This window comes from Enterococcus sp. 12F9_DIV0723, assembly GCF_002174375.1.
GTDB classification, from domain to species: Bacteria; Bacillota; Bacilli; order Lactobacillales; family Enterococcaceae; genus Enterococcus_A; species Enterococcus_A gilvus.
Genome location: NZ_NIBK01000001.1, coordinates 1,680,011 through 1,731,078, shown reverse-complemented (window position 1 = coordinate 1,731,078; position 51,068 = coordinate 1,680,011). Strand labels below are relative to the sequence as shown.

At 39.7% G+C, this 51,068-nt stretch carries 49 protein-coding genes and 1 other RNA gene; 8 read left to right on the top strand and 42 right to left on the bottom strand.

Annotated features, from left to right (window positions below; translation table 11 throughout):
* Positions 1-255: 255 nt before the first annotated feature.
* The 18 genes from pyrE to A5868_RS08155 all read right to left on the bottom strand — a co-directional run bounded on the left by pyrE (position 256) and on the right by A5868_RS08155 (position 20,301).
* Positions 256-885 carry an orotate phosphoribosyltransferase gene (pyrE, locus tag A5868_RS08240; protein ID WP_087654146.1) on the bottom strand — a complete coding sequence of 210 codons (630 nt, stop codon included), beginning with the start codon at positions 883-885 and terminating at the stop codon, positions 256-258.
* On the bottom strand, positions 886-1,602 hold the full coding sequence (gene pyrF / locus A5868_RS08235; RefSeq protein ID WP_087654145.1) for an orotidine-5'-phosphate decarboxylase: 717 nt from the start codon (positions 1,600-1,602) through the stop codon (positions 886-888).
* Positions 1,602-2,519 (bottom strand): dihydroorotate dehydrogenase, encoded by a 918-nt coding sequence (locus A5868_RS08230; protein ID WP_010780773.1) that lies wholly within the window; start codon positions 2,517-2,519, stop codon positions 1,602-1,604. Before A5868_RS08230 ends, pyrF begins: the two co-directional genes overlap by 1 nt.
* On the bottom strand, positions 2,519-3,289 hold the full coding sequence (locus A5868_RS08225; protein ID WP_086303805.1) for a dihydroorotate dehydrogenase electron transfer subunit: 771 nt from the start codon (positions 3,287-3,289) through the stop codon (positions 2,519-2,521). The genes A5868_RS08230 and A5868_RS08225 overlap by 1 nt, the downstream gene beginning before the upstream one ends.
* Positions 3,290-3,341: 52 nt before the next feature.
* Positions 3,342-6,524 (bottom strand): carbamoyl-phosphate synthase large subunit, encoded by a 3,183-nt coding sequence (carB, locus tag A5868_RS08220; RefSeq protein WP_086303806.1) that lies wholly within the window; start codon positions 6,522-6,524, stop codon positions 3,342-3,344.
* A complete protein-coding gene (locus tag A5868_RS08215) occupies positions 6,525-7,604 on the bottom strand; it encodes a carbamoyl phosphate synthase small subunit (protein ID WP_010780776.1) in 1,080 nt (359 codons plus the stop codon).
* Between the two features lie 4 nt (positions 7,605-7,608).
* Complete coding sequence (locus A5868_RS08210; protein WP_086303807.1) at positions 7,609-8,889, bottom strand: dihydroorotase; 1,281 nt, start codon at positions 8,887-8,889, stop codon at positions 7,609-7,611.
* 13 nt (positions 8,890-8,902) lie between these two features.
* A complete protein-coding gene (locus A5868_RS08205; protein WP_010780778.1) occupies positions 8,903-9,829 on the bottom strand; it encodes an aspartate carbamoyltransferase catalytic subunit in 927 nt (308 codons plus the stop codon).
* Between the two features lie 42 nt (positions 9,830-9,871).
* Positions 9,872-11,143: a solute carrier family 23 protein gene (locus A5868_RS08200; protein ID WP_086303808.1), complete on the bottom strand. Its 1,272-nt coding sequence runs from the start codon at positions 11,141-11,143 to the stop codon at positions 9,872-9,874.
* 35 nt (positions 11,144-11,178) lie between these two features.
* The gene (pyrR, locus tag A5868_RS08195) at positions 11,179-11,718 is read right to left on the bottom strand and encodes a bifunctional pyr operon transcriptional regulator/uracil phosphoribosyltransferase PyrR (RefSeq protein ID WP_086303809.1); all 540 of its coding nucleotides are present in this window, start codon (positions 11,716-11,718) and stop codon (positions 11,179-11,181) included.
* 215 nt (positions 11,719-11,933) lie between these two features.
* Entirely contained in the window at positions 11,934-12,842 is a 909-nt protein-coding gene (locus A5868_RS08190; protein WP_010780781.1) for an RluA family pseudouridine synthase, read from the bottom strand.
* Positions 12,835-13,296: a signal peptidase II gene (lspA, locus tag A5868_RS08185; RefSeq protein ID WP_010780782.1), complete on the bottom strand. Its 462-nt coding sequence runs from the start codon at positions 13,294-13,296 to the stop codon at positions 12,835-12,837. Before lspA ends, A5868_RS08190 begins: the two co-directional genes overlap by 8 nt.
* A 2-nt stretch (positions 13,297-13,298) precedes the next feature.
* Positions 13,299-14,000 carry a CBS domain-containing protein gene (locus tag A5868_RS08180; protein WP_086303810.1) on the bottom strand — a complete coding sequence of 234 codons (702 nt, stop codon included), beginning with the start codon at positions 13,998-14,000 and terminating at the stop codon, positions 13,299-13,301.
* Positions 14,001-14,269: 269 nt separating this feature from the next.
* Positions 14,270-15,415, bottom strand: a complete 1,146-nt coding sequence (locus tag A5868_RS08175; protein ID WP_086303811.1) for an acetylornithine transaminase — start codon at positions 15,413-15,415, stop codon at positions 14,270-14,272.
* Positions 15,412-16,161, bottom strand: a complete 750-nt coding sequence (gene argB, locus A5868_RS08170; RefSeq protein ID WP_086303812.1) for an acetylglutamate kinase — start codon at positions 16,159-16,161, stop codon at positions 15,412-15,414. Before argB ends, A5868_RS08175 begins: the two co-directional genes overlap by 4 nt.
* A 38-nt stretch (positions 16,162-16,199) precedes the next feature.
* Positions 16,200-17,393, bottom strand: coding sequence for a bifunctional glutamate N-acetyltransferase/amino-acid acetyltransferase ArgJ (argJ, locus tag A5868_RS08165; protein WP_086303813.1), 1,194 nt, complete (start codon positions 17,391-17,393; stop codon positions 16,200-16,202).
* Between the two features lie 20 nt (positions 17,394-17,413).
* Positions 17,414-18,445, bottom strand: a complete 1,032-nt coding sequence (gene argC, locus A5868_RS08160) for an N-acetyl-gamma-glutamyl-phosphate reductase (RefSeq protein ID WP_086303814.1) — start codon at positions 18,443-18,445, stop codon at positions 17,414-17,416.
* A 182-nt stretch (positions 18,446-18,627) separates the two neighbouring features.
* Positions 18,628-20,301 carry a formate--tetrahydrofolate ligase gene (locus tag A5868_RS08155; RefSeq protein WP_010780788.1) on the bottom strand — a complete coding sequence of 558 codons (1,674 nt, stop codon included), beginning with the start codon at positions 20,299-20,301 and terminating at the stop codon, positions 18,628-18,630.
* Positions 20,302-20,475: 174 nt separating this feature from the next.
* On the opposite strand from A5868_RS08155, the gene A5868_RS08150 reads away from it, so the two are divergent.
* The gene (locus A5868_RS08150; protein WP_086303815.1) at positions 20,476-20,676 is read left to right on the top strand and encodes a cold-shock protein; all 201 of its coding nucleotides are present in this window, start codon (positions 20,476-20,478) and stop codon (positions 20,674-20,676) included.
* An 81-nt stretch (positions 20,677-20,757) separates the two neighbouring features.
* On the opposite strand, the gene A5868_RS08145 is transcribed toward A5868_RS08150, so the two are convergent.
* Entirely contained in the window at positions 20,758-21,180 is a 423-nt protein-coding gene (locus tag A5868_RS08145) for an EbsA family protein (protein WP_086303816.1), read from the bottom strand.
* Between the two features lie 35 nt (positions 21,181-21,215).
* Here A5868_RS08145 and A5868_RS08140 point away from each other — a divergent pair, with 35 nt between their 5' ends.
* Positions 21,216-21,602, top strand: coding sequence for a ribonuclease HI family protein (locus A5868_RS08140; RefSeq protein WP_010780791.1), 387 nt, complete (start codon positions 21,216-21,218; stop codon positions 21,600-21,602).
* Here the strand turns inward: A5868_RS08140 and cls are convergent.
* The 3 genes from cls to A5868_RS08125 form a co-directional block, all read right to left on the bottom strand.
* Positions 21,597-23,057, bottom strand: a complete 1,461-nt coding sequence (cls, locus tag A5868_RS08135; RefSeq protein ID WP_086303817.1) for a cardiolipin synthase — start codon at positions 23,055-23,057, stop codon at positions 21,597-21,599. The genes A5868_RS08140 and cls overlap by 6 nt on opposite strands.
* Before the next feature lie 312 nt (positions 23,058-23,369).
* The gene (gene alaS, locus A5868_RS08130) at positions 23,370-26,003 is read right to left on the bottom strand and encodes an alanine--tRNA ligase (RefSeq protein ID WP_086303818.1); all 2,634 of its coding nucleotides are present in this window, start codon (positions 26,001-26,003) and stop codon (positions 23,370-23,372) included.
* A gap of 266 nt (positions 26,004-26,269) precedes the next feature.
* On the bottom strand, positions 26,270-27,322 hold the full coding sequence (locus A5868_RS08125) for a DUF7278 family profilin-like fold-containing protein (protein WP_086303819.1): 1,053 nt from the start codon (positions 27,320-27,322) through the stop codon (positions 26,270-26,272).
* Between the two features lie 70 nt (positions 27,323-27,392).
* On the opposite strand from A5868_RS08125, the gene A5868_RS08120 reads away from it, so the two are divergent.
* Complete coding sequence (locus tag A5868_RS08120) at positions 27,393-27,833, top strand: GNAT family N-acetyltransferase (protein WP_086303820.1); 441 nt, start codon at positions 27,393-27,395, stop codon at positions 27,831-27,833.
* Positions 27,834-27,851: 18 nt separating this feature from the next.
* Here A5868_RS08120 and A5868_RS08115 read toward each other — a convergent pair whose 3' ends face one another.
* Together A5868_RS08115 and A5868_RS08110 are read right to left on the bottom strand one after the other, a co-directional pair.
* Entirely contained in the window at positions 27,852-29,201 is a 1,350-nt protein-coding gene (locus A5868_RS08115) for a DEAD/DEAH box helicase (RefSeq protein WP_086303822.1), read from the bottom strand.
* A gap of 1 nt (position 29,202) precedes the next feature.
* Positions 29,203-30,351, bottom strand: coding sequence for a VanZ family protein (locus A5868_RS08110; RefSeq protein ID WP_010780797.1), 1,149 nt, complete (start codon positions 30,349-30,351; stop codon positions 29,203-29,205).
* Between the two features lie 126 nt (positions 30,352-30,477).
* Here A5868_RS08110 and A5868_RS08105 point away from each other — a divergent pair, with 126 nt between their 5' ends.
* Positions 30,478-30,792 (top strand): hypothetical protein, encoded by a 315-nt coding sequence (locus tag A5868_RS08105; protein WP_010780798.1) that lies wholly within the window; start codon positions 30,478-30,480, stop codon positions 30,790-30,792.
* Positions 30,793-30,805: 13 nt separating this feature from the next.
* Here A5868_RS08105 and A5868_RS08100 read toward each other — a convergent pair whose 3' ends face one another.
* The 6 genes from A5868_RS08100 to A5868_RS08075 all read right to left on the bottom strand — a co-directional run bounded on the left by A5868_RS08100 (position 30,806) and on the right by A5868_RS08075 (position 34,666).
* Positions 30,806-31,153, bottom strand: coding sequence for a hypothetical protein (locus tag A5868_RS08100; protein WP_010780799.1), 348 nt, complete (start codon positions 31,151-31,153; stop codon positions 30,806-30,808).
* Positions 31,154-31,264: 111 nt separating this feature from the next.
* The gene (locus tag A5868_RS08095) at positions 31,265-31,909 is read right to left on the bottom strand and encodes an HD domain-containing protein (protein WP_086303824.1); all 645 of its coding nucleotides are present in this window, start codon (positions 31,907-31,909) and stop codon (positions 31,265-31,267) included.
* The gene (locus tag A5868_RS08090; RefSeq protein WP_176281296.1) at positions 31,899-33,062 is read right to left on the bottom strand and encodes a THUMP domain-containing class I SAM-dependent RNA methyltransferase; all 1,164 of its coding nucleotides are present in this window, start codon (positions 33,060-33,062) and stop codon (positions 31,899-31,901) included. Before A5868_RS08090 ends, A5868_RS08095 begins: the two co-directional genes overlap by 11 nt.
* 186 nt (positions 33,063-33,248) lie before the next feature.
* Positions 33,249-33,621, bottom strand: an RNA gene (rnpB, locus tag A5868_RS08085) — RNase P RNA component class B.
* Between the two features lie 14 nt (positions 33,622-33,635).
* Complete coding sequence (gpsB, locus tag A5868_RS08080; protein WP_086303828.1) at positions 33,636-34,040, bottom strand: cell division regulator GpsB; 405 nt, start codon at positions 34,038-34,040, stop codon at positions 33,636-33,638.
* A 68-nt stretch (positions 34,041-34,108) separates the two neighbouring features.
* On the bottom strand, positions 34,109-34,666 hold the full coding sequence (locus A5868_RS08075) for a DUF1273 domain-containing protein (protein ID WP_086303830.1): 558 nt from the start codon (positions 34,664-34,666) through the stop codon (positions 34,109-34,111).
* Between the two features lie 81 nt (positions 34,667-34,747).
* Here A5868_RS08075 and recU point away from each other — a divergent pair, with 81 nt between their 5' ends.
* Positions 34,748-35,365 (top strand): Holliday junction resolvase RecU, encoded by a 618-nt coding sequence (gene recU / locus A5868_RS08070; protein WP_086303833.1) that lies wholly within the window; start codon positions 34,748-34,750, stop codon positions 35,363-35,365.
* Complete coding sequence (locus tag A5868_RS08065; protein ID WP_086303835.1) at positions 35,358-37,685, top strand: PBP1A family penicillin-binding protein; 2,328 nt, start codon at positions 35,358-35,360, stop codon at positions 37,683-37,685. The genes recU and A5868_RS08065 overlap by 8 nt, the downstream gene beginning before the upstream one ends.
* Before the next feature lie 15 nt (positions 37,686-37,700).
* Here A5868_RS08065 and nth read toward each other — a convergent pair whose 3' ends face one another.
* The 5 genes from nth to A5868_RS08040 form a co-directional block, all read right to left on the bottom strand.
* Complete coding sequence (gene nth, locus A5868_RS08060; protein ID WP_086303837.1) at positions 37,701-38,354, bottom strand: endonuclease III; 654 nt, start codon at positions 38,352-38,354, stop codon at positions 37,701-37,703.
* On the bottom strand, positions 38,347-39,057 hold the full coding sequence (locus A5868_RS08055) for a DnaD domain protein (RefSeq protein WP_086303838.1): 711 nt from the start codon (positions 39,055-39,057) through the stop codon (positions 38,347-38,349). The genes nth and A5868_RS08055 overlap by 8 nt, the downstream gene beginning before the upstream one ends.
* 106 nt (positions 39,058-39,163) lie before the next feature.
* Positions 39,164-40,507 carry an FAD-dependent oxidoreductase gene (locus tag A5868_RS08050; RefSeq protein WP_010780808.1) on the bottom strand — a complete coding sequence of 448 codons (1,344 nt, stop codon included), beginning with the start codon at positions 40,505-40,507 and terminating at the stop codon, positions 39,164-39,166.
* A gap of 315 nt (positions 40,508-40,822) precedes the next feature.
* Positions 40,823-42,817, bottom strand: a complete 1,995-nt coding sequence (gene tkt, locus A5868_RS08045) for a transketolase (protein WP_010780809.1) — start codon at positions 42,815-42,817, stop codon at positions 40,823-40,825.
* Between the two features lie 92 nt (positions 42,818-42,909).
* On the bottom strand, positions 42,910-43,152 hold the full coding sequence (locus A5868_RS08040) for a DUF896 family protein (protein WP_010780810.1): 243 nt from the start codon (positions 43,150-43,152) through the stop codon (positions 42,910-42,912).
* A 132-nt stretch (positions 43,153-43,284) separates the two neighbouring features.
* Here A5868_RS08040 and lexA point away from each other — a divergent pair, with 132 nt between their 5' ends.
* Both lexA and A5868_RS08030 read left to right on the top strand, forming a co-directional pair.
* The gene (gene lexA / locus A5868_RS08035; RefSeq protein WP_176281297.1) at positions 43,285-43,908 is read left to right on the top strand and encodes a transcriptional repressor LexA; all 624 of its coding nucleotides are present in this window, start codon (positions 43,285-43,287) and stop codon (positions 43,906-43,908) included.
* Positions 43,909-44,012: 104 nt separating this feature from the next.
* Positions 44,013-44,282, top strand: coding sequence for a hypothetical protein (locus A5868_RS08030; RefSeq protein ID WP_010780812.1), 270 nt, complete (start codon positions 44,013-44,015; stop codon positions 44,280-44,282).
* 121 nt (positions 44,283-44,403) lie between these two features.
* Here A5868_RS08030 and A5868_RS08025 read toward each other — a convergent pair whose 3' ends face one another.
* The 7 genes from A5868_RS08025 to A5868_RS07995 form a co-directional block, all read right to left on the bottom strand.
* Positions 44,404-44,916 (bottom strand): adenine phosphoribosyltransferase, encoded by a 513-nt coding sequence (locus tag A5868_RS08025; RefSeq protein WP_010780813.1) that lies wholly within the window; start codon positions 44,914-44,916, stop codon positions 44,404-44,406.
* Positions 44,917-44,930: 14 nt separating this feature from the next.
* Positions 44,931-47,210, bottom strand: a complete 2,280-nt coding sequence (recJ, locus tag A5868_RS08020) for a single-stranded-DNA-specific exonuclease RecJ (RefSeq protein ID WP_086303842.1) — start codon at positions 47,208-47,210, stop codon at positions 44,931-44,933.
* Positions 47,211-47,303: 93 nt separating this feature from the next.
* Positions 47,304-47,732 (bottom strand): LapA family protein, encoded by a 429-nt coding sequence (locus tag A5868_RS08015; RefSeq protein ID WP_010780815.1) that lies wholly within the window; start codon positions 47,730-47,732, stop codon positions 47,304-47,306.
* An 8-nt stretch (positions 47,733-47,740) separates the two neighbouring features.
* Complete coding sequence (locus A5868_RS08010; RefSeq protein WP_086303844.1) at positions 47,741-48,529, bottom strand: SDR family NAD(P)-dependent oxidoreductase; 789 nt, start codon at positions 48,527-48,529, stop codon at positions 47,741-47,743.
* Between the two features lie 42 nt (positions 48,530-48,571).
* Positions 48,572-49,495, bottom strand: coding sequence for a ribonuclease Z (gene rnz, locus A5868_RS08005; protein ID WP_086303846.1), 924 nt, complete (start codon positions 49,493-49,495; stop codon positions 48,572-48,574).
* Between the two features lie 77 nt (positions 49,496-49,572).
* The gene (locus A5868_RS08000) at positions 49,573-50,133 is read right to left on the bottom strand and encodes a DUF456 domain-containing protein (RefSeq protein WP_086303848.1); all 561 of its coding nucleotides are present in this window, start codon (positions 50,131-50,133) and stop codon (positions 49,573-49,575) included.
* Positions 50,134-50,231: 98 nt separating this feature from the next.
* Positions 50,232-50,966: a winged helix-turn-helix domain-containing protein gene (locus A5868_RS07995; protein ID WP_010780819.1), complete on the bottom strand. Its 735-nt coding sequence runs from the start codon at positions 50,964-50,966 to the stop codon at positions 50,232-50,234.
* Between the last annotated feature and the right edge of the window lie 102 nt (positions 50,967-51,068).

The window sequence follows — 51,068 nt, the reverse complement described above, 5'->3', positions numbered from 1 at the left end:
ATAAAATCTTTAATTAAAAATAAAACAAAGATAACTAATGCTAAAACTGTGAATCTTCTCAAACGGGTATTACTTAAAAAATTCTCATACATTTTATAGCCTCTTTTCAAAAAAACTTCTGAAAATAATATACCATTAAAAATCCTTTTCGGCTTCTAATATACTTCTTTAAAGACAAATTTTTTTCACTAAAAAATAAACCCTTGACTATTAGAATATTTCTAACAAACAAGGGTTTATTTATTCGAATGATTTTTAATTATTCAGCCAGTTTTCAGGCTCTTTGCGCCATTTTTTTAATAATTCAAGTTGCTCATGATTGATATAGTCTTCTTTCAACGCAGCTTCAATCAAGGTAGAATAATTTGTTAAAGTTATTAATGGCATCGCTGCTGCCTCAAAATTATTTTTTCCTTTAGCCAACTCGTAAGTAAAGATTGCTGCGACGCCTAAAACGTCTGCTCCTTCACGCGTTGCCGCTTCGGCTGCTTCCAATACGCTTCCGCCAGTTGAAATTAAATCCTCGATCACAACCATTTTCTGCCCTTCTGTAATCCGACCTTCAATTTGATTGCCGCGGCCGTGATCTTTGGCTTTGCTGCGGATGTAAACCATTGGCAGATCAAGAATTTCTGCAACCCAAGCTGCATGGGGAATTCCTGCTGTTGCTGTTCCAGCAATAACCTGTATATTTGGGAATTCTTCTTTAATTTTCGCAGCTAGCCCTTGTGCAATTGCGCGACGAACTTCTGGATAGCTCATGGTTACTCGATTGTCACAGTAAATCGGTGACTTCAAGCCGCTAGCCCACGTAAATGGTTCATCAGGACTCAAGGAAACTGCTTCAATTGATAATAAATCTTTAGCGATTTGTTCTGCGATCATTTATGCTTCACCGTTCCATTCTTGTTTGATTTGTAAATAGCTCTGGTAAGGGTCCTCTGCTTGAGTGATAGGTCTTCCAACTACGATATAATTTGAACCAATTTCACGCGCTTTTGCAGGAGTCATTACGCGCTTTTGGTCCCCTACGCTAGTGCCCTGTGGCCGAATTCCTGGTGTTAGGCAGATAAACTGTTGATTGGTTTTCCCATGGATTTTTTTCACTTCATGCGCTGAGCACACGACCCCATCCAATCCTGCTTTTTCTGCACATTCCGCGTAATGAAGAACGCTCTCTTGCAGACTAACGCTGATCAATTGATCTTCATGCATTTGTTCTTCACTAGTAGAGGTTAACTGCGTCACCGCAATCAGCTCAGGTACTGCTTGATTTTCTTTTGTTCCCTCTGACAACCCTTGTTTCGCCGCGCGCATCATTTCTACGCCTCCAGCTGCATGAACATTTGTAATTTTGACCCCCATTTTAGCAATACCACGCATCGCTTTTTGGACCGTATTTGGAATGTCATGCAATTTTAGATCAAGAAATATATCATGCCCTTGTGAACGTAATTCGTGAACGATCGTTGGCCCTTCTTGATAAAAAAGTTCCATACCGATCTTTGCAAATAGTTTTTCATCCTTTGGAAAATGCGTTAAAAAAGCATCAATTTCGTGTTTTGAAGCAAAATCAAAAGCGATAATTGGTCTTTTCTCCATTAGAAACCTCCTCGAACTTCTTGCCGTAACTGTTCCAATGAGTCGATGCCTAGCTCTGCCATCCGAATTGGCAGCTCTTTAATCAATTTTGGGCAAATATAGGGATCGGTGAAGTTCGCTGTTCCAACTGCAACAGCACTAGCTCCAGCCATATACATTTCCAGCACATCGTCTACGGTTTGAACCCCGCCCATTCCGATGATCGGCAGTTCACTGATTGCAGCTACCTGATTGATTAATCGAATCGCAACTGGTTTGATTGCTGGACCAGATAGTCCGCCAGTACGATTTGCTAAGATAGGTTGACGCGTCTTCAAGTCAATCCGCATACCTAATAAGGTGTTGATCATGGTAAAGCCATCTGCTCCACCCTTTTCGATTGCCTTGGCAATTGGCACGATATCCGTAACGTTTGGACTTAATTTGACGTAAATAGGCACACTAGCGACTTCTTTGACTGCCTTCGTCAAACGATAGGCGACTTCTGGATCAGTTCCAAAAGCGATCCCGCCGTGTTTAACGTTTGGACAAGAAATATTCAATTCGATTGCTTTAACATTCGGCGCATCGCCTATTTTAGCGCATACTTCCACATAGTCTTCCTCGCAAGCCCCGGCTACATTTGCAATGATAGGAAGTTCTGCATATTTTTCTAAATCGGGTAAAATATCTTTCAACACGACTTCCATACCCGGATTTTGTAATCCAATCGCATTCAACATCCCGCTGGTTGTTTCAGCCACACGAGGCGTTGCATTTCCAAAGCGTTGTTTAGGTGTGGTCGCTTTAATCATGATGGCTCCTAGCTGGTTCAAGTCATAGTAGTCCGCGTACTCTTTGCCGAAGCCGAAACAGCCACTTGCTGGCATAATAGGATTTTTCAAGTCTAATCCAGGTAATTTTACTGCAATACTCATTAAAAAATGACCTCCCCTGCTTTGAAAACGGGCCCGTCTTCACATACTTTAACACTTTTATTTTCATCCTCAGGAACATGACAGACACAGGCGTAACAGGCTCCCATTCCGCATGCCATCCGAGATTCTAATGAAAGCTGAACATTCTCCACTTCGGAGTAAAGTTGTTCGACTGTTTTCAATAAGCCGTTATTTCCACAAGCAAAGACCGCATCTGGCTGCTCTTTTTCTGACAACAGTAGATTTCCTACATTCCCCTGAATACCAAATGTGCCATCGTCCGTAGAAAAATGTGTTTCCCCTAATTCTTGGAACTCTTCAGCAAAATAAACCACTTCTTGTGTTCCGAAACCGAGAAAATGAATGACTCGAACCCCTTTTGCCGTCAACTCTTTCGAGAGCTGGTACAACGGCGGAACGCCGATTCCTCCTCCGACAACAAACGCGGTATCTCCAGCATTTAGATCATTGATTTCAAAGCCATGCCCAAGCGGACCCATAACATCTAGCTTCATGCCAACAGCCATTTCAGAAAAATATTTTGTACCGTCACCTTCAACACGATAAATGATTGTGCATGTTCCTTTTTCTGAATCATACTGATTGATACTAATAGGTCGACGCAATAGTAAATCACTTCTCGGCACACGAATATGCAAGAACTGACCAGGCATCGCCATCTCTTTGACTAATTCTCCTGCTAAAACCAGCTCATAGATTCTCGGTGCTAATTCTTGTTGACGAACGATCGTCATCATTTCCTGCTTCATAATGGCCTCCCTATAAATCGGCAGAGTGAAGCCATGCCCCACTCTGCAAGAATTAAATTTCTTGGATTGAAAATGCGCGTGATTCCATCACTCGTAAAATAGCATCTGCTGTATCTAGGGAGGTGAACAATGGAACTCCGTGCTCCACAGCCTCCCGACGAATGATGAAGCCGTCCTCTGATGCATTTTGTCGATTCTTGTCCATCGTATTGATGACTACCTGTGCTTCCCCGGTGCGAATTAAATCAATCACATTGTGTTCGTCTGATTCTGATATTTTAGCGATCGTCTTAGCGTTCAGCCCATTCTCAGCTAGGAATTTTGCTGTTCCGGCTGTTGCAATCAAGCTATAACCAACATCCTTGAACCGTTTTGCTAATTCTAAGGCTTCAACTTTGTTCTCGTCTGCGACAGTGAACAGGACAGCCCCAAAATCTGGCAAGTGCAGACCAGATGCTGCGAAAGCTTTGTAGAGTGCTTTGGCTAGACTGCGATCAGACCCCATCACTTCTCCTGTTGACTTCATTTCAGGGCCTAAGTAAGTATCAACCTTTTGCAACTTCGTGAAGCTGAAAACGGGTGCTTTCACATGGACCATGCTGCTTTCAGGATACAGTCCATCTTCGTATCCTAATTCCTTCAAACTCTGTCCTAAAATAGCTTTTGTTGCAATTTGAGCCATTGGGATATTCGTGATTTTGCTCAAGAACGGCACCGTACGGCTAGCCCGAGGGTTTACTTCGATGACGAAGACCTCATCGTTGTGAATAACGAATTGAATATTCATCATTCCAATACAGTTCATACCTAATGCCAAGCGTCGTGTATATTCCTCGATTGTCGCTTTTAGCTCTTTAGAGAAGGTTTGTGGCGGATAAACAGCCATCGAATCTCCCGAATGGACTCCAGCTCGTTCGATGTGTTCCATAATTCCTGGGATCAAAACCGTTTCACCGTCACAGATCGCATCAACTTCGCACTCTTTACCAATCAAATAACGATCGACTAAAACCGGATGTTCAGGAGAAGCCTTTACTGCATGCGCCATGTAATCTTCCAAATCCGATTGATTTTCAACGATCTCCATCGCCCGACCGCCTAGGACATAACTTGGACGGACCAATACCGGATAACCAATTTTTTCAGCAATTATCACCGCTTCTTCAGCACTTGTCGCTGTATCCCCTGGTGGTTGTGGGATCGATAAACTTTGTAAGACTTGTTCAAATTGATCACGATCTTCCGCTCGGTCTAGATCCTCGATCGTTGTTCCTAGAATTTTCACACCATTTTTAACTAAAGGCTCTGCTAAGTTGATTGCAGTTTGTCCGCCAAATTGTACGATAACACCGATCGGCTGCTCTAACTCCACTACGTTCATCACATCTTCCAGAGTCAATGGCTCAAAGTAGAGCTTATCTGAAACAGAGAAATCTGTGGATACTGTTTCTGGGTTACTATTCATGATGATTGCTTCGTAGCCCGCCGCTTGGATTGCTTTTACCGAGTGAACCGTTGCATAGTCAAATTCTACTCCCTGTCCGATACGGATGGGCCCCGAACCAAGAACTAAAACAGATTCCTTTTCTGAGCGGACACTTTCATTTTCAAACTCATATGTGCTGTAGAAATAAGGAGTCTGAGATTCAAACTCCGCTGCGCAGGTATCAACCATTTTATATACAGGAAGGATTTTTTCTGCAGTTCGAAATTTCCGAACGTCACTTGCGGTCATATCCCAAAGTTGGGCGATCTTTATATCCGCAAAGCCATTTTGTTTGGCTTTTTTTAGTAGGTCGACATCTTTTTTATTCTGTGAGAGGGCGTTTTCTAATTCCACCACATGAAGTAATTTATCTAAGAAAAACAAGTCTACTTTTGTCAGCTCATTGATTTCTTCGATTGAGTAGCCACGTCGAATTGCTTCTGTTAGATAAAACAGACGATCATCCTGAGCTTTGACCATTTTTTCTGTCAGCTCATCATCTGTCACTTCACTTAACTCAGGTAATTCTGCATGGTATGTTCCAATTTCAAGCGAACGGACAGCTTTCAGTAGAGATTCTTCGATGTTACGACCGATCGCCATCACTTCGCCGGTTGCTTTCATCTGTGTGCCAAGCACTCGTTCGCCGCTTTCAAATTTGTCGAAAGGCCAGCGGGGGATTTTGGCTACCACATAGTCTAAGGCAGGTTCAAATTCCGCGTATGTCGTTTCGGTAACTGGATTTTTCATTTCATCCAGTGTTAATCCTACTGCGATTTTTGCAGCGAGCTTCGCGATTGGATAACCTGTAGCTTTACTTGCTAAGGCTGATGATCGAGACACGCGGGGATTCACTTCGATTACATAATAATTAAAACTGTGAGGATCGAGTGCTAGTTGAACGTTGCATCCGCCTTCGATTTTTAAAGCTCGGATAATTGATAATGATGCGTCTCGCAACATCTGATATTCATAGTCAGACAACGTTTGACTGGGGGCAAATACGATGGAATCACCTGTATGAATACCAACCGGGTCGAAATTCTCCATGTTACATACTACGATTGCGTTATCAGACGAATCTCTCATTACTTCGTATTCGATTTCCTTAAAGCCGGCAATCGATTTTTCTATTAAACATTGAGTTGCTGGAGAAAGCTTAAGGCCATTTTCTGCAACTGTCCGAAGCTCATCCTCATTGTCACACATGCCGCCGCCAGTTCCGCCCAATGTAAAGGCTGGACGGACGATGATAGGATAACCAATCGTGTTGGCAAAAACGACCGCCTCTTCGACAGTGTTGACAATCTCTGATTCAGGGATTGGCTGGTTCAGCTCTTCCATTAATTGCTTAAATAAGTCACGGTCTTCAGCTTGGTCGATTGCTGACAATTTTGTTCCTAGCAGTTCAATCTTCAACTCATCTAAGATGCCTGAGTCGGCGAGCTCCATTGCCATATTTAAGCCTGTTTGTCCGCCAAGTGTTGGCAGAATCGCATCAGGCAGTTCTTTACGTAAAATGCGGGAGACAAATTCTAAAGTAATTGGTTCAATATAAACGCTATCCGCGATTTCTTTATCCGTCATGATCGTTGCTGGATTCGAGTTGACCAAGACAACTTCGTACCCTTCTTCTTTTAGTGCCAAGCAAGCTTGTGTGCCGGCGTAATCAAATTCCGCGGCTTGTCCGATCACGATTGGTCCAGAACCAATCACCATGATCTTATTAATATCTGTTCGTTTTGGCATTTATGCTTGCTCCTTCCATGCATCCATCATTTCCATAAATTCATCAAATAAATGTACACCGTCGTGTGGACCGGGCGCAGCGTCTGGATGGTATTGAACGCTAAAAGCTGGATAGTTGCGGTGACGAACACCCTCGATCGTCCCATCATTGACTTCCACATGGGTAACCATTAATTTTTCAGGGTCGATCGTTTTTTCATCTACTGCAAATCCGTGATTTTGAGAAGTGAAGTCGATTCGTCCAGTCGCGATTTCTCTTACAGGATGATTTAATCCGCGATGACCGAACTTCATCTTATACGTATCCGCACCGTTTGCTAATGAGAATAGCTGATGTCCGAGGCAAATTCCGAAAATAGGCACTTTTCCTTGAATTTGTTTGATCATCTCTATTGCCTCAGGGACGTCTTTAGGGTCTCCTGGTCCGTTCGTCAGCATGACACCGTCTGGGCAAAGATCCAAGATCGTCTGTGCATCCGTGTTATAGGGCATTACTGTTAAATTGCATTCTCGGCGTGACAATTCTCTCAAGATACTATGCTTCAATCCAAAATCAATGACCACAACGTTGCGGCCGACACCAGGACTTGGATAAGGTGTGACTGTTGAAACCTGTGCAACTTGATTCGTTGGTAAGACTGTTGCTTTTAGTTGATCAAAGGAGTGTTCCAATTGATCGGCTGGGTCAACGATACTGCCTTTCATTGTTCCAACATTGCGCAATTTCTTTGTTAACGCTCGTGTATCGATACCTGCAATGCCAGGAATTCCTTTACGTTTCAAAAATTCGTCTAGCGTCATTTGTTTCCGCCAATTACTGGCTAATCGCGCATGTTCCTTTACAATCACGCCTTTGCAGGTTGGTGCGATTGATTCATAATCATCACGGTTTACACCATAATTTCCTACCATAGGATAGGTAAACGTAATGATTTGTCCGTTGAAACTTTGATCGGTGATTGTTTCCTGATACCCTGTCATACTAGTGGTGAAGACGACTTCGCCTACGACATTGGCTTCCGCACCAAATCCTTCACCTTCGAATACTGTACCGTCTTCTAAAATTAAAAGTCTTTTCAACGTTTTAGTCCTCCTTGTTGTATACCAACTGACCATCCACGAAGGTCATCAGTGTTGCACCCTTGACCGGCCAGCCAGTGAAAGGGGTGTTCACTCCTAGTGATGCAAATTTTTTGTCATCGATTTCTTCTTCATGACTTAGATCAAATATCGCGATATCTGCTGGTTGTCCGATGTTTAGTGTACCTGCAGTCATTCCAAATATCTCAGCCGGTTTGACTGCCATCCAATTGATCACTTGTTCCAATGTAAAGCGTCCTGTTTCAACAAAGTGTGTGTAAATTAATTGGAAGGCTGTCTCGCTGCCGACAATCCCGAATGGTGCTTTCAAGAAGCTTTGATTTTTCTCTTCAAATCCGTGTGGTGCGTGATCCGTGGCGATACAATCGATTGTTCCGTCAAGTAAGCCTTCAATAAGAGCTTCACGATCGTCTACACCTCGCAATGGTGGGTTCATCTTCCAATACCCGTGGTCCTCAGGGATATTCTCATCGATTAAGATCAAGTGGTGAGGAGAAACTTCCGCTGTTACATGAACGCCTGCTTTTTTGGCATCGCGAATTACGCGGACACTTTCTTTTGTTGACACATGGCAGACATGGTAATGCACACCGGTTTCTTCCGCCAAAATCAAATCTCTGGCAATTTGAGAAGATTCGGTGGCGCTTAGTATTCCTGGTAGATCTAATTTTTCACTGATATCTCCTTTGTGCATCACACCACCGAACAACAGAGATTCGTCCTCAGTGTGTGCAACTAGCGCCATGTTGTTGGCTGCGGCTTCTTTCATAGCTAAGTACATTGTACCCGCTGTCTGAACCCCCACACCGTCATTAGTAAAGGCAAAAGCGCCAGCAGCCTTCAGCCCCTTTTGATCCGTCAGCTTCTCACTGCGAAGCTCCTCGGTAATCGGCGCATATTGAAGGACTTTAACCACCGCATCTTTTTCAATAATCGCTAATACTTCATTGAATTTTTCTACCGTATCTGGGACAGGATTCAAATTAGGCATCGCACAGACTGTTGTGTATCCACCTCGAGCAGCTGATTTTGAACCATCCTTGATTGTCTCCTTATACGTAAAGCCAGGTTCTCGTAAATGAACATGTACATCAACTAAGCCTGGTGTAATTAATTGATTGTTTGCATCGTACTCTTGATCAAACGTGATTTCTGAAAAGTCTTTTCCGATACCCGAGATGATACCATTCTCTAACCAAAGATCGCATGCCATCATTTGATTGTCTTTCGTTACGATTTTTCCATTTTTAATTAATGTTTTCATAGTCTCTGCCCCTTTACGATTTTCCTCTTAGTACTGCCTCTAAAATAGCCATACGAATAAACACACCATTCGTCATTTGCGGAACGATTCGCGATTGCAAACTTTCTACTAAGCTATCCGCAATTTCAACGTCACGATTGACTGGTGCAGGATGCATAATGATTGCTCGGTTCTTTAAACGTCCTCCACGCTCAATCGTTAATCCGTATTTTTCGTGATACTCTTCTTTAGAAAAACTTTCTTGCCCGTCGTGCCGTTCGTGCTGTACCCGTAGAAGCATCATGACATCTACCTCAGGAACAAGCTCATCTAACGGTCGATAGGTGCCGTACACATCAAAGCTCTCGTCATACCATTCCTCTGGACCAGAGAAAAAGACCTCTGCACCTAGCCGCTTTAGCATTTGCATGTTTGATTTGGCAACTCGAGAATGGGTGATATCTCCAGCAATTGCTACTTTCAATCCGTTGAATCGTCCAAATTCTTGGTAAATCGTCATCAAGTCAAGTAAGCACTGTGTCGGATGCTGTCCGCTGCCGTCGCCCCCATTGACGATGGAGCATTGGATCGTTTTGCTTTGGATGAGCTCATCATAATAATTTTCATCCCCATGGCGAATGACCGCCACGTCAACACCCAATGCGGACATTGTTAAAACTGTGTCGTATAATGTTTCCCCTTTTTGAACAGAGCTGGTTTTGGCATCAAAGTCAATGACATCCAGTCCGAGTTTTTTCTCTGCCACTTCAAAACTCTTATGCGTCCGTGTGCTATTTTCAAAGAAAAGATTAGAGACAAAGTATTGATCCTTATGGGGTGTCCATCGTGCGCCTTGCTTGAACTGCTGTGCTCGGTGAATCAGACCCATCACCTCTTGGTCAGTGAGCGCTTCGACCGTCAATAAATGCTTCAGACTAATTTCCTCAGACTGGATGATCATGAATTTTCCTCCTTTAATTCCTAAGTAACGTGCGTTGATTCTTTATTTTTCACTTCGTGCCTGATCCGGTAAGATCAGGTTCAAGATAATTCCTAAGACTGTTGCAAGAGCCATTGCTGACAAAGTGAAGGTTCCCGCCTCGAAGACCAATCCGCCAATCCCGATAACTAAAATCGTTGAGGCAATCAGCAAATTTTTCTTACGGTCAAAATCGATTTTATTCTCAATTAGTATCTTCAATCCACTTGCAGCAATAACTCCAAACAAGATGAAACTGATTCCTGAAATAACTGGTCCAGGAATACTTAATATCAACGCACTCAGTTTTCCTACAAATCCTAGTAAGACTGCGAACACGGCTGCGCCTCCGATGACGAAGACACTGTGGACTCGAGTGATCGCAAGCACACCGATATTTTCTCCATAGCTTGTTACTGGAGGACCGCCAACAAACCCCGCAACGATTTGGGCCAATCCATCTCCCATCAATGTGCGATCCAGACCCGGATCATCAAAGAAATTTCGTTTGGTCAATTTATTCAGTACCATTAAGTGACCGATATGTTCTGTCATGGTTACAAAGGCGATTGGTGCCATCGTGGTTATCGCGTTGATATACAATTTGGGCTGATAGCTGACAAAAGGCACACTGAAAGCCGGCATCGCCAACCACTTTGCGTCAATAATCGGTTGGTAATCAATGATGCCGAAAATCATAGCTGTGATGTATCCCCCGATGATACCCAGAAGGATCGGAATCAAGCCTAGAAATCCTGTAAAGAACATGTTGAAGAATATTGTCAAAGCTAGAGTGATCAAGGCCACCATCACGTATTTAAAACTGTATACCCCGTTATTGTACATAGCGTTTTGTGCAGCATTGCTGGCTAACCCTAAACCGATGACCATTACAACAGGACCTACAACAATCGGCGGCAAAATTTTATCCAACCAGCCAGAACCGATTTTTCTTATAATGAAGGAAACGATCAGGTAAACCAATCCGCAGGTCAATGCACCTTGTGCTACTGCCGGATATCCATCACTTTTCATCAGTAATTTCATCGCCGCAATAAAGGCAAAGCTGCTGCCTAGATAAGCAGGGATTTTTCCTTTTGTCACTGTTAGATAGACTATCGTTCCTAATCCTGAACTTACCAACGCGATGCTAGGGTTGATTCCAACCAAAATCGGTACTAGAACCGTTGCGCCGAACATTGTGAATAAATGCTGAATACTTAACCCGACCCAGTGCCCCGCACTTGGACGGTCGTGAATATCTAATACAACGTCATCATTGTGAAACTCTTGCATGAAAACTTCCTCTTTCTAGTGTCTAACCTGTAATTTTAATCTTCTTCTTTTTGAATCAAAATACGATCCTGTCCGTCATTCTCTTCCATTTCAACGATAATTTCTTCCGTTAAAGCGGTAGGAATATTCTTTCCGACATAATCAGCTCGAATCGGTAATTCGCGATGCCCTCGGTCTACTAAGACTGCCAATGAGATCCGGTTAGGACGTCCCAAATCAATAACTGCATCCAGTGCTGCCCGAATTGTTCTGCCGGTGAACAATACGTCGTCAACTAAGATGACTTCTTTTCCTTCAATCGAGAATGGAATATCTGAAGAATGCAATTCTGGTTCATCTTCTTGCGCTTTTTTGTCGTCACGATATAACGTGATATCTAGTTCGCCGACAGGCACTTCGATATGCTCTAATTGTTTCAACCGTTCAGCAATACGCTGAGCAATAAAGATTCCTCTAGTTTTAATCCCAATCAAGACGATATCTTGAACCCCTTTGTTGCGTTCGATGATCTCATACGTGATTCGAGTTAACGCGCGTTTCATTGTTACTTCATCTACAACCTCTTTTTTGTACATCCTGTTTCCTCCTTATTTTTACAATAAAAAACTCCTACCCGTAATTAGGTAGGAGGAATGTTATCGACTTCGTCAAAATGATAGTGTTCACCTAGGCGCACCTAGTTCAAACGACTATCTACTTCCTTCTTAGCCTCACGGGACTACTCTTAAAGGATCTCTATTCAGTTATTTATTTCTTACTACAGACACTATACTATTCCTCATTTGAGAAATCAATCTTTTTCTTGTAACTGTTTCAAAGTTTTTTTGAAAATCTCAGGAAGCGGTGCCTCAAAAACCATGTTTTCACCTGTTGTAGGATGTTCAAACCCTAACAATTTAGCATGCAAGAACTGACCGTTGCCTTTTAATGTCTTTTTCGGTCCATATAATGGATCTCCAGCAACAGGATAACCAATATAATTCATATGAACACGAATTTGATGCGTACGTCCAGTTTCCAGTTGCAGTTCAATCAAAGTATACCCTTCAAATCGTTTTAAAACCTCAAAATGGGTAACTGCGGATTTGCCTCCCTCAATCACCGCCTGCATTTTGCGATTCACCTTTGAACGACCAATAGGTGCTTCAATTCGCCCTTTTTCGTGAGGAATCTCGCCGTGGACTAGCGCGACATATTTTCTTAAAGATGTTTTATCCTTTAATTGTTGAGCTAAAGATTCATGGGCACGATCGTTCTTCGCCACCATTAGTAATCCAGAAGTATCCTTGTCGATACGGTGGACGATCCCTGGACGAACAACATCATTGATCGTAGAAAGGTTTTTGATTTGATATAGCAGCCCATTAACCAGTGTGCCGTTAGGATGGCCTGCCGAAGGATGAACCACCATGCCTTGTGGTTTATTCACCACGACGACATCTTCATCTTCATAAACGATTTCCAGATTCATATTTTCAGGTACAAGGTCTAAGGTTTCAGGCACAGGGATTTCAATCAATACGTGATCCCCAGCACTGACTTTGTAATTCGCTTTGATGACTTTTCCGTCGATCGACACATGCTGCTCTTTGATCCATTGCTGAATCTGCGACCGTGAGTAATCAGTCAATCGTTCGTTCAACACCTTATCAATTCGGCCCTTTTCTTCTTTAACAATAACTTCGATTTGATTATCCATTTTTCTTATCTCTCTCATCTATTAAAATATAAATAAAAATCATGATTACGCCGACGACCAATGCCATATCAGCGATATTAAAAATTGGAAAGTTAATAAAATCCAAACGGAACATATCTACGACATATCCCAAGCGAAAACGATCAATAAAATTCCCAATAGCTCCGGCTAAAAAGAAACTCAATCCGAAAGTAAGCCACTTGCTTTCATTTAAATGCTTCACTAAATAATAGAGAACGGCAATTACTGCAACGATTGTGATTACAATAAAAAATAGTTGCTGTCCTTCAAATAAACTAAACGCGCCTCCTGTATTTCGTATGTGCGTTAAAGATAACACATTAGGAATGATGGTTTGACTGTCTCCAAAGTTAAACTGAGTTACGATCCACCACTTGAACCATTGATCCAGCGCGATGATTCCCGCGCTGATTAATAAGTAAATAACTAACAAGCCTATTGCTCCCCTTCTTGTATATAAATATCACGTGGACGGATGATTCCCAAGAGATTGCCATCAGAATTTCCATTTTTCGTGATTAAAATTGCTTCTAAAAGGCCTTCTGTATGAAACATTTTTTCCACTTCAGAAACTTTTGTGTCACCAGAAACGAACTTAAAATTGGATCGTTTGCCATTTCCCAACAATAGATCCTCAGCTACTCGTCCCTCAAGTGATAACGATCCATTTAAGCTAGCTTGAGCAAAATAGAATCCAATGGTCCGAAGTGTGATCAGCCCCATAAATTCTCCTTTATCATACACTGGGAATTGAGAAAATCGTTTCTCAGTGATGATTTTCATGATCTCTTTAAGTGGAAGATTTCGTTCAAATCCCGTAACATTTTTTTCGAAGCGCGGTAAAACTTTTTCAGGACGCAAGAGATTTTCTTCGATTTGCTTAATACGTGTGACCGCCCATTCATTTGGTTCTGCAATGACAAAGTCATCTGCGACCTGGTCATGAACGATGGCATTACGCAGCTGTGCCAATTGAAGCAAATCATTCTCACTGTCTCCTATCAAATTGTCATGACGCTTTGACAGCCGGCGCACCGCTTCGCTGAAACCCATATTTGCCGGATTTCCTAATTGTCGTTTCAATTCCTTTTCAATCCGATTGAAGGTACTCAAAAAGATCTCTGCTCGTTCGCCCATTCAGCTGCTCCTTTTCTTTTAAAAATCCGATAGCTCCAGTATAAGTGAAAAAATGTCCATTGGAAAGTCTGAGGCATAAGAAATCAAGAATGTTCTTTTAACACAGTTTAGGGTATCCATACTTTAGTCTCGAATTCTGTGAACCTGCAAATAAGGTCAGACAAGTAGTTGTAAAGAGCACCGGTCATCAAAAGATACTTATTTAAACATACGAAAAGCAACTTCAGTATTTTGAAAGGACTGAGGTTGCTTTGATAAAAAAATTTTTATTAGGATTGATGCAATACAGACTGTATGATCGTTATACCATTCGCCAGTTCCTCTTGAGAAATTGTTAAAGGCGGTAATAGGCGTAAAACATTTTTCCCCGCTTTAATTGCTAGCAGGTTTTGCTTCTTTAATTCTTGTATTGCCCACTGCAGTGTTTCAGTAGAATCAAGCTCAATGCCTACCATTAAGCCTTTCCCACGTATGTCGAGTACCTTGCTCGAATGCTCTTTCATCGAACACAATGCTTCCATCAAGAAATTGCCCTTTTCCGCTACTGAATTTAAAAAGTTGGGTTGATCAATTTCCGACACAACTGCATTTGCGACGTTCATGGCTAGATTATTTCCGCCAAACGTTGTCCCATGAGAACCCGGGCCAAAAGCTGTGCCAAGTGTTGCTTTTCCTAACATTGCACCTACAGGGATCCCATTGGCTAAGGCTTTGGCAATAGTGATGATATCTGGTTCAATCTGATACTGTTCAAACGCGAAAAAGGTTCCTGTTCTCCCCATCCCTGTTTGAATCTCATCAATGATCAATAGGCTACCGTTTTCTTTGCACAGACGCTCTACAGCTTGCAACCATTTTTCCTCAGCTGGTACAATGCCTCCTTCACCTTGGATAACCTCTAGCATGACTGCGGCAACATTTTCGTTCAAGTGTTCTTTTAAGGGCTCAAGCTGATTGTAAGGAAGATAATTAAAACCTTCAACGATCGGAAAAAAACCTTCTTGTAACGCCGGTTGACCTGTCGCGCTCAATGCACCGTATGTACGGCCGTGGAAAGACTGCTCAAAACTTAAAATATTCGGTCGTCCTGTCGCTTTTCTAGCCAATTTGATCGCTGCTTCATTTGCCTCAGTTCCACTATTGCAGAAAAAGGCTAAGTAATCTTTTTCTGCTGTCAGCTTTTCAGCAAGAGATTCTTGTAAATTGCTGGAATAGAGATTAGAGCTATGCCAAATCTTATCCGCCTGATCCGCCAGCGCCTTTGTGACTACCGGATGCTTATGACCAAGATTGCTGACGGCGATACCACTCATAAAATCTAAATACCTGTTTCCTTGTTGATCGTACACGTAACTGCCTGAGCCATCAACAAGATCAATTGAATCACGAGCGTAGTTGGGAAACAAATGACTCATGCAAAAACCTCCTCCTTTGTGATCACTGTACCGTCCTTTTCGATGCAGTTTGTAATATGAACTTTTGATACACCATTTTCAAGAGCATTAATAGCACTCTCAAGTTTAGGGATCATTCCGCCTGAAATGACTTTTTCTATCTTTAATTGTTCAATATCAGAAACAAATAGTTTTTCAAGCCATTGATCAGAGTACTTCACACCTGGAACATCCGTTAATAGAAAGAGTGCATCAGCACCAATTGCTTCTGCGATCTTGCATGCAGTATCATCCGCATTAACATTCAACCATTGCCCACCAACTGTCATCCCTAACGGAGCGATAATCGGAATATAATTTTTGTTAAGGACGTTCTCGACAGAAGCAGGATTGACATCCGTAATTTCACCGACATAGCCTAGCTTTTCATAATCGATAACTTGCCCTTGAATCAAATTATCACAAGAAGCGTTGAGTCCAATCGTAGCAAATCCATTCTGCTGGAACAAAGTCGTAATAGCTGGCTGTACTTGACCAATCAAGACCATTTGAGTCACTTTTAGCGCCTGTTCCGTAGTAACCCGTAAACCATCTTTGATCAATACAGGAATATTTAAGCGCTCCATCATTTCTGTGATGTAATAGCCGCCACCATGAACAATGATGATCTCATGCCCTTGTGTCTCCCACTGCCGAATCTGTTTAAAAAAATCGGTCGTTAGATTATCACTGGCGACACCGCCAATCTTTACGACAATTTTACTCATTCTACTCGCTCCTTTATCCCTTTAATATCTTTGTTTGTTTACGTATGGTACAAAGCGTTGACTTCTACATATTTGTACGTTAGATCGCAACCCCAAGCTTTTCCCATCGCTTCGCCAATCGTCAAATCCACAGTGATGCAAATTTTTTCTTGTTCCAAGGTTTTCTTCATAGCAACTTCGTCGAATTCTTGCGGATGACTATGATTCAATAATTGCTGATCTCCGATCCACATATTGATCTTTTCCGGATCAGTATGCGATCCGGCATACCCTACAGCACAAATGATTCTGCCCCAGTTGGGGTCTTCACCAAACATCGCCGTTTTTACTAAGCTTGAACCGACTACTTTCTTCGCTACTAGACGAGCTTCACTGTCGTTCATCGCACCTTTTACTTGAACTTCAATCAATTTTGTTGCCCCTTCGCCATCTTTTGCGATCATTTTTGCTAATGTCTCGCTCACTAATTGAAGCATCGCAACGAACTTTTCGTGAGCATCTGTATTTTTTTCAATAATGGGATTTTCTGCTAATCCATTTGCCATAACTAAGACCATATCATTGGTAGAAGTATCACCATCCACAGTAATCTGATTAAAGGTTGTCTCCGTTTTATCTGCTAAAATTTCCTGTAGAAGGTCACTGGAAATCTGTGCATCTGTCGTAATAAAGGCCAGCATTGTTGCCATATTCGGATGAATCATCCCTGATCCTTTTGCCACACCGGCCATTGTGACGATCTGACCATTGATTTCTTCTTCTACTACGATTTCCTTTGTACTTGTATCTGTCGTCAAGATCGCCTCATGAAAGGCATAGGACTCTTGACTTTCTAGGTCAATTTTATCGATTCCCGCTTCAATTATTTCCATCGGTAATTGCTTACCAATGACGCCAGTCGAAGCAACAGCGATCGTTTCCTGGGGTATCTTAAGATGAGTTCCTGCAAACTCTTGCATCTTCTTTGCGTTTTCCAGTCCGATCTTCCCAGTACAAGCATTGGCAATCCCGGAATTGACGATGACTGCTTGGATTTGATGATCCAACATTGCATCTTTCGTAACATAAATCGGCGCTGCTTTAACTTGATTCGTCGTATAGACCGCCGCAGCATTTGCCGGTATCACTGAATAAATCATAGCTAAATCTTTCTTTTCTTTTTTTAATCCTGCGTGTAATCCAGCAGCTAAAAATCCTTTTGGGCTGGCGATTGTTCCTTCAATGACATTCATATTTTCACTCTCCGACTTTTTTAAGGGTAAATAGGGACTAGTTTCAATCCAGTCGTTTCTGGCCAGCCCGCTAAATGATTGAGATTATGAACAGCTTGTCCAGCCGCTCCTTTAACCAAGTTGTCTAAAACAGTGACAACAGTAATGATATTCGTGACTTCGTTGTAAGCGACCCCGATATCACAATAATTTGAACCGATAATTTGACGCAAATTAGGATAACTATTTTGCTCTTGCATTCGAACAAAAGGTTTCGATTGATAAAATCGTTGAAATAAGTTCAAAAGCGTTTCTTGGGTCAGTTTTTCCTTACTCCGTGCATAAGTCGTAATAAAGATTCCTCGCGTCACTGGAATCAATGAGGTTGAAAACTGAATCGCTGGGATATGCGTGTTCCATTTCTTTAGTTGCTGCATAATTTCCGGAATGTGCTGATGACTATTCATTTTATAAAGTGTCATATTTTCATTGCTGTTTACGAAATGGCTTGATTCCGATAAATTTTTCCCTGCTCCCGATAGGCCCGACTTCGCGTCCACGATGATGGAGTTTTCCTCAATGATTTCCTCTTGCACTAATGGGGCTAATGAAAGTAAAGTTCCTGTTGCATAACAACCAGGATTAGCAATCAAGTTTGAAGAGGGACTTGCATAAAAATCTGCCAATCCGTAATGAGCGTCTTGTAAAATTTCGTAGGGTGCGCTTGAATTTTTATACCATTTTTCATATTGCCCATTCGCCTTTAAACGAAAATCCCCTGAAAGATCGATCACTGGAAAATTTGCTTCTATAAAAACTGTTGCAATTTCCTTCGAAATCCCTGAAGGAGTAGCAAAGAAAACAAGGTCAGCCTTTTCCATAATTTTAATAGGATCTATAGGTTCTAAAGGAAGGTCCAATAGACGATTAAGATGCGGCAAATATTCATCAATATCTTTACCGTTTTGAGAGTGACTGTGAATCGAACTGATTGTTACATTTGGATGCTGTAGTAGGATGCGTACCAATTCTATTCCGCTATAGCCTGTCACCCCGATAATCGAAACGTTCATATTAATCCCTCCTTGCAGTTGCATAATAATACGATTAGAACACTGCTATTTCTGATGATTATACGTGGAGTGTTTATACAAGTCAATGGTTTTTTATAAATAATTTCGTCTATTTTTGATATACAAAAAAGAGCAAACACTCCTTTCTAATGAGTGCTTGCTCTTTTTATCAAATGAAAATTCTAGAATAAGCCAACGGCATTGCCGTCATTGTCAACATCCATATTTAATGCTGCGGGTTTTTTTGGTAATCCAGGCATTGTCATAACATCACCTGTCAAAGCCACAACGAATCCGGCACCGATTTTAGGTACGAATTCTCTGATCGTTACATCAAAATCGATTGGCGCGCCTAATTTACTTGGATCGTCTGACAAAGAATACTGTGTTTTAGCCATACATACTGGCAAACGGTCCCATCCGTATTTCTTAAAGCTGGCTAATTGCTGTTGGGCTTTCTTACTATAGATTACGTCGTTTCCGCCATAGATTTCACGTACAATCGTTTCAATTTTCTCGCTAAGATCATCATGGTCTCTGCTGAAAATCGAATGAAAGTTGTTTTCTTCTTTGGCAATAGTCTCTACTACAGTCTCAGCTAACTCGATGCCACCGTCTGGACCTTTTTCCCATACGCTTGCTAACTCAACCTTAACATCTTCTTGTTGGCAAAGCTCTTTCAGTAGCGCAATCTCTTTATCTGTATCACTGATAAATTCGTTGATTGCTACAACAACCGGCAATCCGTACTTTCTCATGTTGCGAATATGCTTAGCCAGATTACTGAAGCCTTTTTTCAATGCATCCAAATTTTCAGCACTTAAGTCTGTTTTAGCCACCCCTCCATGCATTTTCAGTGCACGTATTGTGGCAACGATGACCACAGCGTCTGGAGCTTTCCCTAAACTGGGAACTTTGATATCTAGGAATTTTTCACCACCAAGATCAGCACCAAACCCTGCTTCAGTGACAACATAATCGCCGCAATGTAATGCAGCTCGTGTCGCTAAAATACTGTTGCATCCATGAGCGATATTAGCGAATGGGCCACCATGAACAAAAGCAGGTGTCTGATAGATTGTCTGTACGAGGTTGGGTTTGATCGCATCCTTTAAAACAAGCGCCAAAGCTCCTTCGACTTTTAAGTCTCCTACCGTAATCGGTTCGCGATCAAATGTATAGGCTACAACAATATTTGAAAGACGACGTTTTAAGTCATCGATGCCTGTGGAAAGACATAGAATTGCCATGATTTCACTAGCAACTGTGATGTCAAAACCGTCCTCACGAGGAACTCCATTGATCGGCCCACCTAAGCCAACAGTGATGTGTCGTAACTCACGGTCATTAAGATCGACGACACGTTTCCAAATCACACGACGCGCGTCGATATTCAATTCATTTCCCTGGTGAATATGGTTATCCAATAAGGCTGATAAAGCATTATTGGCCGTTGTGATTGCGTGCATATCTCCGGTAAAATGCAAATTGATATCTTCCATTGGCAGCACTTGAGCATAGCCGCCGCCAGTCGCTCCCCCTTTGATCCCCATAACTGGACCTAAGGAAGGCTCACGCAATGCAATTACTGTTTTTTTACCGATTTTATTTAATGCATCTCCTAAACCAATTGTTACTGTTGATTTACCTTCTCCGGCTGGAGTAGGGTTGATAGACGTCACAAGGATTAGTTTTCCTTCTGGGTTCTTTTTCATCCGTTCTAAAGCATCAAACTCAATTTTTGCTTTATATTTACCATGTAGTTCAAGATCATCAAAGGATAAATTGATTTTTTCCGCAACTTCAGTAATTGATGCTAAAGTTGTTGCTTGAGATATTTCGATATCAGATTTCATAAAAACTCCCTTTCCCGAACGTTACTCAGAAAAACATACTTTTTTATTCGTTCCTTCTTATTATAACGAATTTTTTCGAGAAAAACAGCACTTAGATCTGGGAATCTTATTGATTCGCAATTTTCGTTTCCATCACGTATAATAAAACCAGCAATGACAAAGGGGTGTTGTTTAATGAATGAAGGCACTGTAAAATGGTTTGATGAGAAAAAAGGGTATGGATTTATTACCTACGAAGAAAATCAAGAAGTTTTTGTTCACTTCACCGCTATTGAGGATGAGGGATTCAAAACGTTGGAACCTGGAGACGAAGTTGAATTTGTGATTGTAGAAGGTGCTCGCGGAATGCAAGCAGCTCACGTAAAAAAGAAATAAACGAAAAGATCAGTTGCGGCTGATCTTTTCGTTTATTTAGTAATGCTAGCTATCTTGTTAATTCAATAAATTTACGAGCCGTTAGCTTTCAGTATGTTCTTTTACCTCAATCTCAGGATAGAATGCTTTAAAGTCTTTGATAAATGCTGTCCTTCTTTTTTTTCGCATGGCGAAATGAAAAGATGCACCACTGAGTCCTTTTCGTTGGATGATCACACCATCTTTACAAAGAATTAGAAAATCGATATGCTCTCTAAGAACGGTCTCACGACGCCAGACTCTGGCAAAGCGAATTTTTATACCCGATTCGTCCATCGTTAAATAGCGATGAAGACCAACAACACCAAATAAAAGAAACAGTCCGATGAAAATATTGCCCTTTAGATAAGGATGCGTTTTTTCCAACGTCAAAATCAATCCATAAAAAAGAATGATAAAAGTGATTGACCAATAAATAATGCTAATTGATAGCTCAGGCTGCCAAAAATAGCGCTTTTTTTTCATTTGTATACTCCTACTCTAAAAAAAGGATGATGATAATGTTAAAAATTTTTACCGATGCAGCCACAAATTTAGAAAGAAGCGGCGGCGGCATCGTTATTATTTCTGATAAACAAAAACAGTTGGCAATTCCAATGACAGAAAAAAATAACCATCAGGCTGAGCTTGCTGTCATTCTTTACGCATTGAACTATTTAGTTGATCATCAACTAAATGACCAATCTGTTTTGCTCTATTCAGATAGTAAAACCGCAATAAAAATTTTAGACCAAGGACAAACAAAAAACAAGCTCTTCTTACCATATTTATCAGAGTTTAATGAACTTGCGCCACTTTTTCCATTATTGATTCTTCAATGGATTCCTGAAGCCAAAAATAAAGGGGCGGACAATCTTGCCCGCCAAGGTTTACGTAAAGAGTTATAAAACGGGTGATAGTAAGCGAGAGAAACGTTGCTTGAAATTCAACCAGTGAGATTGATTGGCAATCATTTCATCTGTTAATTCGATACAATCTTCCATGTCCTCTTCAAAAATTTTGCGGAATAACTGCGCAATTTCTGGATCATAGATGAAGCTGCTCACTTCAAAGTTTAATTCATAGCTACGAATATCTTGGTTTGTTGAACCAAAAGTGGCTAATTCATCATCAACAACAATTGTTTTAGAATGAATGAATCCATCTGCATAATGGTAGATCTTTACGCCGCGCTGGTGCAGATAATTCGCATAATACTGAGTTGCGCGATAAATAAATGGATGATCCGGCATGTTAGGAATCATAATTCGAACATCAATGCCCGAGCGGACAGCAATTAAAATCGCTGAAATCATCGTTTCATCAGGTACAAGGTACGGGCTTTGAATCCACACGCTTTTTTCAGCCGCTAAAATTAAGCGAACAAAGCCATCTTTGATAATCTGTTCGCTCGAATCAGGACCATCTGCTACAATCTGCATTGGGACGCCTTTTTTAATTTGGCGTTGGGGCAGCATAAAATACTCCGGCAAATAAGCCATCCGGTCTGCTTTATTAGAGACAGATGCATTCCAGTCACGAATGAAGACTTCCTGCAAAGTGAAGCTCCCCGTTCCTTCAATTCGACCATGTGTATCCCGCCATTTACCAAAACGCTCTGACTCCCCCAGATATTGATCACCTACGTTGAAACCACCGGTCCATCCGATTTGTCCGTCCACCACCACTATTTTTCGATGCAAGTGATAGTTTAAGCGAGTTTTAGCTAAAATATTTTTAGAGGTGATAAACGGTGTGACTTTTCCACCATTTTGAATCAGCGTTTCAAAAAATTTTTTATTTGTTTTTGGCGAGCCCCATGGATCATAGATCATTCGTACTTCAATACCTTCTGTTGCTTTTTCTTCCAAAATACGCATAAAGCGATTTCCGATTCGATCATTAAAAAAAGCATAGTATTCAACGTGGATCGAGCTTTGAGCCTTGCGTAAATCCTGAAACAAGTGCTCAAATTTTTCTGTACCATCTAAGAAAAATTCAACCTCATTTCGAATCGCAAGCGGCGACTCATCTAAGTTTTTAAAGTATTTGACTAGCGACGTTGCTGCTGGATACAATTGTTCGGGCTCGTTATAGTCCACGTGACGGTTGTCTTGCTGGATGATTTCGTTGATTTCTTTTATCTTTTTTTCATCCTCTTGCTCAAAACGGTACATCGTTTCCCCGTCAATTCCTCGCCCACAAAAAGCGTAAATCAAAAACCCAATGACCGGTAAAAAAATTAAGGTCAAAAGCCATGCCCAAATTGTAGTAATATTCCGTGGTTTACGGAAAACGGTGATAATCGCCCCTATAGCATTGGCGATAAAAATAAGAAAGATAATTTGCTCAATAATTCCCAAGTGGTCCCCTCTTTTCAAAAAAAATAAATCTTCCTTTCGATTATACATAATCGTGGAATACTTTAAAAGAAACACGCTGTCTAAACATGATTTTTTTCAGTTTCACTTGTTCATCCCATTAAAAAAACACTTTTTTTATAATTTAAACCATTTAATTTCAAATTACATCTACTTATAAGTCAATAAAATTCTTGTTAAACGGTGAATGATCGAAAAAAACAGACAGCATTCATAGAGCTGTCTCTTATACACATCTAGATGTGTATAAGAGACAGGCATTCATAGAGTGCTGTCTGTTAAACTTTTAAATAATTAAGCTAGCCAGTTGATTACTTCTTCTAACGCGTCGGACAAACCTGCCGGGTTCTTACCGCCCGCTTGGGCCATGTCTGGACGACCGCCGCCGCCGCCGCCAACTTTTGGAGCGATTGCTTTAATCAAGTCGCCAGCCTTCAATCCTTTTTCATTTGCAGCTGGACTCATAGCAGCTAATAGGTTTACTTTTTCGCCTTGAACAGTTCCAAGTACTAAAACATCTGATAAGGCTTTTTGTTTCCATTGGTCTGCTAATTGACGCAATTGATTCATGTCTTTTACGCTAACTTGAGCAGTGATTACGGAAGTCCCATTGATTTCCTTAACATCCTTGAAGACATCGCCGGCTTGTTGATTAGCCAATTTTGTCGCCAATTGTTCGTTTTCCTTTTGAAGTTCTCTTAATTGCAGTTGGAGTTGCTCGGTCTTGCTGACTACCTCTTTAATCTGAGGAGACTTCACGATTTGGGCAACTTGTACCAACTGTTCTTCTTCTTCACGGAATGCTAGATAGGCTTCTTTGCCTGTTAAAGCTTCAATACGACGAACGCCAGCACCAATTCCAGATTCAGATACAATCTTAAAGAGCCCAATATCCTCTGTATTGATGACGTGTGTGCCCCCGCATAATTCAATTGACCAGTCGCCAATATTTACTACACGAACGTCACGACCGTATTTTTCACCGAATAAGGCCATTGCCCCCATATTTTTAGCAGTATCAATGTCAGTTTCGATCGTCACAACAGGAATGGCTTCCCAAATTTTTTGATTTACAATTTTTTCCATTTCTTTCAATTCATCCGTTGTCACTTGTCCGAAATGTGTGAAGTCAAAACGTAAATGCGTATCCGTTACTAACGAACCCGCTTGATTTGCATGATCGCCTAAAACTTCCTTCAAAGCTTTGTGTAAAACGTGGGTAGCCGTATGATTTTTGATTACTTTATTCCGAAATGCCGCATTGACTTGCAAGAAGTAGGTTGCTCCTTCTTCTAGTGAAGCAAGAACGTCCACAGTGTGCAATGCTTGACCATTCGGTGCCTTTTGAACATCTATTACGTTTGCAATGATATGCCCTTCATTATCAACAAGCACACCTTTATCAGCAATTTGACCACCCATTTCAGCATAAAACGGCGTTTCAGCAAAGATTACTTGTGCTTCACCTTCTTTTACAGAAGAAACAAGCTCATTGTCTTCTAAAATTACAAGTAATTTACTTTCAACCTCTAAATGATCATAGCCAACAAATTGACTGTCTACCTTGATATCGCCTAACAAAGCTGTTTGAACACCCATTGATTTTTCTGTTGTACGAGCAGCACGCGCGCGTTCTTTTTGCGCCTGCATCTCTACTTCAAACCCTTCGTGGTCCACTTTCAATCCTTCGTCTTCTGCTACTTCTTCTGTCAGTTCCACCGGGAATCCAAACGTATCATATAGTTTGAAAATCACTTTACCGTCTAGAGTCGTTTCTTTTTTCTCTTTTAGGTCAGCCAATACGTCATTCAACATGGTCAATCCATCATTAATTGTTTCATGGAAACGTTCTTCTTCCGTACGAACTACTTTCTCGATAAACGCTTCTTGCTGTTTAACTTCTGGGTAGTAGCTAACCATTATTTCACCAACGACTGGTACTAATTTATATAAGAAAGCCTGATCAACACCTAGTTTTTTACCATGCATCACTGCACGACGCAGCAGACGGCGAAGAACGTAACCACGCCCTTCGTTTGAAGGCAATGCACCATCGCCGATCGCAAAGGCCAATGAGCGAATATGGTCCGAAATTACTTTAAACGAGATATCCATTTGCTTATCAGTACCATATTTTTTACTGCTTAGCTCTTCCACCTTACTGATGATAGGTAGAAATAAATCTGTTTCAAAGTTCGTAGGTGCATCTTGAATAATTGAGACCATCCGTTCTAGTCCCATACCAGTATCAATGTTTTGATGAGGCAACGGTTCATAAGTATCTTGTGGAGTATGATTGAATTCAGAAAATACCAAGTTCCAAATCTCTAAATAGCGTTCGTTTTCTCCACCGGGATAATTTTCTGGATCGTCTTGGGCTAAATCATTGAATTCTTCTCCACGATCATAAAAAATTTCTGAGTCAGGACCACTTGGACCAGCACCGAGATCCCAAAAATTGTCTTCAATCTCCACTACATGATCCGCAGGGATTCCTACTTCTTCTAACCAGATACGTTTAGCTTCCTTATCTTCTGGATAGACAGTGACATAAAGTTTGTCTGGCTCAAAACCAATCCAGTCTGGTGATGTTAAGAATTCCCAGGCCCATTCGATTGCTTCGACCTTAAAATAGTCTCCGATAGAAAAATTGCCTAACATCTCGAACATCGTATGATGACGGGCAGTCTTCCCAACATTTTCGATATCATTTGTCCGAATCGATTTTTGTGCATTCGCAATCCGAGGATTTTCGGGTACGACACTTCCGTCAAAGTATTTTTTCATGGTAGCGACACCTGAATTGATCCATAGTAACGTCGGGTCATTTACAGGGACAAGTGACGCACTCGGTTCAATCATATGTCCTTTGGTTTTAAAAAAATCTAAAAACATTTGGCGCACTTCAGCGCTGGTTAATTTTTTCATTTGTTCTCCTCTTTCCTCAAAAAATAAAAACTACCATTGCATTCAAGGACGAAAACTCGCGGTACCACCTTGATTGCAATGATAGTTTGATCATTACCTCTTCAGCTCGTTAACGCTGAGCAGCGTTGATTTTTCAATCAAAATGTGATGGGAGCAATTTATTAAACGCAGCATGCATCTTTCAGCGATCGTGCACTTTCTGTGGAAGCGAGAGTAATAAACCTTATCCTTTTTAGAGTATAGAAAAAACTCTGTCAAAAGTCAAACTAGATCTTAATCAAAATCGCTTTACGATATAAATAGTCGCTCGGCGAGAGTACTTCTTCGTGGATCATAGTCGTTGTATTACTAAAATATGTCGACAAAGGTAGAAAATCGACGATTGGGATACCAACATTGTTCTTTTTATTAGTCAATTTCAATATGCCTGGATCTTCAGTGATCTCAAAACGTTCCATTGAAGTGTCAAAAAAAAGTCCAAACATGTTGGCGCATGCCATCATTTTGCGAACATTTTTTCCACGATAAGGGTCCTTCACATTCAGATCATTTCCCCAACGAAACAAACGTCGACTACCAGCACCGTTGATATATTCCCATTGATCTTCTGTCAGTAAATCAAAATTCTTCCTGCGTATTTTTTTTCGTAAACTTGTATAGGTATGTTTTTCATGGCTGAATACATAATAGCTGTCAGAATGAGGAATCATTTCTATATACCACCGGTTCTCCTTCACAATATTTTTCGGGAAAGACCAAGTCAGACTTTCTTCTGGCGTTAAGTTTGGCGATAAAACTTCTTTGATTTCTTCTTCAAAAGACGAAAATTGGTCTGCTTCACCAGAAAAGCTTCCCGTCACAGCATCATAAATGCCTAAATAATTGGTTCCAGCGGGTAAAGCGTGACGCTGTACAAACATTGGCGGAATTTGTACTTTTCGCAAGCTCGTTGTTTTATCATTAATCAGTTCACCTAATGAATCCACGTCAAAAAAGTTGTATTTTCCACGCAATTCTTGCGGAATCGTAATTTCTTGCGCATTTGGCGCTGTTTCCAAAAGGGATAATCCTTTTGTCCCTAAATTCCAACCTAAAATAGCGTCTTTATTGCCAGGAATGAAAACAAACTCTTCTTCGTCGATTAGCAATTGAAAAGTTTGGCACTTGATACCGTATAATTCGAAATCTTTTAATTCAATATCTGAAATCTTCATTAGGGGACTCACAAAATGAAGCAAAAGCTGACTCAATAAAGTACGCTTTTCTTTAGGATTCAGTCGTTTCCAATAGGACCAGTCTAATTGATCTAATAAGTTCATAAATCTTTCTGCCTCCTCCAACACTCATATGCTAGAATTATACCATTATCATATAGAAATGAGGAAAAAGATGAAGGAATATTTTGGCGCTTTACCAGAGATACAAGCTGCTGCTTTCTATTTGCGTTATCAAGTGTTTGTTATAGAGCAAGAAATTGCTCCAGATTTAGAATTTGACCTTCTTGATACACCCGATCGAAAATACCTAGTTTTTTTTAAAGAAAATATTCCTGTTGGGACGATTCGATACCAAAAAATTGATGCGCTTACACTAAATCCTGATCGATTATGTGTCGGTAGAGACTATCGTAAACAAGGATTAGGCAAAAAACTTTTAAAAAGAATCGAAGAACAAGCAATTTCAGAAGGATGTATCCATTCGATTCTTTCAGCAGAAGTTAGCGCACAGTCATTTTATGAAAAATTATCGTATCGTGTAGTATCAGATGTTTTTGAAGAAGACGGTATTCCTTGTGTCAAAATGCAAAAAGACCTTGTATCTGCTAATTAGCAGATACAAGGTCTTTGATTATGAATTTGAACGCTTTTTATTTTTACGTACGCCGCGTTCTTCTTGACGACGTGCTACACGACGTTTTTGTTTGTTTGATTCTGAAATAGCTCGATCAATTTTTTTCTTATAGCCTGGTTTGATTTTTTTCTTCTTTTTCTTTACCAAACCAATCAATGTTGGATCAAGTTCATCTTTAGATTTTTCGCGCTTCTTTCGGCGGTTTCGATCATAGGTGGTTACAATCTCACCATTTTTGATTTCTTTTGGCTGGAAGGTGACTCCAAGATTTTCGATCAAGCTAACGTCATTTTCATCACTTGGCCCATATAAAGTGATCGCTGTTCCGGACATGCCGTTTCTTCCGGTCCGGCCAACACGATGGATGAAGAAATCTAAATCTTGTGGAATCTCCGCATTAATAACATGAGATACTCCTTCAATATCTATCCCGCGCGCAGCTAAATCTGTCGCTACAACATACTGATACTCAAGATTTTGTACTTGGCGCATGACACGTTTTCGTTCCCGAGGAGAAATATCTCCATGGATCTTAGCAACTTTCAACCCTTGTGCTTTTAAGTAATCGCTGATTTCGTCAATATGTTGCTTCGTATTCGCGAAAACAATTGCTAAGTATGGATGGCCAATCGTTAACAATTGATAAATCAATCGATTTCTATCTTGACCTTTCGTAGAAATCAGCCAATTTTCGATCGTGTCCGAAATTACTGCTTTGGATTTGATCTCTTCAATGACTGGATTCTCCATATATTTCAACAGGAAAGGACGCAATTTTTCTGGAATAGTCGCTGAAAAGACAAGCATTTGAAGATGTTTAGGCAAACGTCCAGCAATTTGATCAACCTCTGCCAGAAAGCCCATATCAAGAGTCATATCTGCTTCGTCGACGACAAAATATTCTGCAGTGTGAACCTTTAACGCCTGCTCGTTCATCATATCTAGAATTCGCCCTGGCGTACCGATAGCGACGTGTGGCTGATGCCCCGTCAATTTATCCAGTTGACGACGTTTGTCCGTTCCACCAACAAAGTTTGTTACACGAATTTCTTCTGGTGAGAATTGCGCGATTTGAATTGCTGCTTGATAAATTTGTGTTGCTAATTCGCGACTGGGCGCAGTAATAACGATCTGTACTTCGTCTTTTGCCGGATCGATCTTATCCATCAACGGCAGTAAAAATGTGTGTGTTTTACCTGATCCAGTCTGTGACTGACCAACGACATTTTTCCTCTTTTTAATTAAAGGAATGAGCCTTTCTTGAACAACAGTTGGTTCAGTAAAACCTTTATCCTTGATTGCTTCAAGAATAAATGGTTGAAAATTGAATGATTCAAAAGTTCGCATGTTATACCTCTTTCTTTAACGTACTAATCGTATAGGTGTGACTCGCTTTATCATGGAATAGGCGGGTTTTTCTTCTTATGAGAGCATACAATAAGTTGAATAGAAATAAAAGTAAAATTCCTAAACTCATGAATCCAAAGCTGACATAAGCTATAAATACTGTGTGGTTATTGGTTGGCAAATGTGTCATTGTAAAATTAAAAATCTGAAGTAATCCGTATGAAAGAAGATACAACGCACTATACCGTTTCACTAAAGCCAAGAAATGGATATGCTGTCGATCTTGCTCAACAACTTTGATCCGAACAACTTTTTTTCCAATTGTTTGCCCGTTCCATAAGTACATGAAAACCATAAAATAAATAAAAACTTCTAAAGTAAAGCTGACGATAGGATAGCTGATTAACGCATTGAGTTCTGTCGGAAGCAATGGTGAAAAAAGGCTCAATATGCTGCCGAATAAGCCTATCACAAACCAATCAATAATCATTGCCATTAATCGTCGCAGTAAGGAAACACGTTCGCCCTTTATAAAAGATTCTGAATCCAATTCGTTTCTTGTCGGCAAGAAAAATGTAAAAAGCGGCGCGCAAATAAATCCAAGAGTTCCGCCAATTGTGTTATGCAATAAATCGTTCACATCGAATAAGCGGTACGGACGTGGATAAATAAAATACAGTCCGCTCAATTGCGTCAATTCAAAGAACAAAGAGAGACAGAAACTGGCAAAAATTGTTTTCCAAAAAGAAAGTTTGAAATAGTATCGGCAATAGACACCAAATGGAAATAGTAAGATGATATTAAAGACTGGCTCTAAAAAAACACTTTGCTTCATGGCTGGTAAGTAAGTACTAGGCTGGTTGATTTGCAATACTGTTTGATTCATAAAATTATGCCAAGATTGAAACAAATGCAACTCATACCTCGGACCAGTCATTTGGGCAACTGTATCGATACTTGGTAAAGGCAATATTACTAAATAATATGCAGATAATAAGTAGAAAACAAACGAATATAAAATCACACTGCGTAATTTTCCTAATTGACCATACTTTCGATAATAATAAATCAAAAACGGTGCAGTGATCAGTAAAGCCAAAATCGGAAATGAGACGATCGCTGCTTTAATTGGAAAGATATAGCTGTTCATAAATGTCCCTCATTTAATAATTTTTTACCCTACTCGGTTACTTAACAAGAAGGCTTTTTCTAAGTTATGATAAAATGAAGACACGTCCAACACTTAATTAATTATTTCTAAAGGAGGTCCTCTTTCATGCTTCATCCACTTTTTGCTTTTGGTGTTCCAGCGGCTTTGATGGTCGCTTATATGGTTTTTTATTTTGCCAAAAAAATGAAAAATAGTGATTATCGACGTTTCGCTTTAACATTGATCGCTGTCTTTTTAACAACTTTTAGCTATCAAGTATACAATTACAGCCAAACTGTAGTGGCACTCACATCAGCAACAAGTTTCAAAAATAACTTTGGCTATGCTCAAACACGATTAATAGTCCCTTTTGTTCTTGGTGCTATCCTAACTGTAATCAATCTCTATTATCTTTTCCGTCAATTTAGAAAAAAAGAATAACAGGTAAGTCCTGTTATTCTTCCAAATCAAAGAATTTGATTTCAACTTGATCTAGTAATTTTAAGGTTTTTAAGTCTAATTTGACCCACTCTTTAGATGCGGGTTGGTAATTATTGTCCTCAAAACACAACTCTATTTCATTAAGTAATTGTTCTGGCGTACCAAAAAAGCTTTGATCATTTTCAAGTAATACACTAATAAGTGCCGGATTCTCTACTAAGAAATAATCCTCTTGATATTTATATAAAATTACCTGATATGTCTTATTCACAAGTTTACAACGAATTGCAAATAATCCTTCAGACAATTTAGGTATCTTTTCTAAAACTTCTTCGGGACTCAAAATTTCACGATGCAACATTTGGAGCTCCTCCTAACAAAGAAATATTATAGGAGAAAAGCAACTTCACTGGAAATAATATGTCTTATCTAAGAGTTTTTTTACTTTTTATTTATATATCTCTATGTGAGTTTATGATAGATCCCACTCTTCGTAAAAAGTTTTTAAAAAATCTTTCATGAAAACTACCCGACGATCTGCTTCTGCTTTTCCAGCCGCAGTATTCATTGTAGCTGGGAGTTTAAAAAGTTTTTCATAAAAATGATTAATGACTGTACTATTTTTTCGATATTCTTTTTTGCTTTGAAAATTTTGGGGTTGAATATTTGGATCGTATAGCGGACTTTGTGTATGACCACCATAATAAGCGGTGCGCAAAATCCCGATTGCACCTAAAGCATCAATCCGATCCGCGTCCTGTACGATTTTCCCTGCAAAAGTTAGCTTTGCTTTTCCATGTTCTAATTCCTTTGAGAAGGAAATGTTTTCTATAATATCAACTATCTCATTGATTTCTAGTGAGGTTAAATCAAGATCTTTTAAAAACTTTTCAAGATCTTCTCTTTCTTTTTCAGCATCCTCTGCGACTTTATCATCAATAACATCGTGTAGATAACTCGCAGCTTCAATAATCATTTTATCTGCTATTCCTTCTTGCTCCGCTAATTCTTGGGCAATCTTTGCTACACGTTCAACATGATAAAAATCATGACCACTACGATCTTTACCTAATTTTTCTTTTGCATACTGGCGAATTTTTTCTATTTTATTCTGCATCGGTGCGTGGCTTTCTAGGTGGACGTTCACCCCAATACTGAAAGAAATCTGTTCTTATCGCACCGTTATATAGTTTTCTTTTCTTGGTAGCTTTTGCCCCATAAAATTCTTCGAAGGCTAAATCACTTGTTAGAATATATTTACTCCATGTTTTTAATGGACGGAATACTTCTCCCATCTCACGATAGAGCTCACGAACTTGTTCTTCTTCACCTAATCTTTCGCCATAAGGCGGATTTGCAACAATTACACCATATTCTTTTTCCGTTTTGAAATCTTTGATAGCTCTTTGTTTGAATTGAATCGAATCGCCCAAACCGATTTCTTCAGCATTTGCACGAGCAATTTCAATCATGCGTCCATTAATATCTGAACCAGTAATATCTAATTGGATGTCATAATCAGCAGCTTCATCCGCAGCAGTACGTACCTTGTCAAAAACTTCAGGATCAAACCATTCCCAAGCTTCACAAGCGAAATCGCGATTAAATCCAGGGGCCATATTATGACCAATTAGCGCTGCTTCAATACATAATGTCCCTGAACCACAAACGGGATCGTAAAACGGACGATCCTTTCGCCAATTGGTCAGCATAACTAAAGCAGCAGCCATGTTTTCCTTTAAAGGTGCGCCCCCTTTTTCTAAACGATAGCCACGTTTAAACAAACTTGGCCCCGTTGTGTCTAAAGTCAATACCACATGGTCTTTCAATAAAGCGACCTCTAATTGAAATAAAGCCCCTGTTTCAGGGAGAGGAACTCGTGAAGGACGATGATACACTTCACGTAAACGTTCTACGATTGCTTTTTTTGTAATCGACTGACAGTCGGGTACACTATACAATTTTGACTTAATCGAACGACCTGCAACTGGAAATTCTGCATCCATAGGTAAAAAGTCTTCCCAAGGGATTGCTTTCACTTTTTCAAATAATTCATCAAACGTGTACGCATCAAATTCGTCAACAATGATTTTTACTCGATCAGCAGTTCGCAACCATAAATTTGCTGTAGCGATTGTTTCAAGATTTCCTTTGAACCGGGCTCGTCCATTTTCAACCTGACAGTCAATTCCCAAATCTCTAAGTTCTTTGCCTACAAGCGCTTCGATACCTGCTGCGGCTGTAGCAATCAAATTATATTGTTTTTCCATAATAACTCCTTAATTGTTATATGATGTGATTTATTTCAATAAAAAGCTTATTTAATAGTCATCCCACAAGAATTTTCAATATACAAATACTTGCGATTCCACTAGGTAAAAGAAAATACATAGTGAAGCTCGCAAAAAAACCTTCACAACGCAAAGTTGGAAGGCACACCCTGAATTGCTGCAATTTTCTGTAAGCCATGTTTTGTACGACGATCAACTCAGGGAAGTGTGACCATCGTGGTAATCATCTATCTCCGACATAAATGCCGTCTCTTTCATCGTTCATTTCCTTAGAAAAAGCGCCCCTACCATTGTTTGGGTTGCTCGCTCGAGGGGTTTACCGCGTTCCACCATTTTGATTTCTCAAAATGCTTCGTCACTGTGGCACTTTCAAGAATACTCAGACATAGATTGCTCCTTAGCCCTTTTTTCTGCCGTTACTTCATAAGAAGTACCTTAGCTTATGGTTTCGCTAAGCACGAACACTACAAACATCTCAGTCTGTGCGAGCATGGACTTTCCTCAGCCTGCGTAATGCAAACCGCGATCACCCAAAAATTGCATCATTCAAATTTAAAATTGACGAGTTTTTTCGATGTCACTCTCATCTTTTGTGTAGCTTTGACCAAATTCAGAAGAAGCTGTTTGATTCGTTGCCTGTTGGTCAAGTTTTTTACCAAATACTTCTCTTTCAAGATTTGATAAACGTTTCAAAATGTCAAAATTTGTTACAGCTGAGCTCTTAGGTGCCGCTTCTTTTACACGTGAAGGTGCTGGCTGAGCTTTTGATAACTGTTCAACTTTTGCTTTCAAACGATCATTTTCTTCTCTTAGTGTTAATACTTCTTTGTTATAAGCTTCATAATCTTTGATCACATTGTCTAAAAATTCGTCGACTTCGATTGGATCGTAACCGCGCATCTTTGTTTTAAACTCTTGCTCCAAAATATCATTTGGAGTATAGATTACATTCGCCATTTTTCCACCTCATTAGCTCTAATCTTAATTTACTTTCTAATATATTCTAGCCGATAAATCCTAGGAAATCAAACACTATCCCCAAAGTCTGAGGAATTTTCTAAATCATCCATTGTGATTGTAAGCAATTCATAAGAATTCTGTTCTTGAAATTTTTCAATATCTCTCAGGAAAAATTTGCTCTTACCAGGATATTCAGTATCATATACTAGTAATGTAGCATCTGTATGATGCAATAGAAAACTTACGTGATTTTTAAATTGTCCAGGATTTTGATACGGATGATGACTTACAGAATCAACAAAATCTGCCGTCTGCACAAGCTCGCTTAAATATAATTGATTTTGTTCTTTCCAATTACTTCCAAAACCCTCAAAAGGAAAAATAATCGCTAATTTAAGTTCAGGATACTCATCCTTTAATTCGTTAACAAGTTGCCCTGACCAAATTTCGGTTCCCAAACTCCCACTGATCATGACCCATTCCAATCCATTCTCAATTAATGCTGTCAATTCTCTCTTTAATACATTTTTAATTACTTGTACTCGAGGGTCATTGTCGCTGAAAATTCCTAGCTCAAAGCTTTGGTACCCAGTTACGTATAATCGCTGTATTGTGTCATTCATTGCAATTTCCTTACTTTCACTTAAAAATAAAATATCTTTCAAAAAAATTTGCTATAATATCAAACAGGAGTGTGATGAAAAATGACCTTTCACTACCCTAACGGTCAATCATTTTCACAAAAGAATCCACGGGAACGATCCTTAAAAAAAGAAACAACTTTTGCCAATCGCGGTATGCGCTTTGAGGAAGCAATTAATCAAAGCAACGAATACTACTTAACCCATGATAAGGCAGTTGTCCATAAAAAGCCAACGCCGCTTCAGATCGTTAAGGTCGATTATCCTAAACGTAGTGCAGCAGTAATTAAAGAAGCCTATTTTAGGCAACCTTCTACTACGGATTATAATGGCGTTTATCGTGGATACTATTTAGATTTTGAGGCGAAGGAAACGAAAAATAAAACTTCTTTTCCGCTCAAAAATTTTCATCAGCATCAAATTACTCATATGGAACAGTGTTTGAAACAAAAAGCAGTGTGCTTTATCTTGCTTTGGTTTTCAAGTCTAAATCGTTGTTTTTTTCTTTCTTCTGAAGAACTGATAAACTATTGGAACAGACAAGAAACAGGAAAAAAATCACTTCCGCTTGAGTTGATTGAAGCAATTGGCATCGAAATCAAACCGCAAATTGCACCAAGAATCCCATATTTGGAAGCAGTGGAACAATATCTTGCAAAAAGGAGTTTAACAAATGGCTAATCCCTCACGTTCGCAAAAAAGTAAGCGAACCCCTCAAGGAAAGAAACCTGCACAAAAAAGTAAACAGAATCGCCACATTGGGTTAAAAATTGCAATCGCAGTCGTTGGCTTGCTCTGTGTAGCATTGCTCACAGGTATAGGCATCTTTTTCTTCTATGTTAAAGACGCGCCAACATTAACTGATAAAAAATTAGAGGCGACTGTTTCTTCGAAGCTTTTAGATAAAGATGGAAACATTTTTGAAGACCTCGGAGCAGAAAAAAGAGAAAAAGTTGCGGCTGATAAGATTCCACAGGAATTGGATGATGCAATCGTTTCGGTTGAAGATCGCCGTTTCTTTAAACATAACGGTGTAGACCCCGTACGTATTGCAGGTTCAGCATTGCACAATATAACAAATCGAGGAGGCCTTCAAGGAGGAAGCACCTTGACGCAGCAATTAATCAAACTCTCCTTCTTCTCAACAACTACTGAAGAAGCGGATAAGACCTTGCGTCGGAAAGCTCAAGAAGCTTGGTTGGCCATTCAATTAGAAAAGAAACATTCAAAACAAGAAATTTTAACTTATTACATTAATAAAGTGTATATGGCAAATGGTCTATATGGGATGGAAACAGCTGCTGAAACCTACTTTGGAAAAGAGTTACAGCATTTAAGCGTAGCGCAGACGGCTCTGCTTGCTGGTATGCCTCAAGCACCTAATTCATATGACCCTTATAAGCATCCTGATGCTGCAAAAGAACGTCGTGACACTGTCTTATATACAATGTTAAACAATAAAAAAATTTCTCAAGAAGAGTACGATAAAGCGACCAAAGAACCCATTGATCAAGGATTGATACCTTTACCGGCGGATAATCAAGAGAGAAAAGTATCTGATAATTACGTTAAAGAAGTTATCGCACAAGTTGAAGCGAAAACCGGAAAAAATGTGTATACGGATGGTTTAGACATCTACACGAATTTAGACAAGGATGCACAAAATCGTCTATATTCTATTGTAAATGGTGACGAGTACGTTCAATATCCTGATGAAAAATTCCAAGTTGCTGCGACACTGATCGATTCCAAGACCGGAAATGTTACAGCACAAATCGGCGGACGAAATATTGCTGATGACGTTTATTTAGGTATGAATCGTGCGGTGAATACTACACGGGATTTTGGTTCAACTGTTAAGCCGATAACTGATTACGGCCCGGCTTTCGAGTACAAAAAATTCTCAACGGCTGAAACACGTTTCAAAGATGAGCCTTATCGTTACGAAGGAACTCAGACAGAAGTTAAAAACTGGGACAATTCATATCAAGGGACCATCACTTTACGTCAGGCTCTTTATGACTCTCGAAATGTCCCTGCAGTCAAATTATTTAACGAAGTGGGACCCGAAAATGTTTCTAAATTTTTGAAAAAATTAGGTATTGAATACAAAGATATTCAACAAGCCAATGCCATATCAAGTAATACTGAAACACAGGATGGAACAAAGTATGGTATTTCTACTGAAAAAATGGCTGCTGCTTACGCGGCCTTCGCTAATGGCGGAACATATAATGAACCCCTTTATATCAATAAAATCAAATATCAGGACGGGTCAGAACAAACGTTCTCAAATAAAGGCGAGAAAGCAATGGAACCTTACACTGCATACATGATTACTGATATTTTAAAGGATGTTATCTCAAGAGGGACTGGAACATATGCTCAAATCCCGAATCTTTTCCAAGCTGGTAAAACAGGTACTTCAAATTATACAGATGACGAGTTAGCGAAGATACCTCATGCCGGTGCTATTGAGCCAGATGTTATGTTTACAGGATTTACACCAAATTATTCATTATCAATTTGGACTGGTTATGACGATCGCATGACTCCTATTACCTCAGAATCAGAGAATACTGCACAACTCATTTACAAAGAATTCATGAGCTATGTTTCTCAAAATGTTCCGAATGTTGATTGGACAATGCCTGATGATGTGCTTCGAAGTGGGAATGAACTTTATGTAAAAGGCGCCTCTTATACACCTGTTCAACCAAATCGGACTGGTCAAAGTTCATACTACAATTCTTATTCTAGTCAGACGACCGTGCCATCAAGCAACACAGCGCAGTCGAGTGTTTCTGAGTCATCTACGATCGCGCCGCCAGCAAGCAGCAGCGAGCCAGTGCCTCCTAGCAGCTCATCTTCTGCTCCTACGCCCACACCGCCACCATCATCATCGGCGGCTCCTGAGCCACAGCCATCTCAACCGTCGTCAAGCGCTAGTCAGCCGGCACCGACACCGGGAAATAATGGCACGCCGCCATCAAGTAATTAAAAAAAGCCGCTCGAACTAGTTTCGAGTGGCTTTTAATCTGTCTTTTCCATCTTGACACATATCCAACAGCGGACAAATTTCACATTTAGGACTTCTAGCCGTGCAATGATACCTTCCAAAAAAAATTAATGTGTGGTGGCTTTTTACCCATAATTCTTTTGGAATCTTGCGCATTAAGGTGGCCTCCACTTCAGTAACAGACGCGTTCAGCTTGCAAATACGTAGTCGTTTAGTAACCCGTTCTACATGCGTATCAACAGCAATTGCTGGGACACCAAAAGCATCTCCAAGCACAACATTCGCTGTTTTGCGTCCGACGCCCGGTAGCTTTACCAATTCTTCACGAGATGCTGGTACAATACCACCGTAATTATCTAATAGCATCTGTGCACAAGCCTTAATATTTTTGGCCTTGTTTCGGTAAAGACCGATCGTTCGAATTTTCGCAACAATGTCGTCCATAGGTGCCTGTGCTAACGCCTCTGGAGTGGGATAGGCAGCAAATAGTGCAGGTGTGGCTTTATTCACGGAAACATCCGTCGCTTGGGCGCTTAGAATAACAGCGATTAAGAGTTGAAAAGGAGAATCTGAATGCAGCTCCCCAATTGCTTCTGGAAACATTTCGTACATTCGTGAGAGAGCTTCCATTGTTTTTTCTTTATTAAGCATCAGAATCCTTCCTTTCAAGCCAATTATAGAGAGAAACCTTTGGTAGTTCTTCGGATTGATTTTGTTCTTCCTTCTGTAATAAAATTTGTTTGCGTCGCCGCTGCTCCTCTTCGACTTGAACTTTTGATCGAATATTTTTCTTTTCCCAGCTTTGAAGAACCGTTTCAATATATTTAAAATTGTACGCTTGGTTTAATACCGCTTCCTGTAGTGCTAATTCAATCAACGATGGTGCGTAGTGATCCTCGTTTAACCAATACCCAATTTTTTGGTATTCAATCGGTGATAAAGGCCGACCGAATTCCTGTTCAAAAGATCTTAACATTTTCTTTTGAGCAGCAAGATCGTTCTTCTCCTCAATTTCAAACCGCTCTTGTTCTTTCAATATTGTCAGTTTCTCAAAAGCGGGCAACAAATTATAACGATCACTCTGCTTGCCCTCATCGTCCAATGCGGTATCCAAGGTAACGAATTCTTTATTGACAAGTGAATTTAATGACGCATATATCTTCTCAATAGTACATCCCATGTCTTGGGCAATTACAGTCAAATCAGGAAAATCTACTCCAGATTGATGTGAAGCGTAAAGCTGCAGCCACAACATAAATTCGTCAGTCGTCAGTCCCAGTTTAGTATAATTTTTTAATAACAGATTTGAGATTGTTGTCTCCCCACCCGCTAAATAATCATTTAATGAAATCATTTGGAATCCTCCGTTCGTTTCTCAGTTTACACTAAAAAAAAAGGAACTCCAAGTCTGATAAATTTCTCTTAGCAATAAAAAAAGAAGGCTTACGCCTCCCTTTTTTCTATTCTGCTTCCGCTAAAGCCGCTTGAGCTAAAATATTCAAGTAATTCCATGGGCGGTCAAAATGTGGCTGGAAGAAGAAATCTTGTAATGCTAAATCTTCTAACGTCATATTATTTTGAATAGCCACTGAGATTGTATTTGCAGATTGTGTAATATCATATTTTGAAAGGAACTGTGCACCTAAAATTTTATTCGTGCCTTTTTCTGAAACAATCTCCATTAAAACTTTTTCAGTAGTTGGCATGAACTCAGGTCGATAATTGTCTTCGATTACTGTTACATTCACGTCTAAATCATTTAATGCAGCACTCTCTTTTGTTAATCCAGTCGAACCAATCGTCCATCCAAATAAGTAAAGACCAGAAGTACCCTGTGTGCCTCGGTATTTCATTTTTTGTTCAACTAAGTTTTGACCGACTAACATTCCTTGTCTAACAGCGTTTGTTGCTAGAGGGATATATTGATCTTTTCCAGTTGGGTTATAATGAACAACTGTTGAATCACCTGCAGAGAAAATATCTGGGTTGCTTGATTGCATGTATTCGTTCACTTTGATTGCTCCGCTTGGCAGCATATCTACTTTGCCTTCTAATAACGTTGTATTAGGTCGGAAACCGACACACAGGATAACCATATCCGCATCGAATTCATTGCTCGGTGTCACTACTTTAGTTACAGCACCACTTTCATCTGCAACGAATTCACTAACGTTCTCTCCCAATGCTAGAGTCACACCATGGTCTTCTAATTCTTTTTCTAATAGATCTGTGAAAGGCTTATCTAAATATTTGTTTAAGATTCTTGATAATCCATCAATTAGCGTCACTTCTTTACCTGACTCGGCAAAAGCTTCTACTAATTCAATACCAATATATCCTCCACCGACTACTACAACTTTTTTAGCGTCTTTTGCTTGTTCAATGATGACATTTGCCTGGTTATAGTTTTTGCATAATAAAACATTCTTAGATTCAATCCCTTTGATCGGCGGGATGATTGGCCAAGAACCTGTTGTTACAACCAATTTATCATATTCAACGATCTTTTCTTCCTCTGTTTTCAAATCTTTTGCTGTGATTTTTTTAGCATCTGTATCAATGTTTGTTACATCGTGTTCCATGTTCACTTTTGCACCTAAAGAAGTAAGTTCCTCAGGGTTAGAATAAAATAGCCCTGCTGGATCTTTCACGACTCCACCTACGTATAAAGCGATTCCACATGAAAGGAATGAGATATTGTCATTCCGCTCAAACACAGTCACCTCTGCATCCGGGTGGTTTGCTAAAATATTTTTAACGGCTGCGGTACCGGCATGTGTACATCCTACTACTACTACTTTCATTGTCGTCCCTCTTTCGTTTGAATCATTTTTTAATTGCAATATTTTGCACAAGGACAGTATAACAGAATTTAATTTCTGTCTAAATAAATTTGCTCACGAATAAACATTTTTATTGAACGTATCGAAAAATTGAAACCGCCATTAATTATTAGTGTTCGAGTAAAATATTATGTAAACTTTATTTTAGTAAAACTATTACTTTCCCTTCTGGAATGCTAAACTTACCGTTAAACAATTTACAGCTAGAGACCTGAAGAATCTGATCACAAAAAAGGTTGAGGAAAATTATTCTCCTCAACCTTTTCAAATTAAATTTTAAAGTTTGTTAAAAGTATTCACAACATTTTCCACAGTGAATCCAAATTGTTCTAAAACATAGTCTCCTGGTGCAGAAGCTCCAAAATGATCAATACCGATCATCTTACCTTCCGATCCGATATAACGTTCCCAACCGAATGGAGAAGCTGCTTCGATTGCTACGCGTTTTTTCACTGCCTTAGGTAAAACAGATTCTTTGTATGCTTCGTCTTGTGCTTCGAATAAATCAAAACTTGGAAGAGAAACAACGGAAACGTCTTTGCCCTGCTCTTTAAGGTCTTTTTGAGCTTGAACAGCTAGGTTCACTTCAGAACCAGTAGCAATTAATAGACCATCTGGTGTATCTGATTCAGCTTTAGAAATCACATAACCACCTTTTGCCACGCCTTCCTTAGCCATGTCTTTACTATTAGGTAAGACTGGTAAATTTTGACGACTTAATACTAAGATAGTTGGCTTATTCTTTGTTTCTAGCGCTTGAATCCATGCAGCGGAAGTTTCGTTGCCGTCAGCAGGACGAATTACTTGTACGTTAGGCATACAGCGAACGCTTGCTAATTGTTCGATTGGTTCATGTGTAGGCCCGTCTTCACCGACAGCCACAGAATCATGTGTTAACACATAGACAACCGGTAATCCTTGGATGGCTGACATTCTAACAGCCGGACGCAAGTAATCAGTAAATACGAAGAATGTTCCTCCATATATACGTGTTCCTCCATGCAAATGAATGCCATTCATCGCGCTCGCCATTGCAAATTCACGGACACCAAACCAAATGTTTCGGCCTTCATAAGAACCTGGTTGAAACTCTGGTTCATCAGCGATCGTTGTATTATTTGAACCTGATAAATCAGCAGATCCACCCCAAATATTCGGAACAGCTTTTGAAATAGCTTGAATCGCATCTTTGCTGGATACACGACTAGCTTGTGCGGTTCCTTCTTCATAAACTGGTAATGAAGCTTCCCAGTTTTCTGGAAGTTCTCCAGCAAAAGCCGCTTTAAATTGTTTCGCTAACTCAGGATGTGTTTTTTCATAGTTTGCAAACATCGCATTCCAATCAGCTTCTGCTTTCGCACCCTTATCGTTGATTTCTTCTTTAAATCGATTTGAAACTTCTTCGGGAACCGTAAAGTCAGGATATTCCCAACCATATACAGCTTTTGCAACACTAATACCGTCTTCTCCAAGTGGCGCACCATGAACAGCAGATGTACCCTCTTTTGGAGAACCGAATCCAATCACTGTTTTAATTTCGACCAATGATGGTTTGTCCGTTTCAGCTTTCGCTTCATCGATCGCTTTGGAAATGGCTTCTAAATCATTTCCATCTTCTACTAAAATGTGTTGCCAACCATAAGCTTCATAGCGAGCACCTACATTTTCAGTGAAGGCTTTTGAAGTAGGTCCATCTAAAGAGATATCGTTTGAATCGTATAACACGATCAGTTTGCCTAATTTCATGTGTCCTGCCATAGAACTTGCTTCAGCAGATACGCCTTCCATTAGATCGCCATCTCCACACAAAGCGTAGGTATAGTGATCCATCACATCAAAACTGTCACGATTGTATGTTGCTGCTAAATGAGCTTCAGCCATTGCCATCCCAACAGAAGTTGAAATACCTTGACCTAAAGGACCTGAAGTTGCTTCGACACCATCCGTATGAAGGAATTCAGGATGCCCTGGTGTTTTGCTTTCCCATTGACGGAAACTTTTTAAATCATCAATCGTTACTTTGTATCCTGCAAGATGTAATAAGCTATACAACATCGCCGAACCGTGACCTGCAGATAGAATAAACCGGTCGCGATTTGCCCAATTTAATGAAGTCGCTGGATTAACATTCAAATGCTTTGTCCATAGAGCATAAGCCATTGGGGCTGCACCCATGGGGAGTCCTGGATGACCTGAGTTTGCTTTTTGGATTGCTTCAATACTTAATGTTCTGATTGTGTTTACACCTAGTTGATCGATTTTGTCGAACAAATTACTTCCTCCTTTTTGGTCATAAATACTTTAATTACAAATTCATTGTAACCGATTTATTTTGACTTTTCAATCACTTACTGACAAAAGATTTACTTTCTATTGTGTAATCCTTTTTCTTTTTGAATCTTTTTTAATTTTTCTGGAGTGACATCGTTGCCTTCTGGATCAACAACCTTCATTCCTTCGATGTGATGGCGCATTCCACTACGGAATGAAGCGATGTATTCTTCCCGCAAAACCTTCTGTTCATGTGCCTCTGCATCTGTTAAACCGGACGTTTTCTTTTTCTTTGATAATTCATTGATTCTAGCAATTGTTTCATCATTGATCATTTTGCGCACCTCTTTTCCCTCTTTAATTATACATAAAAAAAAAGAAGTTGAAAGTGTAAACAAATACGAACGCTTGTTTGATTTGTTCGGATAACTATGCTACACTAAAAAAAACGAAAGAAGGTGCGGGCATTGGCAAAAAGAACGGAAACAAAACAATTAGAAGTGTTACGTTTCATTCATGAACGCGTTGAAGATAAAGGGTACCCACCCACTGTTAGAGAAATTGGAGAAGCTGTGAATCTTTCGTCTACCTCTACTGTTCATGGCCATTTATCTAGGTTAGAAAAAAAAGGCTGGATCCAGCGCGATCCCACTAAGCCAAGAGCAATTGAGTTAACTATTAATGGATTAGAAAAAATCGGGGCAGCACCGCAAGTTATTCCTATGTTAGGTGTCGTAACAGCTGGTGAACCCATTTTAGCAGTCGAAGAAGCGTCGGATTTCTTCCCTGTTCCACCAGACCTTTCTAGTGAAGAATGCGGCTTGTTCATGCTGACTATCCGTGGTGAAAGTATGATCAATGCTGGAATTTATGATGGAGATCACGTGATTGTAAGACAACAATCTTCAGCTACAAATGGAGAGATCGTGATTGCGATGACGGATGAGAATGAAGCGACATGCAAAAGATTCTATCGAGAGGCTGATCATATTCGGTTGCAACCTGAAAATGACGAGTTGGCTCCTTTGATTTTCGATAACGTATCTATTCTTGGAAAAGTTGTCGGTTTGTATCGAAACCATATTTATTAATCGGAATTTACTTCCGATTATTTTTTCCTTTACAAAACGAACAAACATTCGTATAATAGATATACAAACACACGTTCGCGTATTTATAATAGGAGTGATTATTGATGAAAGCAGTAAGAAGATTTGGTTTAATTATCGCTGTATTGTTACTAGGTTTATTGATTGGTAAGTTAGGGTCTTTAGCTACGATCGTCATTTTTTCTGGTTTGTTCCTTGTATGGTTCATGTTATGGGACGAGCGAAAGTACGCTCAGCATTATGCGGAATACCATTCCGTTGAAGAGGAAAATGAGGAAGAAGAGTTTTACACTACAGAACCTGCCGAGGATTTTTATTATGTAACGTACGATCATCGTTATCACAAGTCAGCTTAATCGTTCACTCAAGCAGTTGGGGATTTCATCCAACTGCTTTTTTGATATTTAATAAAAAGAGGCTGCAGACAATGCTCTAAATTAGAGCATTGTCTGCAGCCTCTTTTCTATTTAACTCTTTTTAGTAGTCCATCAATGTTAAAATGTCGTATCCTTGGATTTTATCACGCCCGTGTAACCCTTCTAATTCAATCAAGAAGGCACACCCGACAACAATGCCGCCCAGCTTTTCCACTAATTCTATCGTCGCTTTAATTGTTCCTCCAGTTGCTAACAGATCATCAGTGATCAATACCCGTTGGCCAGGCTTAATTGCATCGCTATGGATCGTTAAAGTATCCGTACCGTATTCTTTTTCGTATTCAACTTCGATTACTTCACGAGGTAATTTACCTGGTTTACGCACTGGCGCAAACCCTAATCCTAATTCAAATGCTACCGGACATCCTACGATAAATCCACGAGCTTCTGGACCGACGACCATATCGATTTGCTTTTCCTTTGCGTAATTGACGATTTGTTTTGTTGCTTCGCGATATGCTTCGCCATCAGCCATGAGTGGAGAAATATCACGGAATACAATCCCTTCCTTTGGATAGTCTGGGATACTAGCAATATAATCTTTCAAATTCATTTCGGTTGTTCCTCCTAGCCTTTCAGCCATTTTCTAATAGTTTGAATATCATTCATCAATAAAAATTCTTCGCTATCAATTCGAGCCATGCGTTTTTGATAAATTTTACTCTCTTCAAAAGCCCGAGTTTCTGGAGACTCGACCATTTGTAAAACACCGTCGTCTATTGTAACAAATTTCAACTCAGAAAACACGTGAATCATGAATACTAATAATTTTTCTGGGATTCTTAAGTAATTCGAAACATTTTTCAATTTAAATCGAATATCGACTTTAGGCTGTTTTCGGAAAAATTGATAAAGCTTTGCAAATTGTTCACGACTTGGCAATCCATTTAAATATGCTTCATCTGAGCTATAAAGATAAAGGTAAATTCGCTCAAAATGTCCGGCAATCGTGATTTCCTGTAAAAGTTCTTTGTGATCAGGACAATCAAGTACGATTAATTGATCGTAGTCAGTCCAGTCAATAGTCGCATCGTATAATACAATTGAGTGCTGCAATTCTTTAGAAAAGAATTTCTGATTCTCCTTTTGAAAAGCCAGATACAAAGCTTTACCGCTATCAATTTTTTGATTCCAAGTATATTTCGCACGTCGATCAATTACTTGTGTACCTTCGGAAGCAAAATCAATTAAACGGAGTTGCACTTTTTTCTGCCCATTCCACTCATTGATTTCTAAATCCCCTACAAATTGAGTGTCCGGTTGCTGTATCTCTTCGGCTTCTTCCCCAAAGCCAAATCCAATAGCATCTAATTGATTATCCTCATTTTTCAATGAGAACTTAACATGTTGCTGCTCGCTACCTATGCGTTTGAAAAAGCTCACATTTCCATTCACTAAAAAATGAGGGGCAGGATTATCCGTGCCAAAAGGAGCCAATTTTTTTAGTTCTTCTACAAGACCTAAAGAAATTTTTGCTATAGGAAGAGAAGCATCTATTTTAAACCCAGATCCTTTACTCAAATCTATCTGCTCAGCCAAGATATAATCGTTCATCAATTTTTGTAGTAAGGGAATTCTATCAGCTGGCATAGTTAAACCCACCGCTGCAGCGTGTCCTCCAAAATGAGTAAACTCAGAACGCATTGTGGTTAACATCCCAAACAGATCCAACGCTTCGATGCTTCTTCCTGATCCTTTAGCTACACCATTTTCATCAATGGATAAAACAATCGTTGGCTGCCCGGTTTGCTTTAAAATGTTGCCTGCGACAATTCCTAAAACGCCTGGATTCCAACCTTTCGCAGCAATTAAATGGACTTTATCCTCCGGATTGATTAATGCTGTTGCTTCAGCCGTCGTTTCTTGCACGATTACTTTTCTCTCATCATTGATTTTATCTAATTTTTCAGCTAGAGTGTGAGCAATTTCCTCGTCAAAAGTAGTCATTAGTTCTACAGCAGGATTAGGGTCACCCAACCGGCCGATGGCGTTCAACCTTGGCCCTAAGCTGAAACCAATACTCATCTCATCAACCTTCTGTAGATCAACGCTGCTAACTTTTAATAACTCTAGCAACCCTAAACGCTGTGTCTGTTTGATGGCTTGCAGGCCTAATTTAACGAATAGGCGATTTTCACCAGTCATTGAGACTAAATCTGCTACAGTACCAATGGTAACTAAATCAAGCATTTCTAGAGGAACTTCTTCCAACAATGCAGTCGCCAACTTGAAAGCGACCCCGGCTCCCGCAAGTTCTCCAAATGGATAGTGTCCTTCTGGATGACGGGGATGAATGATACAATACGCATCTGGAAGGACAGGCGGCAACTCGTGATGGTCGGTAACGATAACGTCAACACCTTTAGAATTGGCATAATCAATTGCTTCGTTCCCAGCCACACCATTGTCAACGGTAATGATTAATTGAATCCCCTCATTGATTTTTTCTTCAAAAAGAGATTTATTTGGTCCATATCCGTGAATAAAACGATTTGGCAATACATAATGTACGTCTGCACCAATCATTTCAAGCGCTTCTACCATAATAGACGTACTTGTAATCCCGTCTGCATCATAATCACCATAAACTAAAATTGCTTGCTCTTCCATTACGGCTGCTTGAATACGCTCGACAGCTCTCTCCATGTCGTGCATTAAAAAAGGGTCATGCAAATCATCGATATTTACTTTCATCAATTGTGAGAATTCTTCTGCTGTACGTATATTTCGATTCCATAAAAGTTCAGCGAATGTTTCACTATATCCTTGATTCAACATCTCAGTTTGAAAAACTGAATCAATAGGTGTCGTATCTCTGAACTGCCAATTAAAGCTTGATTTTTTCACTCTATCACTTCCCAACCGTATTAGTATAGCAAAAAAGAATCCGACAAGAAAGAGAAGAAGACCTTAGTTTTCTCAAACTAAAGTCCTCTTCTATTAATCATAATAATCAATGGGCGAAGCATCTCGTTTTTCAGTGAGTGTGTTCTCTTTTTCTGCTAAGGCTTGGTCCTTTTCTTTTAAAAGGGTCTCATAATTTGCTTTCATTACAGCAATTTCATTTTCTTGCTCCCGTTTAAAAGACGCCTTATCTTCTTCTAACTTTTTCTCATTGTCTGTCTCATAAGAATGGATCGTTTCTTTCAACTGTTTTATTTCCTTGCGTTGTTGGAATAACGTGGCACCAGATGTCAATAAGACAACTAATGCACCTATTAGAGCAGAGCCGATAATAACTAACACAAGAGACAAGTAGATTTTATTCACTAAGAAATTCACTGGCACTTCTTGGCTATTGGAAAGTGCAAAAATCACGATCAGTAGTACAAGTATAAAGCCCAATAAAATTTTCCACTGTTTCCTCATGTACGTTCCTACTTCCTATTGAATAGGCCACCTGCTAATAAATCCCCTATATGCGGGAATAAATCATAGAAACGACTAGCCCCAGCCATTACGAATGGTCGGTTTATTTCACGCGTCGGCTTACCCATTTTATTTACGATAGTTTTTGCTAATTTTTGAGGATCTAGAACAATATTCCCCAAATTTTCTAAATAGCTGCCGCTTGGATCTGCTTTGTCAAAAAAATCTGTTGCGATCGGACCTGGATTAATGGTCGTTACATACACATTTTCAGGCCGCAACTCCAAACGTAGTGCATTCGAAAAACCTAAAACTGCAAATTTTGTTGCAGAGTATACTGTAGATTTTGGTGTGGCCATTTTACCAGCCATGGAAGCAACATTAAAGATATGCCCCTTTTTATTATCAACCATAGAAATAGCTATTTTTTGAGTGAAGTACATCATGCCCAATACATTTACTTCAAACATTTTCCTTGCCACATCCAAATCAAATGAAACAAAATCATTAAATAGTCCGAAGCCTGCATTATTTACTAACACGTCAACATCTCCGACTTCTTCAGAAATTTTTCCGATGACTGCTTCTACACTATCAGGATCAGCAATGTCCAATTGAAATGCATAAGCTTCTTTTCCACTCAATTCAATGCATCGCTCTTTTACTTGCCCGATAAGATTGATTCTGCGAGCACAGGTAACAACAATTGCCCCTCTTTTTGCTGCTTCATAACAAATTTGCTCTCCTAAGCCAGCAGAACTGCCTGTCACAACAACTACTTTATCTGTTAAATCCAATGAAGTCCCTTCTTTCTGTAAGGAAAAATCCTTTTTATTTTTTTATGAAAATGGAACATCCACGATATCAAAATCTTTCGCAATCTGGGTGTTTGGGAAAATTCCTCTTGCTTCTTCTTCTAATTCCTTCGCTTCTTTCGCTAAATAGCGAGCTGATATATGCGTTAATAGTAATTTTTTTGCGTGTGCTTCTTTTGCAATCGTAGCTGCCTGCTGTGTGGTAGAGTGAAAATAAGCGCGCGCCAATTTGCTTTCGTTCTTATTGAATGTACTCTCGTGAACGATAACATCACTGTTTTTCGCAAATTCACTAGATCGGGTCATAAATCGGGTATCGCCAAAAATCGTTACGACTCGACCCTTCTTTTCCTCACCGACAAAGTCTCTTCCATCAATTGTTGTACCATCTAGCATAGTTACTTTTTCACCGCGTTTTATTTTTCCATAAATAGGTCCAGCAGGAACACCAAGCGCAACCAATTTATCCACTTGTAAAACACCTTCATGATCGGCTTCCTTAACTCGAAACCCATAGCTGTCAATGCCATGGTCCAACAGCATGCTTTCAACTGTAAACTGCTTATCTTGGAAAATTATCCCTTCTTTGATTTCGACAAAATGTAAAGGATATGATAAATGTGTTTTTGTCACCTGAAGCGAAGTCCGAACATAGTTTTCTAATCCAACAGGACCATATATTTCAACAGGTTCCTCTCCACCTTGAAAAGAACGACTGCTTAGCAAGCCTGGCAAACCAAATATGTGATCTCCATGTAGATGGGAAATAAATATTTTTTCAATTTTTCTTGGCTTGATAGTTGTTCTTAATATCTGCATTTGAGTGCCTTCACCACAATCAAATAGCCAGATTGAATTACGCTCATCCAATAATTTTAATGCTAAACTACTGACATTTCGATGTTTTGCCGGCACACCTGCGCCTGTACCTAAAAATTCTAATTCCATAATTTTCCTGACTTTCTATTAAATTACTTTTATTCTAGAAGAAAGTCGCCTCTAGCGCAATCTAAATAAAGGAAATATTAATCCTCACTTGATTTATCTTTTGAAATTTCATCATTCGTGATTTTTTCTTTAGAATCCTTCGCCATCTCTTGGGCGTTTTTCACATCTGCTTCAACATCATCATATTCAAGACGAGTAATCTCGCCGCCTAAATCCATCATGATTAATTGATTTAAAGGTCGATTGTCTTCTTCTTCAGCAATTAAAAGCAATGCGGTATCTCCTTCGCCAATCTTGTCTATCAGAAATTCAAAGACGCCTGTTGCTTCTCGAACTTCTTTTGCATCCTGTGTCGCACCAATCATGCCACCTGTAAACCAACCTAATAAGATACCAATTGGTCCACCCAATATTCCTACCATCATCCCAATCAAGCCGCCTGTAGAGCTTTTATTGCTTCCGGTAAAGTCTAAAAAATCTTCAATCTCAAATTTATGTTCTCCATCGTTTGAATGATGGACCACAGCCATTTGTTCACCTTTAAATGATTTGTTCATATGTAGGCGTTTGGCTTTTGAAAATGCCTCATATGCTTTAGATTCTACGTCGAAGTTCATGATTATCACTCTTTTTTCCATTCATCTCGCTCCTTTATTCGTTTAATTATAGTGTAGCAAGAAAAGGTTTTTTTGGAAAATAGAACGAGCTTTTACTAGTTCATAAAAAAAACTGGGAATCAATTCCCAGTTTTAATCTCATCCATGATACGATCATCCACAATATAGTGATCAAAGAATATTTTTGATAATTGATATCCTTCTCCCCAATTTGTGCGAATGACGTCGTATTCTACACCGTCAATTTTCAACTTATTTCGCAAGTGCTTAATAATCGTAGATAAACGAGTCATGTGACTAGCAGAGTCGCTATCGCCCCAAATCTTAACAGCTAGGTCGCTTCGACTGATTGGCGCATCTTTCGTAGAAATTAACGTACTCAACATTTCACGTTCTGAACGTGTCAGATTCCACAATGGAATTGGACGTTTTTCATACTCGCTTTCTTCTTTCTTCGCTTTCATGCCAAAACCAATTGAATAGACAGACTCTTCTACTGTATTCTCGGCGAGTTTCTCTCTTAACCCGCTAAGCGTCTCATCTTCAAGCAGCCATTCATCAACGCCTCTTGACTCCCAATCAGCTTTTTCATCTTTCTGAGGTATTCGATCTGTCTCTCTGATGACAACAAATTTTTCGCCGACTTCCTCAAGAATTACTGAAAGCTCCTGATCAGAGACAGTTTCACTAATGACTAAAACATCAAAGAAGCTCATCACATCCAATGGAACCTGCTTCGCTTGCAACATGTTTAGTAATTTTGCCGAACTTAAAACTTCGATATTCAAGCGTTGCAACTTCTCTACTAAAGGTCTCTCAACTAAAATATTGTGTGTTAAAATTAATACTTGCATCACATTATTCCCCTTTTTTATTATTAAAAATAAGTTTCCAAAACGTTGCACCCGGAAAGTTTTATTAATTAACAATATAATTATTACTTGTTACAGTGTAAG

Coding starts and splice junctions, on each gene's coding strand:
- A5868_RS07995 (WP_010780819.1), bottom strand. CDS start 50,966: ATGCAAGTATTAATTTTAACACACAATATTTTAGTTGAGAGACCTTTA.
- argB (WP_086303812.1), bottom strand. CDS start 16,161: ATGAGTAAAATTGTCGTAAAGATTGGCGGTGTCGCCAGTGATAATCTA.
- A5868_RS08145 (WP_086303816.1), bottom strand. CDS start 21,180: ATGAAAAAAAAGCGCTATTTTTGGCAGCCTGAGCTATCAATTAGCATT.
- pyrR (WP_086303809.1), bottom strand. CDS start 11,718: ATGTACAAAAAAGAGGTTGTAGATGAAGTAACAATGAAACGCGCGTTA.
- A5868_RS08190 (WP_010780781.1), bottom strand. CDS start 12,842: ATGGATAATCAAATCGAAGTTATTGTTAAAGAAGAAAAGGGCCGAATT.
- A5868_RS08065 (WP_086303835.1), top strand. CDS start 35,358: ATGGCTAATCCCTCACGTTCGCAAAAAAGTAAGCGAACCCCTCAAGGA.
- gpsB (WP_086303828.1), bottom strand. CDS start 34,040: ATGGCGAATGTAATCTATACTCCAAATGATATTTTGGAGCAAGAGTTT.
- A5868_RS08090 (WP_176281296.1), bottom strand. CDS start 33,062: ATGGAAAAACAATATAATTTGATTGCTACAGCCGCAGCAGGTATCGAA.
- A5868_RS08055 (WP_086303838.1), bottom strand. CDS start 39,057: ATGATTTCATTAAATGATTATTTAGCGGGTGGGGAGACAACAATCTCA.
- A5868_RS08205 (WP_010780778.1), bottom strand. CDS start 9,829: ATGATCATCCAGTCTGAGGAAATTAGTCTGAAGCATTTATTGACGGTC.
- A5868_RS08120 (WP_086303820.1), top strand. CDS start 27,393: ATGAAGGAATATTTTGGCGCTTTACCAGAGATACAAGCTGCTGCTTTC.
- A5868_RS08225 (WP_086303805.1), bottom strand. CDS start 3,289: ATGAAGCAGGAAATGATGACGATCGTTCGTCAACAAGAATTAGCACCG.
- A5868_RS08040 (WP_010780810.1), bottom strand. CDS start 43,152: ATGATCAATGATGAAACAATTGCTAGAATCAATGAATTATCAAAGAAA.
- A5868_RS08210 (WP_086303807.1), bottom strand. CDS start 8,889: ATGAAAACATTAATTAAAAATGGAAAAATCGTAACGAAAGACAATCAA.
- carB (WP_086303806.1), bottom strand. CDS start 6,524: ATGCCAAAACGAACAGATATTAATAAGATCATGGTGATTGGTTCTGGA.
- rnz (WP_086303846.1), bottom strand. CDS start 49,495: ATGGAATTAGAATTTTTAGGTACAGGCGCAGGTGTGCCGGCAAAACAT.
- A5868_RS08230 (WP_010780773.1), bottom strand. CDS start 2,519: ATGAGTATTGCAGTAAAATTACCTGGATTAGACTTGAAAAATCCTATT.
- A5868_RS08125 (WP_086303819.1), bottom strand. CDS start 27,322: ATGAACTTATTAGATCAATTAGACTGGTCCTATTGGAAACGACTGAAT.
- A5868_RS08000 (WP_086303848.1), bottom strand. CDS start 50,133: ATGGAAAAAAGAGTGATAATCATGAACTTCGACGTAGAATCTAAAGCA.
- A5868_RS08075 (WP_086303830.1), bottom strand. CDS start 34,666: ATGAATGACACAATACAGCGATTATACGTAACTGGGTACCAAAGCTTT.
- argC (WP_086303814.1), bottom strand. CDS start 18,445: ATGAACGTTTCGATTATCGGGGTGACAGGCTATAGCGGAATAGAATTG.
- pyrF (WP_087654145.1), bottom strand. CDS start 1,602: ATGGAGAAAAGACCAATTATCGCTTTTGATTTTGCTTCAAAACACGAA.
- A5868_RS08150 (WP_086303815.1), top strand. CDS start 20,476: ATGAATGAAGGCACTGTAAAATGGTTTGATGAGAAAAAAGGGTATGGA.
- A5868_RS08175 (WP_086303811.1), bottom strand. CDS start 15,415: ATGAGTCATTTGTTTCCCAACTACGCTCGTGATTCAATTGATCTTGTT.
- A5868_RS08180 (WP_086303810.1), bottom strand. CDS start 14,000: ATGGGCGAACGAGCAGAGATCTTTTTGAGTACCTTCAATCGGATTGAA.
- A5868_RS08200 (WP_086303808.1), bottom strand. CDS start 11,143: ATGCAAGAGTTTCACAATGATGACGTTGTATTAGATATTCACGACCGT.
- A5868_RS08155 (WP_010780788.1), bottom strand. CDS start 20,301: ATGAAATCTGATATCGAAATATCTCAAGCAACAACTTTAGCATCAATT.
- A5868_RS08105 (WP_010780798.1), top strand. CDS start 30,478: ATGCTTCATCCACTTTTTGCTTTTGGTGTTCCAGCGGCTTTGATGGTC.
- A5868_RS08115 (WP_086303822.1), bottom strand. CDS start 29,201: ATGCGAACTTTTGAATCATTCAATTTTCAACCATTTATTCTTGAAGCA.
- A5868_RS08110 (WP_010780797.1), bottom strand. CDS start 30,351: ATGAACAGCTATATCTTTCCAATTAAAGCAGCGATCGTCTCATTTCCG.
- argJ (WP_086303813.1), bottom strand. CDS start 17,393: ATGAATGTCATTGAAGGAACAATCGCCAGCCCAAAAGGATTTTTAGCT.
- A5868_RS08050 (WP_010780808.1), bottom strand. CDS start 40,507: ATGAAAGTAGTAGTAGTAGGATGTACACATGCCGGTACCGCAGCCGTT.
- A5868_RS08030 (WP_010780812.1), top strand. CDS start 44,013: ATGAAAGCAGTAAGAAGATTTGGTTTAATTATCGCTGTATTGTTACTA.
- A5868_RS08025 (WP_010780813.1), bottom strand. CDS start 44,916: ATGAATTTGAAAGATTATATTGCTAGTATCCCAGACTATCCAAAGGAA.
- recU (WP_086303833.1), top strand. CDS start 34,748: ATGACCTTTCACTACCCTAACGGTCAATCATTTTCACAAAAGAATCCA.
- A5868_RS08140 (WP_010780791.1), top strand. CDS start 21,216: ATGTTAAAAATTTTTACCGATGCAGCCACAAATTTAGAAAGAAGCGGC.
- A5868_RS08095 (WP_086303824.1), bottom strand. CDS start 31,909: ATGCAGAATAAAATAGAAAAAATTCGCCAGTATGCAAAAGAAAAATTA.
- A5868_RS08015 (WP_010780815.1), bottom strand. CDS start 47,732: ATGAGGAAACAGTGGAAAATTTTATTGGGCTTTATACTTGTACTACTG.
- alaS (WP_086303818.1), bottom strand. CDS start 26,003: ATGAAAAAATTAACCAGCGCTGAAGTGCGCCAAATGTTTTTAGATTTT.
- nth (WP_086303837.1), bottom strand. CDS start 38,354: ATGCTTAATAAAGAAAAAACAATGGAAGCTCTCTCACGAATGTACGAA.
- A5868_RS08100 (WP_010780799.1), bottom strand. CDS start 31,153: ATGTTGCATCGTGAAATTTTGAGTCCCGAAGAAGTTTTAGAAAAGATA.
- pyrE (WP_087654146.1), bottom strand. CDS start 885: ATGATCGCAGAACAAATCGCTAAAGATTTATTATCAATTGAAGCAGTT.